The 44,694-nt window shown below is 46.3% G+C and carries 52 protein-coding genes; 19 read left to right on the top strand and 33 right to left on the bottom strand.

Going from position 1 to position 44,694, the window contains the following annotated elements; all coding sequences use genetic code 11:
- Together DEALDRAFT_RS14125 and DEALDRAFT_RS14120 are read right to left on the bottom strand one after the other, a co-directional pair.
- The coding region (locus DEALDRAFT_RS14125) for a DUF3179 domain-containing (seleno)protein (RefSeq protein ID WP_008518680.1) at positions 1–531 on the bottom strand (531 nt) is incomplete at its 3' end.
- Between the two features lie 29 nt (positions 532–560).
- Positions 561–929: a CAP domain-containing protein gene (locus DEALDRAFT_RS14120; protein WP_008518677.1), complete on the bottom strand. Its 369-nt coding sequence runs from the start codon at positions 927–929 to the stop codon at positions 561–563.
- A 169-nt stretch (positions 930–1,098) separates the two neighbouring features.
- Here DEALDRAFT_RS14120 and DEALDRAFT_RS14115 point away from each other — a divergent pair, with 169 nt between their 5' ends.
- Both DEALDRAFT_RS14115 and DEALDRAFT_RS14110 read left to right on the top strand, forming a co-directional pair.
- A complete protein-coding gene (locus tag DEALDRAFT_RS14115) occupies positions 1,099–1,413 on the top strand; it encodes a protease complex subunit PrcB family protein (protein ID WP_008518675.1) in 315 nt (104 codons plus the stop codon).
- Positions 1,414–1,492: 79 nt separating this feature from the next.
- On the top strand, positions 1,493–2,527 hold the full coding sequence (locus DEALDRAFT_RS14110; protein WP_008518673.1) for a galactose-1-phosphate uridylyltransferase: 1,035 nt from the start codon (positions 1,493–1,495) through the stop codon (positions 2,525–2,527).
- A gap of 1 nt (position 2,528) precedes the next feature.
- Here the strand turns inward: DEALDRAFT_RS14110 and DEALDRAFT_RS14105 are convergent, their stop codons facing one another.
- Complete coding sequence (locus DEALDRAFT_RS14105; RefSeq protein WP_008518672.1) at positions 2,529–3,179, bottom strand: class I SAM-dependent methyltransferase; 651 nt, start codon at positions 3,177–3,179, stop codon at positions 2,529–2,531.
- Positions 3,180–3,289: 110 nt separating this feature from the next.
- Between DEALDRAFT_RS14105 and DEALDRAFT_RS14100 the strand changes: the two genes are divergently transcribed.
- The 3 genes from DEALDRAFT_RS14100 (at position 3,290) to DEALDRAFT_RS17070 (ending at position 4,238) form a co-directional block, all read left to right on the top strand.
- Positions 3,290–3,703 carry a hypothetical protein gene (locus DEALDRAFT_RS14100; RefSeq protein ID WP_008518670.1) on the top strand — a complete coding sequence of 138 codons (414 nt, stop codon included), beginning with the start codon at positions 3,290–3,292 and terminating at the stop codon, positions 3,701–3,703.
- 88 nt (positions 3,704–3,791) lie between these two features.
- Positions 3,792–3,974: a hypothetical protein gene (locus DEALDRAFT_RS14095; protein ID WP_008518668.1), complete on the top strand. Its 183-nt coding sequence runs from the start codon at positions 3,792–3,794 to the stop codon at positions 3,972–3,974.
- Positions 3,975–4,097: 123 nt separating this feature from the next.
- The gene (locus tag DEALDRAFT_RS17070; protein ID WP_008518666.1) at positions 4,098–4,238 is read left to right on the top strand and encodes a hypothetical protein; all 141 of its coding nucleotides are present in this window, start codon (positions 4,098–4,100) and stop codon (positions 4,236–4,238) included.
- Here DEALDRAFT_RS17070 and DEALDRAFT_RS14090 read toward each other — a convergent pair.
- The 11 genes from DEALDRAFT_RS14090 to DEALDRAFT_RS14045 all read right to left on the bottom strand — a co-directional run bounded on the left by DEALDRAFT_RS14090 (position 4,219) and on the right by DEALDRAFT_RS14045 (position 12,706).
- On the bottom strand, positions 4,219–4,947 hold the full coding sequence (locus DEALDRAFT_RS14090) for a DUF166 domain-containing protein (protein WP_008518663.1): 729 nt from the start codon (positions 4,945–4,947) through the stop codon (positions 4,219–4,221). The two genes, DEALDRAFT_RS17070 and DEALDRAFT_RS14090, sit on opposite strands and share 20 nt — an antisense overlap.
- Before the next feature lie 115 nt (positions 4,948–5,062).
- Positions 5,063–5,545 carry a NapC/NirT family cytochrome c gene (locus DEALDRAFT_RS14085; RefSeq protein ID WP_008518662.1) on the bottom strand — a complete coding sequence of 161 codons (483 nt, stop codon included), beginning with the start codon at positions 5,543–5,545 and terminating at the stop codon, positions 5,063–5,065.
- A gap of 30 nt (positions 5,546–5,575) precedes the next feature.
- Positions 5,576–6,061 carry a NapC/NirT family cytochrome c gene (locus DEALDRAFT_RS16585; RefSeq protein WP_008518660.1) on the bottom strand — a complete coding sequence of 162 codons (486 nt, stop codon included), beginning with the start codon at positions 6,059–6,061 and terminating at the stop codon, positions 5,576–5,578.
- Positions 6,062–6,184: 123 nt separating this feature from the next.
- Entirely contained in the window at positions 6,185–6,859 is a 675-nt protein-coding gene (locus DEALDRAFT_RS16255; protein ID WP_008518658.1) for a DUF3221 domain-containing protein, read from the bottom strand.
- Between the two features lie 84 nt (positions 6,860–6,943).
- Complete coding sequence (locus tag DEALDRAFT_RS14070; RefSeq protein WP_008518656.1) at positions 6,944–7,312, bottom strand: DUF4363 family protein; 369 nt, start codon at positions 7,310–7,312, stop codon at positions 6,944–6,946.
- Between the two features lie 9 nt (positions 7,313–7,321).
- Positions 7,322–8,050 carry a DUF421 domain-containing protein gene (locus DEALDRAFT_RS14065; RefSeq protein WP_040379201.1) on the bottom strand — a complete coding sequence of 243 codons (729 nt, stop codon included), beginning with the start codon at positions 8,048–8,050 and terminating at the stop codon, positions 7,322–7,324.
- 153 nt (positions 8,051–8,203) lie between these two features.
- Complete coding sequence (locus DEALDRAFT_RS16960) at positions 8,204–8,371, bottom strand: hypothetical protein (RefSeq protein WP_008518652.1); 168 nt, start codon at positions 8,369–8,371, stop codon at positions 8,204–8,206.
- A 231-nt stretch (positions 8,372–8,602) separates the two neighbouring features.
- Positions 8,603–9,874, bottom strand: a complete 1,272-nt coding sequence (locus DEALDRAFT_RS14060; RefSeq protein WP_008518650.1) for a ferredoxin reductase family protein — start codon at positions 9,872–9,874, stop codon at positions 8,603–8,605.
- Positions 9,875–9,945: 71 nt separating this feature from the next.
- Positions 9,946–11,352, bottom strand: coding sequence for a pyridoxal phosphate-dependent decarboxylase family protein (locus DEALDRAFT_RS14055; RefSeq protein ID WP_008518648.1), 1,407 nt, complete (start codon positions 11,350–11,352; stop codon positions 9,946–9,948).
- Positions 11,353–11,444: 92 nt separating this feature from the next.
- Positions 11,445–12,299 carry a DegV family protein gene (locus DEALDRAFT_RS14050; RefSeq protein WP_008518647.1) on the bottom strand — a complete coding sequence of 285 codons (855 nt, stop codon included), beginning with the start codon at positions 12,297–12,299 and terminating at the stop codon, positions 11,445–11,447.
- Between the two features lie 113 nt (positions 12,300–12,412).
- Complete coding sequence (locus DEALDRAFT_RS14045; protein WP_008518645.1) at positions 12,413–12,706, bottom strand: sll1863 family stress response protein; 294 nt, start codon at positions 12,704–12,706, stop codon at positions 12,413–12,415.
- A gap of 83 nt (positions 12,707–12,789) precedes the next feature.
- Between DEALDRAFT_RS14045 and DEALDRAFT_RS14040 the strand changes: the two genes are divergently transcribed.
- Both DEALDRAFT_RS14040 and DEALDRAFT_RS16955 read left to right on the top strand, forming a co-directional pair.
- Positions 12,790–13,035 (top strand): hypothetical protein, encoded by a 246-nt coding sequence (locus tag DEALDRAFT_RS14040; protein WP_008518643.1) that lies wholly within the window; start codon positions 12,790–12,792, stop codon positions 13,033–13,035.
- Positions 13,036–13,048: 13 nt separating this feature from the next.
- Complete coding sequence (locus DEALDRAFT_RS16955; protein WP_008518640.1) at positions 13,049–13,225, top strand: hypothetical protein; 177 nt, start codon at positions 13,049–13,051, stop codon at positions 13,223–13,225.
- 43 nt (positions 13,226–13,268) lie between these two features.
- Here the strand turns inward: DEALDRAFT_RS16955 and DEALDRAFT_RS14035 are convergent, their stop codons facing one another.
- On the bottom strand, positions 13,269–13,541 hold the full coding sequence (locus DEALDRAFT_RS14035; protein ID WP_008518639.1) for a DUF4242 domain-containing protein: 273 nt from the start codon (positions 13,539–13,541) through the stop codon (positions 13,269–13,271).
- Positions 13,542–13,788: 247 nt separating this feature from the next.
- Here DEALDRAFT_RS14035 and DEALDRAFT_RS14030 point away from each other — a divergent pair, with 247 nt between their 5' ends.
- A complete protein-coding gene (locus tag DEALDRAFT_RS14030; protein WP_008518637.1) occupies positions 13,789–14,037 on the top strand; it encodes a DUF4321 domain-containing protein in 249 nt (82 codons plus the stop codon).
- Between the two features lie 57 nt (positions 14,038–14,094).
- On the opposite strand, the gene DEALDRAFT_RS14025 is transcribed toward DEALDRAFT_RS14030, so the two are convergent.
- Genes DEALDRAFT_RS14025 through DEALDRAFT_RS14010 form a run of 4 tightly spaced genes read right to left on the bottom strand, consistent with a single transcriptional unit; the run spans position 14,095 to position 17,534 of the window.
- Positions 14,095–15,036 (bottom strand): glycine betaine ABC transporter substrate-binding protein, encoded by a 942-nt coding sequence (locus DEALDRAFT_RS14025; RefSeq protein ID WP_008518633.1) that lies wholly within the window; start codon positions 15,034–15,036, stop codon positions 14,095–14,097.
- A gap of 15 nt (positions 15,037–15,051) precedes the next feature.
- Positions 15,052–15,789 carry an ABC transporter permease gene (locus DEALDRAFT_RS14020; RefSeq protein ID WP_008518631.1) on the bottom strand — a complete coding sequence of 246 codons (738 nt, stop codon included), beginning with the start codon at positions 15,787–15,789 and terminating at the stop codon, positions 15,052–15,054.
- A complete protein-coding gene (locus tag DEALDRAFT_RS14015) occupies positions 15,767–16,885 on the bottom strand; it encodes an ABC transporter ATP-binding protein (RefSeq protein WP_008518629.1) in 1,119 nt (372 codons plus the stop codon). Before DEALDRAFT_RS14015 ends, DEALDRAFT_RS14020 begins: the two co-directional genes overlap by 23 nt.
- Before the next feature lie 19 nt (positions 16,886–16,904).
- Positions 16,905–17,534: an ABC transporter permease gene (locus tag DEALDRAFT_RS14010; protein WP_008518627.1), complete on the bottom strand. Its 630-nt coding sequence runs from the start codon at positions 17,532–17,534 to the stop codon at positions 16,905–16,907.
- 230 nt (positions 17,535–17,764) lie between these two features.
- On the opposite strand from DEALDRAFT_RS14010, the gene DEALDRAFT_RS14005 reads away from it, so the two are divergent.
- From DEALDRAFT_RS14005 to ylbJ, 3 genes are all read left to right on the top strand, one after another.
- Positions 17,765–19,192, top strand: a complete 1,428-nt coding sequence (locus DEALDRAFT_RS14005; protein ID WP_008518625.1) for an asparagine synthase-related protein — start codon at positions 17,765–17,767, stop codon at positions 19,190–19,192.
- Between the two features lie 90 nt (positions 19,193–19,282).
- On the top strand, positions 19,283–19,438 hold the full coding sequence (locus DEALDRAFT_RS16950; RefSeq protein ID WP_008518623.1) for a hypothetical protein: 156 nt from the start codon (positions 19,283–19,285) through the stop codon (positions 19,436–19,438).
- Positions 19,439–19,523: 85 nt separating this feature from the next.
- Positions 19,524–20,759 (top strand): sporulation integral membrane protein YlbJ, encoded by a 1,236-nt coding sequence (gene ylbJ / locus DEALDRAFT_RS14000; RefSeq protein ID WP_008518622.1) that lies wholly within the window; start codon positions 19,524–19,526, stop codon positions 20,757–20,759.
- Here the strand turns inward: ylbJ and DEALDRAFT_RS13995 are convergent.
- On the bottom strand, positions 20,756–21,973 hold the full coding sequence (locus tag DEALDRAFT_RS13995) for an MFS transporter (protein ID WP_008518620.1): 1,218 nt from the start codon (positions 21,971–21,973) through the stop codon (positions 20,756–20,758). The genes ylbJ and DEALDRAFT_RS13995 overlap by 4 nt on opposite strands.
- Positions 21,974–22,173: 200 nt before the next feature.
- On the opposite strand from DEALDRAFT_RS13995, the gene DEALDRAFT_RS13990 reads away from it, so the two are divergent.
- Together DEALDRAFT_RS13990 and DEALDRAFT_RS13985 are read left to right on the top strand one after the other, a co-directional pair.
- A complete protein-coding gene (locus tag DEALDRAFT_RS13990; RefSeq protein WP_008518618.1) occupies positions 22,174–24,309 on the top strand; it encodes a catalase in 2,136 nt (711 codons plus the stop codon).
- Between the two features lie 146 nt (positions 24,310–24,455).
- A complete protein-coding gene (locus tag DEALDRAFT_RS13985) occupies positions 24,456–24,752 on the top strand; it encodes a hypothetical protein (protein WP_008518616.1) in 297 nt (98 codons plus the stop codon).
- On the opposite strand, the gene DEALDRAFT_RS13980 is transcribed toward DEALDRAFT_RS13985, so the two are convergent.
- A complete protein-coding gene (locus tag DEALDRAFT_RS13980) occupies positions 24,749–25,699 on the bottom strand; it encodes a polysaccharide deacetylase family protein (RefSeq protein ID WP_008518613.1) in 951 nt (316 codons plus the stop codon). The genes DEALDRAFT_RS13985 and DEALDRAFT_RS13980 overlap by 4 nt on opposite strands.
- A gap of 44 nt (positions 25,700–25,743) precedes the next feature.
- Between DEALDRAFT_RS13980 and DEALDRAFT_RS13975 the strand changes: the two genes are divergently transcribed.
- Both DEALDRAFT_RS13975 and DEALDRAFT_RS13970 read left to right on the top strand, forming a co-directional pair.
- Positions 25,744–26,208 carry a nucleoside recognition domain-containing protein gene (locus DEALDRAFT_RS13975; protein WP_008518612.1) on the top strand — a complete coding sequence of 155 codons (465 nt, stop codon included), beginning with the start codon at positions 25,744–25,746 and terminating at the stop codon, positions 26,206–26,208.
- Position 26,209: 1 nt separating this feature from the next.
- Positions 26,210–26,656 (top strand): nucleoside recognition domain-containing protein, encoded by a 447-nt coding sequence (locus tag DEALDRAFT_RS13970; RefSeq protein WP_008518610.1) that lies wholly within the window; start codon positions 26,210–26,212, stop codon positions 26,654–26,656.
- Here DEALDRAFT_RS13970 and DEALDRAFT_RS13965 read toward each other — a convergent pair.
- From DEALDRAFT_RS13965 to DEALDRAFT_RS13955, 3 genes are all read right to left on the bottom strand, one after another.
- A complete protein-coding gene (locus tag DEALDRAFT_RS13965) occupies positions 26,653–26,940 on the bottom strand; it encodes a Dabb family protein (protein WP_008518609.1) in 288 nt (95 codons plus the stop codon). The two genes, DEALDRAFT_RS13970 and DEALDRAFT_RS13965, sit on opposite strands and share 4 nt — an antisense overlap.
- 113 nt (positions 26,941–27,053) lie before the next feature.
- Positions 27,054–27,317, bottom strand: coding sequence for a DUF1540 domain-containing protein (locus DEALDRAFT_RS17490; RefSeq protein WP_008518606.1), 264 nt, complete (start codon positions 27,315–27,317; stop codon positions 27,054–27,056).
- 187 nt (positions 27,318–27,504) lie between these two features.
- A complete protein-coding gene (locus DEALDRAFT_RS13955; RefSeq protein ID WP_008518604.1) occupies positions 27,505–28,797 on the bottom strand; it encodes an acetyl-CoA hydrolase/transferase family protein in 1,293 nt (430 codons plus the stop codon).
- Between the two features lie 261 nt (positions 28,798–29,058).
- On the opposite strand from DEALDRAFT_RS13955, the gene DEALDRAFT_RS13950 reads away from it, so the two are divergent.
- Positions 29,059–29,358 (top strand): type II toxin-antitoxin system HicB family antitoxin, encoded by a 300-nt coding sequence (locus DEALDRAFT_RS13950; protein WP_008518602.1) that lies wholly within the window; start codon positions 29,059–29,061, stop codon positions 29,356–29,358.
- A gap of 113 nt (positions 29,359–29,471) precedes the next feature.
- On the opposite strand, the gene DEALDRAFT_RS13945 is transcribed toward DEALDRAFT_RS13950, so the two are convergent.
- The 8 genes from DEALDRAFT_RS13945 to DEALDRAFT_RS13910 all read right to left on the bottom strand — a co-directional run bounded on the left by DEALDRAFT_RS13945 (position 29,472) and on the right by DEALDRAFT_RS13910 (position 40,539).
- Positions 29,472–33,155 (bottom strand): S8 family serine peptidase, encoded by a 3,684-nt coding sequence (locus DEALDRAFT_RS13945; RefSeq protein WP_008518600.1) that lies wholly within the window; start codon positions 33,153–33,155, stop codon positions 29,472–29,474.
- A 111-nt stretch (positions 33,156–33,266) separates the two neighbouring features.
- The gene (locus DEALDRAFT_RS16945) at positions 33,267–33,443 is read right to left on the bottom strand and encodes a hypothetical protein (protein WP_008518599.1); all 177 of its coding nucleotides are present in this window, start codon (positions 33,441–33,443) and stop codon (positions 33,267–33,269) included.
- Positions 33,444–33,601: 158 nt separating this feature from the next.
- Entirely contained in the window at positions 33,602–34,666 is a 1,065-nt protein-coding gene (locus tag DEALDRAFT_RS13940; protein ID WP_008518596.1) for a hypothetical protein, read from the bottom strand.
- 557 nt (positions 34,667–35,223) lie between these two features.
- Entirely contained in the window at positions 35,224–35,802 is a 579-nt protein-coding gene (locus DEALDRAFT_RS13930; RefSeq protein WP_008518593.1) for a hypothetical protein, read from the bottom strand.
- 75 nt (positions 35,803–35,877) lie between these two features.
- On the bottom strand, positions 35,878–36,690 hold the full coding sequence (locus DEALDRAFT_RS13925) for a metallophosphoesterase (RefSeq protein ID WP_008518590.1): 813 nt from the start codon (positions 36,688–36,690) through the stop codon (positions 35,878–35,880).
- Between the two features lie 154 nt (positions 36,691–36,844).
- Positions 36,845–37,618 (bottom strand): slipin family protein, encoded by a 774-nt coding sequence (locus tag DEALDRAFT_RS13920; protein WP_008518589.1) that lies wholly within the window; start codon positions 37,616–37,618, stop codon positions 36,845–36,847.
- 15 nt (positions 37,619–37,633) lie between these two features.
- On the bottom strand, positions 37,634–38,992 hold the full coding sequence (locus DEALDRAFT_RS13915) for an NfeD family protein (protein ID WP_008518587.1): 1,359 nt from the start codon (positions 38,990–38,992) through the stop codon (positions 37,634–37,636).
- A gap of 275 nt (positions 38,993–39,267) precedes the next feature.
- The gene (locus DEALDRAFT_RS13910) at positions 39,268–40,539 is read right to left on the bottom strand and encodes a VanW family protein (protein WP_243441166.1); all 1,272 of its coding nucleotides are present in this window, start codon (positions 40,537–40,539) and stop codon (positions 39,268–39,270) included.
- A gap of 263 nt (positions 40,540–40,802) precedes the next feature.
- Here DEALDRAFT_RS13910 and DEALDRAFT_RS13905 point away from each other — a divergent pair, with 263 nt between their 5' ends.
- Positions 40,803–41,963 carry an MFS transporter gene (locus tag DEALDRAFT_RS13905; RefSeq protein WP_008518583.1) on the top strand — a complete coding sequence of 387 codons (1,161 nt, stop codon included), beginning with the start codon at positions 40,803–40,805 and terminating at the stop codon, positions 41,961–41,963.
- A 15-nt stretch (positions 41,964–41,978) separates the two neighbouring features.
- Here the strand turns inward: DEALDRAFT_RS13905 and tdh are convergent, their stop codons facing one another.
- Complete coding sequence (gene tdh / locus DEALDRAFT_RS13900; RefSeq protein ID WP_161598034.1) at positions 41,979–43,016, bottom strand: L-threonine 3-dehydrogenase; 1,038 nt, start codon at positions 43,014–43,016, stop codon at positions 41,979–41,981.
- A 310-nt stretch (positions 43,017–43,326) separates the two neighbouring features.
- Between tdh and DEALDRAFT_RS13895 the strand changes: the two genes are divergently transcribed.
- Both DEALDRAFT_RS13895 and DEALDRAFT_RS13890 read left to right on the top strand, forming a co-directional pair.
- The gene (locus DEALDRAFT_RS13895) at positions 43,327–43,794 is read left to right on the top strand and encodes a hypothetical protein (RefSeq protein ID WP_008518580.1); all 468 of its coding nucleotides are present in this window, start codon (positions 43,327–43,329) and stop codon (positions 43,792–43,794) included.
- Between the two features lie 113 nt (positions 43,795–43,907).
- Entirely contained in the window at positions 43,908–44,201 is a 294-nt protein-coding gene (locus DEALDRAFT_RS13890; RefSeq protein ID WP_008516528.1) for a transposase, read from the top strand.
- Positions 44,202–44,694 lie beyond the last annotated feature (493 nt).

Genomic DNA, 44,694 nt, shown 5'->3' with positions numbered 1-44,694 from the left:
TACCTGTGATGCCGGGAAGGCACGCAGCCAACCACCCCAGGAAGTTAGTAAGCTCGGCAGAGATTCCAGCCTGATTCCCGCCAGGGGTCCGGCAAACGCATCCCCTGTAAGCTGATTCCAATATGTTTCCGTCTGCCGATCATACATTACCAGCACATTGCGCAAAATGGCACCGGATCCCCCAAACAAAAGGGGCCGGTCCACCACCCTCCGCCTATAGACCATGGCAGAAAAACTCAAAGGTGACCAGGTGATTACCACCGGTTCCCCACCGATTACATCGTTTACTATTTCATGAACAGAAAGAATATTTATCGGATAAGCCTTGGCTTCTCCACCCAGTTCCACCCCTATCACACGTTCCTGTGCTGTCATTTGCCTTGTTTGGGCCGGCTTTACAAAAAGTGGCGCATCAAGAGCCTGGATTGCATCTCTGGGAAGCACAGACACCATGTCACGCCGTCCACGCAGAGTAGCGCCGCTGACAATCCGGTTTATGACCCGGCGGGACAACTGTCTCAACGGATTCAAAGCAGACCGCCTCCTTTCAGTTGCCTTGGTCACTGCTCACCGGTAAACACCTGGACATAAATTCTCCCTTTCTCACCCATCTCGACCCAACTAAAACCGAAACGCTGGTAACCTTCATCCAAAATGTTTTTACGATGCATGGCTGAGCTCATCCAGGCCCGGTGAACCGATGATTCGTCGGGAAAGTTCATAGCCAGGTTTTCACCGATCCGGGAGCAACTGCCAAGACTAGCCTCCACCAATTCGGGCATAGTGCCCAGGCCATCGGAACGGTGGCCAAAATAGCCGTTGTCCCGCATATCTTTTGCCTTTAAAGCAGCCAGCTCACACAATGCTTCATCCAGCAATACCGGAGGCAAGCCGGCCTGCCGGCGTTCGCCGTTTATCAACTCCCGCATATCTTTCCCCCTTTTCTAAGACTATAGTTATAGTGTTTGCGGGAATCCGGGGAATAAACGAAAATTTATCCAAAGCCGGCAGGAAGTTTTTGGACAATACAAAATAATATATGGTATGAATAAAAACAGTATAGTTTTAGGAAACCAAACCAGAGTTCCAAAGGTAGTTATGGACTGGGCCGAATCTACAAAATACCAGAGCGGCGTCTTTGCCACCACGCATGCCGGTCAGAATGTGTATTTGCTCGCCGCCGGCCCCTGCCCCAGCGGCGGTTATCGCGTCACAGCCAAGCCTGCCCCCCAACTTCCGGACACGGTGGAATACAAGATTGAAGGGCCAAAAACTGATGAGATGGTGATTCAAATCCTTACCTATCCGTACGAACTGGTCCTTTCCACAAAACCCCTGCAATTTGTCAGGCTGGAGAATAACAAACGCCAGGCTGTGGAACCCCAACAGAAGCCACCTCTGCCATCCCGTTAAGAGCGCACCTTAATCTTGACCCCTTTTGCCGGTTGGGGTAAGATTAAAAAATAACATCGGCCAGCACAGGAGGAATTGCATGACCATCCATTTTCGCAGAGAGAGAATTTCAGCAGATCTGCTGGACCCCAGAATCGGCTTTGCACGCACAACACATGATAACATGGAATTTCGTTATGACCCACTGACCGGCCGTTCCACCAGGCTGGCTCATATAGGTGCCATCCGTCCACAAAAACTCAATTATGACGACTATAATGGTGAAAATAAGGGGTACTGTCCCTTCTGTCCACCTCAAATGGAACAGGCCACTTCCATCTTCCCAAGAGAACTTATTCCGGAAGGGCGACTGGTTCGGGGAGACACAACCCTTATTGCCAACATTGCGCCCTATGATACCTACAGCGGATTGGTAGTTCTCTCAGAAAAACATGTACTTACCATAGAAGATATGACTGTGAATCTGCTGCGGGATGCATTTGGGCTTGCTGCGGAATTTATGGAGCGGGTAAAAAAACATGACCCGCAGATCCCCTACTATTTTATGGGATGGAACTATATGCCGCCATCCGGTGGCGGGCTGGTTCATGCCCATATTCAGGTTTTCGGCAGCAGGGATCCGGGCAATGTCTTTTTTTCCGATCTGCATGCTCTCAGCAGATACAAAAAAGAAACCGGCCATCATTTCTGGCCGGATTATCTTACTGAAGAACAAAAGCGGGGAGAACGGTATTTGGCCCAAGTAGGGGAGCTACACTGGTTCGTTCCTTTTGCGCCCCTGGGCTTTATGGGTGATGTAATGGCCATCTTGCCGCGCCCCTGCACACCAGCCCACTTCAAAGAAAAACTGCTGGATGATTTTGTGGCAGGCCTTAGCCGTCTCTTCACTTTTTACAAAGATAAAGGCGTTTATAGTTTTAACGCCTCCATTCATTTTTCTCCGGACAGAAACAGTGAGTATCCGCTGGTGGTTCGCTTCTCACCGCGCACCTTCCTAAACAGAAAGTATTACCCGCCGGATGCAAACTTTTTCCACATCATGCTGCAGCAGCCGGTATGTGTGGTCTGGCCGGAAGAAACGGCTGAATTAATTCGACCCTACTTCACCGCTTAACTTAAATGTTTGCAGGTCGCAGGTGATGAATACTCACCACAAACTGCCCATAAACAGATTCCTCATCTCTTTCCACCAGATCAAGGCGAATTTCCTCCAGTTCCAGGTCTCCTTTTACTGCAGCAACAAAGTCATACGTATGCTGCCTGCGCTGGTGGGAGAGCAACAACTGCCCCCCGGCCTGCAAATTATGCCGGTAGATTTCCAGCACGTACGGGTTTAGTTTGGGATCATAAAATACGTCGGAGCCAATTATCCAGTCAAAACGGCGCTTTAGGTCAAAGTTTCGCCAATCGCCCAGATGACCGGTGGCTTCAACGCCGTTAATCTTAGCATTATGTACAGACAAATCCACCGCATCCTGATTGTAGTCGGAGAAGGTAACATCCGCCCCCTTTACCCCGCACACGGCTCCCGGCAGACCCAAACCACTGCCCAACTCCATAACGCTTTGTCCTTCCAGGTGCAGATACTCCCAGACGTAGCGCGCCAGAGAGCGGGCAGCAGGCCATATTTCCGCCCAACAGGGAACCAGGTCTGCATCGGATAAATCGGTAATCAACGATTCCACATCATCCACCACATCAAGTTGGATGTCCCTGCCCGGCAGGGGAAAAACAGTTCTTGTTAATTGAATAGCGATAGCGGCCACCCCGTTTATTAAAATTATATTGATTAACTACTGGAGGGATAAACTTGTTCCGTTTCCGACTTGGCTCAAAAACACTCAGTACCCGGGACCACTGGCGCAGAGGAGAAAAAATGATTAGGAAGGGTAAGACACTTGAAGCGGAGGAATCGCTGTTAAAAGCTGCAGAATCCTCTTCTCCCATGGACAGGCACTACGCCTATGTTAAGCTTATCCGACTTTATCAGAAAATGATGCAAAGCGGTGAAGACCGCCTGGATCAGCTAGTGCAAATTTGCAAACAAGACATCGAATTGTTTCCCGATTTTCATGAAGCCTGGACCATAGAATACCTTCATCAGGTCCCCACTCCCTACTTCCCTTCCTTCTCCGTCCTGGCAGAAATCTATGAAGAACAGGGGAAAATCCGGGAAGCCATTGATTTGTGTGAATTGGCCCTGGGGTATGGTCTGGAAGAGACCATCGGCGAAGATTTCCCCGCCAGACTGGAAAGGCTATATGCCAAAAGTGAACCGGAAAAAAAATGATGATTGCTATCATCATTTTTTTTTGCACAGAACTTTGTATAGTTCCCGGTCAAAAAGCTCAGATTAACAGACAAGGAGGTGAATGCAAATGATGACCACGTTTCACTGGATTCACATTATTGTCGGTGCCTGGCTGGCTTTTGTGAACTTTATGCCGATTTTACCATCAGGCCTCTTGCTGCTCAACAATACGGTAATCGGTATCATCGTAGCCATTTATAACGCCTATATCCTCTTTGCCAAAAACAATACAGACGTAAAAAGTGATTAAAAGTACAGGGGCACCCTTGCGGGTGCCTTTTTATATTCCCACACTTTGCACTTCAATAGCTGCTGGCGCTTTAGTATAATCAACACCTGTTGGCAGCACACTAAAAAGAAAAGAGGTGTAAATATGAGTGAGTTTAAAAACGATTCCCGTGAAAATGACCTTGCAGCTTCAGCAATAAAATATGGTGCCTGGCTGTTTGCGTTGATCATAATCCTCTATTTCATTGCCCGCCATGTTTTTCCCTTTATTCAGACGCTTTTTTAAGAGCATTTTCCATCCCCTCATTAAATATCCGTCCTGAATTATGCATGATGGTATCTACGCCGTTGGCCTTCTGCTCAAAGGTCATAGAAGCTAAACACGGATAGTGAAGGCACATCAAACCTGAAGTGGGCACTGCTTTTTCCGCCGGCATGCCCTTAACACGCTTAATTGTGTATTCGGTAGAACCGCAGGGCGAACCGCGCAAAACTTCTATCTCGGAAATTTTTCCTTCGCTGTCCACCTTTACTTCCAGAATCGGTTTTCCAAAATAGCGGCTGAATTCACGAATCGTTTCACTGGTATAGGGCTGCAGGGATTCGTTAAAGCCCACCGTCTCTTCGTCAATAGAGCAGAGCGGTTCTGGAAATACAATGGTTACATCCATCTTTGCCAGTTCCCGGTGCAGCTGATTGCGCAATCCCATGGGGACCCAGGCGGTGGTGTCAATGGAGGCAATTACCGCATCCGCGCCGGTAGCTTTGGCCACCGCGGGCAGAAGCTGTGCCGCCTGGGCCGATTCGGCCAGGTGCAGAATCAAATCTGCGGAAGGTAAATTTTTTGGCAAGTACTCTTCCGGTTCGTCTACAATAGGCTCCTGAATGGCAGGAACATTAAACGTTGAAATGCTCCACCCTTCCGGCGCTTTGTTTTTAATGTTTTCTGTAATTCTTTCACCATAAATGCCCTGTTGTAAAATAAGAATTTTCACTGAATCATCCTCCGCAAAAAAAACTTGAATAATTAGACTATTTTAGACATCGACCCCTGTTTTCCTGCTTTGCACTAAAAAGCACAGCTTTTTACGCTGTGCTTTAGAAATTTACCTACCAACTTTTTTCAAAGTCAGGTTTTAACAGAATGTTTATTTCATGCCCGGTATCTCTGTGACATTCCAGACAGGACCGGTTATCACGGATATATTCATAATGGTCTCCCTCAGCTGTGGCCAGATCCGGTGCATTTTCATATCCCCGGTAATCCTGAAGATGACAGCCGATACAATTTTGCTCGAATATTTTTGCACCTGTTGGAAGCGTGTACTGGTTTGTCAGCGTGGTATACAGATAATTCAAACCTCGGGACTTGGCTTCAAGCTTTCCCACAAAACCCCGCATTTCATGGCAGTGCAGGCATGTCACCCCGGCATGGGGAAATTCTTCCCAGGAAGCTACATAGGGCTCAATAAAATGACACTTTGTACAGAAAAACGTAGGGTGTGATGTAGCATAATATGCCACCATAAATACCGCGTAGGCACCTACAAAAATTGCAACAACAATTAGAACAATTAGCCAGCTTTGTCTCATAGCACTGTACACAGCTCCCTTATGTGTTGTTTACTTCCATATTTTTTTAAAGTCAGGGGTGAGATACAGGTTAATCTGGTGACCTACTTCCCTGTGGCACTCCAGACAGGATCTTCTTTCGCGAATCACCTCATAATGATGGCCATGTTCATTGTTTAGGCCGGGAGCATCTGTATAACCGCGGTAGTCCTGCAAATGGCAGCCAATACAGTTTTGTTCGAAAATCTTTGCCCCGGCAGGTAAAGAATATTGATTGGTTATTGTGAGATACAGATAATTAAGACCTCGCGATTTTGCTTCCAGTTTACCTACAAAGCCCCGCATTTCGTGACAATGCATACAGTTAACACCTGCATGGGGAGATTCATGCCAAGACTCTACATATGGTTCTACCAGATGGCATTGTGCACAAAACTGTGTTGGATGCGAGGTCAGATAATATGTAATCATAAAAAGCACATACGCACCAACGAAAACCCCGACAACTTTGAGTACCACTAACCAGCTCTTGTTCATAAAACCGTCCTTTGTACTGTCTTGTCATCTGCATATAATTGTACCCCAAAAAAAGCAGGACATACCACGAAAAAACAGACGCCCGCTAAGGCGTCTGTTTTGCTGCTTTCTGCCATTTCCCGCTTACTCCCGGATGATAATCAGCCCTGCTGTACTCTGGGCCGGATAGGAATCTAAAATTAGCCCCACCACCCAGGCCTGCACATTTTGTCCTTTTTGAAGCGCAGCCCCATGGGCCGCTTTACCCTCCGGTGCAATCACCGCCGTATCCGTTTTAACCGTTAACCAAATGGCCTCGTATCCTTCTTCTAGCCACTGCTCCTGTTCCAAATCTTCTGATTCTATGCCCTCCACCACTAAAATCCTGTTTTCTTCCTTGGTGTGAATAATGCCGCTGATGTATGGCTCATTGGGCGGACTGTGCAGCGCATCTTCCACAGCTTTAAGAATCGCTTTGCTGGTGGTGGTGGCACCGCTAACCACATCAACCTGTAATGATTGTGCTTCCACCACTGAGTCCAAAACACCTTCGGCTTGACGCGCGTAATCGCTGTCCCTGGTAATCAACATATGAATGGCTGCAATCCGGTGGTCTGCCACCACCACTTCTACCTCATAGGTGCCGTCCACATAAGCGCCATGATATACACCATCGGTAAGCCCTAAGAGGTCCACGTCCCTCAATTCGATATTGCGCACGGCAGCACGTTCGCGCACCACCGGCGCCAGAAAGAAAATATATATTCCATAGCCCAGCACCAAAAACAGAGCAAGAATTACACTACTTCTTTTCTTCAAGGAATTCCCCTCCTCTACTATAAAACTATTCTTCCGGATTGAGGGAATTCCTGTTGAAGCAGCAAACAAACAAATCTGTACCGGTTATTTCCCAAGGATACGCCAGAAGTAGCGGGCTTCCGCCAACTCCGAGAGTGCACCGGCCTTTTCCTGCGCCCCTACATAACCACGTACACGAGCCAGATTCCTCTCCAGATTAATAATATCGTCCCGTCCCACACTGTACTGCACTCTGGGTACTACTTTACCAACAGCGGCCTCCAGATTGTTTAACGTTTCCCCTGCTTTTTCCCACTCCTCAGCGGCTACCTGCTTTTCCAACTGCAAAAACAGGGCAGAGACGTTATCATTTTCAGCTTTGGGCTTTTTTTGTGCCTCACCGGAGGTGAGCACATAAACAAACGACATAATTAAGATTACAGGCAAACTGTAAGCCATGATTCTTTTTATCATCCCGGCACCTCAGTTAGGTCCTTCATAATCGCTAAAATTGGTAAGATGAATTAGTTGGTCCTTGTATGTATCCACATATAATTCTCCCTGGGTGTTAAGGTTTGCCAGAAAAACATCTTCGTATGATTTAATCCCCAGTTTTTTCAGCTCATTTTCCAACCATTGTCGGGTAAGCTGTACTTTTTTGAGGTTTTGCTCTATAACAACACCGTCGTATATCAATTCGGTGCTAATTCCCTGGTATTTTACAGGCAGCTGCAAATCTCCCGGCGTCACATGTTGAAACTCGGATTTTTTTAAAACGGACAAATTGCCGTTTTTTTCATAGACGGCAAACTCCACCTGTTTTAAATCAAACACATCCTTGAGGCGCAAAAGCCCTAGCAGGTCACCGGTTTTTAGCCGGGCTTTATGCATGGCTTCCTCCATCAATTGTCCGTTCATAATTATCACCACCGGTTCACCGTCCACATATTTGGCTGCCTGACGGGACCGTAATGTCAGCCACTGTAAAAAATAGGCCAACAACACCCAGGTGGTAAGTCCTACAAATTCAGGCCAGGGGCGATTATTTAAATTGGTGGTCAATGTAGCTGCAATGGAGCCGATGGTAATGCCACTGATGTAATCAAAAAAAGTTAACTGCTTAATCTGTTCTTTACCCAGCAGGCGGCAGTAAATAAACAGGGTAGCAAAAGCAATTACACCACGCACAATGGTTACCGAGGTTTCATTCATAGTTTCACCAATTAACTTATTTTCCCGGTAATATCCCCCTTTATTAAACAATCATACCTAAGTAAGAAAGGCACGCCTTATTCGGTTCCTTAGCAGCTTAGCAAACTGCGAATCGTTATAATTTCCGGCAAAAAAAAGACCCGGTTACCCGGGTCAGCCACCTGTTCTTCTGATAATTTCCACTTTTTCAACCACACAGCCATCTTCGCGCAGTGAATCAATCATCTGATCCAGCTCTTCTTTGCTCATACCTTTATATAGTCCCGCTGTTTTGCCTGCGGCTGTCCGGTAACGGATCATATATTCAAATCGTGAATCCATAATGTTCACCTTTCTTCATTCCTTTACATGTAGGATATTGTCGTAAATTTTCTTTCTACTACTACTGTAAGACAAAACAGCTTGTTTTATCATAAATAAAGGATTAAAAAAAGCACGCTAATTCGATTCCCTCAGCGCGTGCTTTTCGATACTGGTTTCCTTAGCAGCTTCGCTATCTGCGAAGCGTTATAATTTCCTAAGCAGTATAAAAAATACACGGTTTCCCGTGTATTATAATTCAAACAACTCATGATGGATTTGGTCCTTTGTAATGCCCATGGACTTTAGAGCCTCAATGGTGGCCCGGCTCATGGCCGGCGGCCCGCACACATAAAACTGGTGCTCTGCGTAATCGGGAATATACTTTTCAATCTTCTCCCGGTCAACCCGCCCCTTTTCTCCGGGCCAGTCTTTTTGCCTGGACATTATCCGGACAAGCTGCAGGTTATCCATTTCTCTCTCCATTACAGCCAGTTCATCACTAAAACATAGTTCCTCTTCACTTTTATTGCCCCAAAGTAAAGTTATTTTCCGGTCAATCTGGTTGTCATACATATACCGCAGCATGCTCATAAAAGGCGTAATACCAATACCACCGGCGATAAAAGCCAGCTTTTCGGTGCTGCTGTTAACGAAGCTGAACACTCCATACGGTGCATCAATGTAAGCTTTGTGGCCAACCTTGGTGTTTTTTATAGTCTGCGTAAAATCACCCAACTCCTTTGCCGTAACAGATACCAGTTCCCGTGTGGGGCTGGAGGAAATGGTAAAAGGATGTGGCGAAGACACTTCGCCATCCCGCAAAAGACGCAGATGCATAAACTGCCCCGGCTGATATGAAAAGGAGTTTCCCTTAAAATACAGGCTCCAGATATCAGCGGCTTCCTGTTTTACATCCACTACTTCAAAGGGATTTTTTCGCAGCTGAATCTCTCTTCTGAGTTTATGGATTATGAGGAGGGCAAACAGTACTGCTAAGACTATCCAGAGATAAAACAGCCCCGTACCTGGAAACGCATTAGCAAAGACATGAACAAACACCAACGGGAATAAGATATAATTTGCTTTATGGATGTTTAGCCATAATTCATAAGGCAGATTAAGTTTTTTATAAAGAGCCGCCACCGCAGCTGTTATCATCAGGCCCACCAGGACCACAATCCCGATTATGCGAAAGACGGTCCAAATAAACAAAATACCCTGCTGCCTCTCGTAAATGAGCCACAATGCCGGATGAAGCAGCAAGAAACCAAGGGCCAGACGACCAACGTTGCGGTGATAGCGCAGCATCCTGTCCAGGCCAAAACCTTCTTCAATCAGCTTGAGGCGGGCGCTTAGCAGAAACTGCACAAAGAAAAATAAAAAACCCAAGACTGCCGCCAGACGATTTAGCTGCCGGACAATGAACACTTCTGTGTCAAACGGGATGGCACTCCACCAGGCAAGTATGGCAATTAAGAGCAACATGGAGGCAAACAACCAGAACTTTTTTTCTTTATTCACAAGGGACCTCCTGATATAAATAGTTACTCCTATTGTAGTCAATAAACAGAATTCCGTTTATTAATATGTCCTTACAATGTCTCTGCTGCTTTGGCCCGGATAATATCCCACGCTTCACGAACATGGTGTTCCTGCGTTGTCCGCTGTCCGATGGCCATCCTAATGGCATAGCGTCCACCCAGGGAGGTATGAGTTAAAAAAACCTCTCCTGTAGCATTTACCTTCTCCAGCAATAGACGGTTTAAGGAGTCCAGCTCATCTTCTGCGGCGCCGTTATTAAGGCGAAACACCACCAGGCTGACATGGACCGGGGCCAGCACTTCAAAGTGCTTTTCTTCTTCTATCCACTCCTTAAATAGCCTTGCCAGACGGAGATGCTCATTAACCATCTGTCGGATACCTTCCACGCCGTAGGAGCGGATGACAAACCAGAGTTTTAGAGCCCGGAAGCGTCGACCCAGCTGAATTCCCCAGTCGCGGAAATTTTTCACCTCTTTATCGGCACCGGTTTTCAGGTATTCCGGATGAATTTCAAAGGTGCGAATCAGCTTTTCCGTATCCCGGACAAAGTATGCGGAGCAGTCAAAATTAGTCAGCATCCATTTATGTGGATTGAAAACAAATGAATCTATGTACTCAGCCCCGTCCAGCATCCAGCGATTCTCTTCGGCAATGGCCGCAGTTCCGGAAAAAGCGGCATCAACATGGAGCCAGACGTTGTGGCGGCGGCAAATTTCGCCGATTTTCCGTACCGGATCCACCGCAGTTGAAGATGTGGTCCCCACACTGGCCACAACGCAAGCTGGAATCAAACCTGCTGCCACATCATTTTTTATAGCTTCCTCCAGCTTTTCAGGAATCATGGCATAGTTTTCATCGGTGGGAATGTGGCGCAGATTTTTTTTGCCATAGCCGGCAATTTTCACCGCTTTATCGATACTGGAATGCCCCTCTGTGGAGGCGTAGACTACCAATGGTTGCCGCATGCCCTCTTCATTGGCCATAAATCCAGTGGCCGTTTCCCTGGCAGTCAAGAGAGCACACAGCGTGGATGTTGAAGCTGTATCCTGAATTACACCCTCCATTTCTTCCGGCAGCCCCAGCATCTGGCGTAACCATTCCATCACCACTTCTTCTAATTCGGTAGCCGCCGGTGAAGTCTGCCATACCATGGCCTGTGCCCCCATGCCGGCAGTTAACATTTCTGCCAGCACCGAAGCCGGGCTGTTATTGGCAGGAAAATAAGCAAACCAACACGGATGCTGCCAATGGGTAATCCCCGGCATAATGATTTGTTGAAAGTCACTGAATATCTGAGCCATGGGCTCACCCTGCTGCGGCGGTGCATGGGGTAATTGCTTCTTTATCTCCCCGGGCAGGACTTCAGAGCGAACCGGGAGCTGTTCAACTTTCTCCATATAATCAGCAATCCAGTCCACAAATTCATAACCATACTTGCGAAACTGCTCTGTATCCAACTTAATTCCCCCTACGATATCTTTTAAGGTTAATCTTATCGGATTTTGGAGATATTTGCAAAAGAAAAGCGCGCCTGAGGCGCGCAATAATTTTAGGTATTATTCAAAAAGAACAAGGCCAAAGTACCCGGCCCGGAGTGGGCACCGATGGCACAGCCCACATCACTGATCATGAATTCCCGGCAGCCATATTGCTGTTCCAGCAAAGTCTTTAGTTCTTCGGCTGCGGCCAGGTCATCACCGTGACTGATGCCAATAACCTGCTCATTAAAATTTCTGCCCCGCTCACCCATAATTTCCACCATACGTTTTATGGCTTTTTTACGCCCCCGGGCTTTTTCCAGAGGAATTAAACGACCATCCTGCACATGAAGGACCGGCTTAATATTTAGAATTCCTCCCACAAAAGCAGCAGTTCGGCTGACCCGTCCCCCACGGTACAGATACTCCAGGTCATCTACTGTAAAAAGATGTTCCATATGTTGGGCGTTTTGCTGTGCCGCCGCAACTATTTCTGCATGAGATTTGCCTTCTTTGGCCATCCGTGCCGCCAGATAAACCACCAAACCAAAACCCATGGAAGCGCATTTGGTATCGATAATATCCAACTTCAGGGAAGTTTCCGCTTCCTGTAATTGGTCTCTGGCCAACAAAGCAGAATCATGGGTGCCGGACAACTCTGAGGAAAAGGCCAGATAGATACAGCTATCATCGTTTTTGCCATATTCCCCAAACTTTTCCAGAAAAGAGCCGGGCGGAACCTGGGCTGTTTTATAGATTGTTCCCTGCCGCATATGGCCAAACATTTCAGCCGGTTTGAGGGTTACTCCATCTTGGTACTCCTTATCATCCTTATACACCATAAGAGGTACCACATCAATTCCATATTCCGCCACAACCTGCTTAGGCAAGTCACACGCACTGTCTGTCAGAATTCTTACAGCCACTTTTCCACCCCTTTTAATTATATATGTAAATATTTTAACTATACAAGTATTATAGTACAGAATCCGGTTAATTGCACGGTTTTTATACAAAAAAAATAAGCCGCATTTCACGGCTAAATGTCTTTGAATTCATCTCCTGCTCTGTCAAATGAATGGGTCACATCGGACCAGGCATTTTCAAAACCTTCCCGAATATCGTCCCATCCTTTATCACCCGCAGCTTTGAGATCCTGCCATTTCTCTTTGGCTTCAGAAAACTGCTCGTCTAATCGTGACAGTTCCTTTTTTGCTTCCAATTGACGGTCGGCCTGCATACTTTGCAGATTTGCCTCCAACTGAGTAACCTTAGCCTCCAATTGTTTCATTTCAGCTTCCATCTTTTGCTCATAGGCCTGTTTATCCCTCATCAATATTGCTCCTTTCCAATACCGTTTAGTCTTATTGTTACCAGCCTCCATATATTTAAAACAAGGCATCAAACTTAAGCCATGTGAACTACATAAACGCTTTGATTCTTCTAAATACTAAACAAAACAAACTACAGGAGGTGAATAACCTGGTTTCTGAAGCTGAAATTCAGCAGTGTATTGACCGTTGCACTCAAAACGCCATGAAAGTTCGCAGTATAGCCAATGAAATGGTAAATCATCGCGGGCGCTACGCTTTGGCGGAAGCTGACCGCAATATTGAGTTAAGTATTCACCTCTGCCTTGATGCCAAGGAAAAGCTAAAGTAAAGGAGTGGCGCGGTTGTCCCAGACCCAGCAAATACATGAATGCATTATGGAATATCAGAAAATTGTCAATCAGCTAAAAGAGCTGGCTATGAGTACCGAGGATAAAAACCTCCGTTCCACGTTGGAAGAATCGGCCCACCGGGTGCGCATGTGCATCCTTGAATGTGAATATGCGGCAAAGCAGCTCTAAACAAAAGAGTAAGCCTCCTTTATTTTGGAGGCTTACTCTAATTTTATTGAACAGTGTCCGGATCAATCTCTGCTTCCAGAGGAATTACTTCATCGGCGGGAAGGCCGGCATCTTTTGCCTGTTTGGCCACAGTGTCGGCATCCGGTGCCTCATAAATGCAGTAGGTGACTTTCTCATCGTTTTCCAGGGAGAGGTAACTCCTTACCCAGGTAACACCGGGCATTGCAGAGCAAACTTTCTTTGACGTGGATGCTTTAGAACCTAATTGTTCATCGGTAATCTTACCAAAGTTTCTTTTAATCAGAAATAACGGCATTTCAAATCATCATCCTTTCTGTCTTTGTCTACTGATAAAGTTAATATTCCCAACGTCCAACAGGATATTTATTTGACATATTGATAATATAACCTGTTAGTTTAGTATGATTTAAGAATATTGTAATAACCCATCGCCTATTAGGAAAAAAGTCCTGACTGTGCAGAACTGCCTCCTCTCAAACAGGATTCATGTCCCAAAACGTCGAAAGGAATATTATTCCGTCAGACAACAGGAGGTACATATTTTGCCCAAAGTAACCAAATCAACAGGCATTCTACTCATCTTACTGATCATCGGCAGCATCTTCGGATCTCTGCTGGGAGAAATTTTCAGCGGCGCCTTGCCCTTTCTCAGCTACAGCCGCACCATCGGCCTTAGCCCCACCACCATCGATCTGGCCCCTCTCACCCTTACCCTGGGCATCATGCTTAGATTAAACATCGCCACCATCCTGGGCTTCTTCATAGCTTTTTTCATCTACACCCGTCTTTGATGCAACAAAGCCACGGAAAATTCCGTGGCTTTGTTTGTGTCTATTTTGTTTTGTCATTTATGGTGCAGGAACTCCTTCGTTAATAGCCTCAGCCAGATCACTGATGGTGGTAATGCCCAGACTGTCAGCATCTGCCCGACGCATCATAAAAGTATAGGTGTTATTGAAGTCTGAATAATCCAACCAGGTAATACCATTGTTGGCATCTTCTTCTTTAACCAGTGCATAGCATTCTTCCGGATTGGTGATCGCTTCTTCATTGCCGAAGTGGGTCATCCAAGCTGTGCCGGTGTATTCCCAATAAATCTGGATTTCATCATTTTCCAGTGCTTCCCTGACTATGGAGGTGCCACCCAGACCGGTATTATCTTCTACTTGAAAACCGTCATTCTCCAGCAGCAGAACCGCCATCTGACCTAACAGCAACTGCTCTGTAAACTCTTTGGAGCCGATGGAAATAGGTCCTTTGTCGCCATCGGCGGCTGTTTCACTAATCAAACCGTTATCCAGGAGAAACTCATAAGCCACTTCATCCGGTTCATACCCTTCGATATCAACCCTGGCGTTTAACTCGGACATGGTTTCTTCATCCAAAAGCGGTACCACGCTGTTTAAAAGCCCTTCTATCTCGGGGTATTCTTCCAAGGTTGCGGTCAGCACATTGGGCGCTACATTGTAGACCGGATGGAATTCTTTATCATCTTCCAGATTGACCAAATCAAAGGCGGCAATACGGCCGTCTGTGGCAAAGCCCATGGCAACCGCCACATCGCCATCTCGCAGAGCCTGATATGTTATGCCCTGATCCATAATAATCACGTCATCAAATTCAAATCCGTAGAGATCTGTGACTCCAGGATAGCCATCAGGCCGCACAGAATATTCATGGTCTGTAGCAAAGACCCAGCCTTCTGCCTGATTATCACCACACCCCAGAGCGGTTAGAGCTACTAGCAGAAACAAAGCAGCAAAAATCAAAAACCTTCCTTTAACTTTCATACTTTAAATCCCCTCCTAGTTTCTTTTATTTAATATAGCAATCTCTGCCTGACCCGCCAGGTAATCAAGCAGGATAGCCAGCAAAGCACTCAGACCTGCTCCGGTAAAAACAAGTATATCTCTTCTAACCTGGATACCGGTTTTTATCAGGTCACCCAGTGCACCACCACCAATAAAGGTAGCAAGAGTAGCTGTTCCAACGCAGATTACAGTAGAAGTGCGGACACCGGCCATTAGTACCGGCAATGCCAATGGCAGTTCAATCTTATAGAGGGTTCGCCACGGCGTCATACCCATGCCGCGGGCAGCCTCCAGGATTTCCGGCTCTATGCTGGTAATACCGGCATAAGTATTGCGTAAAATCGGCAAAATGCTGTACAACCACAAAGCAAACAATGCAGTATTAAAGCCCAGGCCCAGATAAACAAAAAACAGTGCCAGAATAGCCAGGCTGGGAACGGTTTGGCCGATATTAACAAAAGTCTCAATTACTTTCCCTATTCTTCTTAACTTGGGCCGGGTGAGCATAATCCCCACAGGTATACCCACAAGTACTGCCAGCACCATAGCCGCAATCACCAGAACAACATGTTCCCGCAAATAACGCAGGACATTGGGGTACGTCAGCGCTCTGGCAGCTATTGCCCCGCCCGGGTTATTAACCACATAAATAATTAATATTGCACCCAGGGCGATGAGAAGCAAGGGAGTCCGCAAATGTACCCACACTTTACTCAGTCGGTTTTGTGTCACTTCTGACCACCTCTAATATATCATTGAGCGTTATAATTCCCCGGAAACGTTCCTGCTCGTCCACCACCGCCACATATCCTTCGCCCAGGTTCAACATAATGGAGAGCACATCGTTTAATGTGGCATCTATGCCGGCGGTATTGGCAAGCTCTTGCACCAGATCTCCGGCCAGAGCATTTTTATCTTTAGTTAAGGCGTTGGCTGAAATTGCGCCTTTAAGCTGACAATCTTCGTCTACCACAATAATCGAATCCATGATGGTGGTATCCAGCTTTCCGGCAATTTCCCCAACACTATCTGTCATCCTGGCCACCGGCACACTTTCCTGCACCGCAGTTTCTGCTTCAAGAAGATGGAGTCTTTTAATTGATCTGTTGTGGCCTACCAGTTTGCTGACAAACTCGTCTTTAGGGCTGCTTAACAATTCATCGGGATTACCAAACTGAATTAACTTCCCTTCCCGCATAGCCGCAATTTTATCGCCCATCTTAATCGCTTCATCAATATCATGTGTGATAAATACAATTGTCTTTTTCATTTTTTGCTGGAGCCGTAAAAACTCGTTTTGCAATCTGGCTCTGGTGATGGGATCCACAGCTCCAAAGGGTTCGTCCATAAGCAGTACCGGCGGGTCCGCTGCCATGGCCCTGGCTACCCCTACCCGTTGCCTTTGCCCGCCGCTTAAGGCAGAAGGCCTGCGTTTGGCATATATCCCCGGATCCAACCCCATCAGCCGCATTAGCTCTTCCACTCTCTTTTTGGTTTTATCTCGGGGCCATTTAAGTTCTCTGGGAACCGTGGCAATATTTTCCTCAATGGTCATATGGGGAAAGAGTCCGATCTCCTGAATCACATAACCAATGCCTAGGCGTAATTCTATGGGATTTAGTTCCATTATATTCTTGCCGTTAACAAATATATTCCCTTTGGTGGGATTGTGAAGGCGGTTAATCATTTTCATTGTGGTTGTTTTTCCGCAGCCGGAGGGACCTACAATCACACAAACTTCACCTTCCGCCACGCCCAGATTAAGATTGTCTACAGCCGGAACTTTACTGCCCGGAAAAATTTTTGTTACACTTTCAAGCTTTATCATAATCAATCACCTCACTGAATTACCTTACCCGTGCCATAAGATACTCTTCGAGCCTGCTCATCAAAACATCCAGCATAAGAGCAATAATGGCTATAAAAATTGCTCCGGTCAAAATGCGGTTAGCCTGACTGCGGGAGATCCCCTGAAAAATCATTTCGCCCAGACCTCCGGCACCGATAAAAGCGGCGATGGCGGCAATTCCCACAATCATAATCATGGCTGTTCTAAACCCGGCAATAATAACGGGTAATGCCAACGGAATCTTGACCTTCCAGAGAATAGCAAAAGGGGACATACCCATTCCTTTGGCTGACTCTAATACCGATGGAGGTATTTCTAAAATGCCGATATAGGTGTTCTGGGTTACCGGAAGCAGGCAATATAAGATAAGCGCCACGACTCCGGTGCGAAATCCGATCCCAAAGAAGGGAAGTAAAAATCCCAGCATGGCAAAGCTGGGAATAACCATCAGTACCTGGCACACTCCCAAAACTATTCTGGCAGCAACCCGATTATATGTAATGGCCACTCCCAGAATTACACCAATCAAAATGGAAATGGCACCGGCTAACAGGACAAGATAAAAATGCTCTATGGCAAGCTCCTGAATCATTTCACGCCGTGATAAAATAAACTGGAATAGTTCCATAGGAACACCTCCTTTTAAACTTGCTGCCACAAATCTTACAAAACCTTAAAAATTCCAACGCTATAGTATTTATTTCTACATTAAACAATGTTTTCCTGCTACAATAGTTAAGAACATACTTATACTCTGTTAAGCAAATAATAATTTTACTTTCCAGAGGGGCTTGCATATTGTTGCAGGCATATACTAACCATTAGACGTATACCAAAATTTCAGGAGGTTTTAAGTTAATGAGTGGCATTGCTGCTGTGATTGGCGCCGATGATAAACAGGCGTTGGAAACCATGCTGGAAAAAATCCAGCACCGGGGAGCCGGTCAACACCTCATCTATGAAAACGGTAAATACCGCTTGGGCGAAATAAATGTGACCGAGAATAAGGTTATCCACACCGGTGATGATGACTATGGAGTTATCTTTGACGGCATGCCCGTCTACGGGGGAAAAGTATTAACCCGTACAAAAATTCTTGAGCTATATAAAACGGAGGGTCCGGGATTTATTAAAAACATTGCCGGAAATTTTGTCATCATCATTTCCAATACCGATGAATTTTTTATAGCCCGGGACCCCTACGGCACCAAACCCCTCTACTACAGCAAAGACGGCAAGTACACTTTGGTTGCTTCCGAGATTAAGTCCCTCACCCCGCTGACCGACAAGATTGAAATATTTCCTCCGGGACATTTCTTTACCCAAACCAAAGAACTAAAGCGCTTCAAAGATGTTCCGGTGCCGGTGGCAAAAAAGCAGTTAGATACTGAAGAAGCCGCGGCAGAACTAAATAAACTGCTATCCGGTGCCGTAGAAAAAGTGCTGCAGCAAAATAACGACGTAGGCTCCTTTTTAAGCGGCGGGCTGGACAGTTCCGCTGTGGTGGCGGCCGCTTCTAAAATCAGTAGCAACCCTCTACCCACTTTTGCCGTGGGCCTGGAAAACAGCAGTGATATCCTAAATGCCCGCAAAGTAGCCAAATTCCTGCGCACAGACCATTACGAGTATCTCTACACCGCAGATGAAATGATGGAAGTACTGCCGGATGTAATCTATCACCTGGAATCCTTTGATGTGGAATTGGTGAACAGCTCCATAGCAAATTATCTGGTGGCTCAATTAGCCCACCGGCAAGGGATAAAAATAGCGTTGTCCGGCGAAGGTGCCGACGAATTATTTGCCGGGTACCACCACCTGAAAAAATGTGCGGATGAACGGGAACTAAATGAGGAGCTGGCTTCGCTGATGAAGGGGTTACATAACGGTGGCCTGCAGCGGGTTGACCGCATGACACAGGCCCACTCCCTGGAGTGCATTATGCCCTTTATGGACCCCAAAGTGGTGGAATTTGCCCTGGGGTTACCCGCGCATTTTAAATTGTCGGAGTCAGGTACAGAAAAATGGATTTTACGCCAAGCGTTTAGCACTGATTTACCGGAAGAAGTGGTCTGGCGTACCAAAGAACAATTTGGCATTGGCACCGGCAATGAAGACATTATGAAGCAAATGATCAGCCAAAAAGTTACCGACAGAGAATATAAAAGAGCCAAAGAAAGAAGCAGCTTTCCTTTTAAGAATAAAGAAGAATACTTTTACTACAATATTTTCAAAGAATTCTTTCCTGCAAAATCGGCAGAAGAAACTGTCAACCGTTGGCTGGTATAGTATGAATTCACCCCGTTGTCAAAATGACAACGGGGTTTAATGTTTCCAGATTGAGCATAATAGCAATAATATCTTTTAAGGAGTGAGAAAATGAAACAGGTACTTCTGGGAGAGTGTGTTCTGTGCGGGTGGCAGGATGGTAAGCGAACTGCCATAGAGTCCACCGCTGTAGCTATCTGCCCCCATTGTGCTGTCCCGGTAGAATCTTTTACGCAGGAACTTCAAAACACAGAACAAGGCGAGTGAGACTCGTCTTTTTTTTTTGAATAAAACTCATCTCCCCTCAATAATGTTTTAAAACAGAAAAAACGTCTCATTTGAGGTGAATTATTTGCGAGTCCATTTATTCCGGCAGATTAACCGCAACAAACAGGATATACCGGGCCTGGTTTGGACAATTTTGGCCATCTTTTTTATTCTGACCATGGTTTATCAACCGGCCGTTGTTTTTCAGGGTGCTGCTGAGGGTCTGAAAGTCTGGTGGGAAATAATCTTCCCTTCCCTCTTACCGTTCTTTGTTGCCTCTGATCTGTTAATGAAACTGGGTTTTGTTCATTTTATCGGTATTTTATTGGAGCCTGTTATGCGGCCCCTTTTTAATGTGCCCGGTTCCGGCGGCTTTGTGCTGGTGATGGGACTGGTGGGCGGTTCTCCCATCAATGCCCTGCTAACAGCGCAATTGAGGGAAAAACAGTTATGTACAAAAAAAGAAGCCGAACGACTTCTTTGTTTCACCAACTTCTGCACCCCTTTATTTATGATTAGTGCGGTTGCCGTAGGGATGCTTGGCAGGCCTGAATTGGGATTTGTTATTGCAGGAACCCACTATCTTGCTAACCTCATTATCGGGTTTGGACTGCGTTTTTATAATACAGGCGATGTGGTAAGTAACTATAATCCAGGTAGCTTTTCTGTAAAAAAAGCTTTAGTTACCATGCTGCGTCATCAAAGAAAAGAGAAACAGACCATTGGCCGATTACTCAATGATGCTGTCTCATCATCAGTTCGTAAACTTTTAAATATCGGCGGCTTTATCATCCTCTTTGCCGTAATTATACGCATCTTTGCCGATGCAGGGATCATTGACCTTATTGCCGTGGCCATTTCCGCCATACTGATTCCACTGGGGTTTTCTGCAGAAATTATGCCCTCTGTGGCCAGTGGCCTGTTTGAGACCACAATCGGTTCCACCATGGCTTCTCAGACCGCTGTCAGTGACCTGCAAATAATAATCGCCATCGGTTTTATACTGGGTTGGAGCGGATTGTCTATCCATGCTCAGGTTGCCAGCATGGTAGCCGGCACAGATGTGGGGCTGCGCCTGTTTTTCATCGCCAGAATAATCCATGCTTTTTTGGTGGCAGGTCTTACTTGGCTGTTTTATCCCACCGGCCAACAAGTTTTTTATTGGGTTCTGCCGGCTGCAGCCTCTACCGCTACTTATGTCTTTTCTACCCAACGTCTTATCCTTTCGTTCTTTTTAATCGGCTGCTGCCTGTTATTTATCCTCACATGTCTAGCCTGTATCCTCCGACAGGTTCAAAGTATATATCACAGGGATCCCTAACCTTGCTCCGGTGCTGCATCATCGGGCAGTAACTCCTCTGGCAGTATGTCTTTTTCTCTAAATAAGAGGTAAAAGATAACGGTCAGTGCCAATCCCGCCGCACCGAGGCTGGCAAAAGTCAATCGGTTTCCATAGTGCAAAAGAAATGAAAACGTGATGGGGGACAAAGCGCCTCCCAGGGAGCGGGCGCTGCCATATATGGTGGTGGTCAACCCTCTGATGTCCTTGGACTTAACCGAGGTGCTGACCGTATCAATGGCCGGTAGCGTAATGCCGGCCCCGATACCCACCAGCACAATGAGGGGCCAGAATAATAATGCGTTAAAGAAAAACCCCAGCAAAACAGCACTTCCTGCCAGCAACAACATGCCAAGAGCGATAATGATCCTGGGATGCAGCCTTTGGGAAATGTAGCCCGCCGCCAACGTGGTTAGCATCATGGCCACAGCAGGTAAAGCAATAATTACTCCGCGCAGCAGCTTATTAACTTCCAGCTTCGCACCCAAAAAATCACTCATCCAAAACATGGTGCCGATCAAAAGAAAAATTACCAAAAACGCAGCTACCAGGCTCAGCAGTCTGGATCTGTTAGTAAAAAGCAGAAACGCTTCTTTATGCTTATCCCACTCCACCGACTTATCATGTTTGGGCTCTTTAATGTAAACCCATGTTGCCACCGCCACTGGAATGGCCACCAACGGATACAAAAAGAAAATGGCCTGCCATGCCAATAAGCCAATGGCACCGCCAAGAACGGGGCTCGATACTTTCCCCAGGCCATTTGCCGTCTCCAGAAAACCCACCGCTTTGCTTCTTTCTATGCTCTGAAAGATGTCGCCAACCAGGGCAACGCTTAAAAACATGGGTGTGGCAGAGCCCAGGCCCTGCAGAAACCGCCCCACAAGCAGCAATGGATAGGGCTTGGCAACAAACAGTATGGCAAGTCCCGCTACCAGACCGCCCAGGCCATAAATAAATAAAGAAACCACCATCACTAATTTACGGCCAAAACGGTCCGCTAAGACTCCGCCAAAGAGATTGATTACCGCTGCCGGAAAAGAAACAATCCCCACCAGGATGGCCAGGTCTGTCAGGTTGATTCCCAGATCTCTGGCCATGGCAGGAAAAACAGGAAACAGGATGGTATTTACCAGTACTGTGATATAGTTAGATAAGCTTAATATTCCAACTTTTAATGCACTATCCGCTTTCATCTTTCTTTGCTCCCACCTTTTTCTTCTCCACTGTTGCAAATCCATTTTCCTATATAGCTTTGACAAAATACCGGGTAAAAATCCTGGTTTTTTTTATTTAAAACAAATACGGAATTCGTATAAAGGCTATCTCCCTGCGCACACTAACATATCAGGAGCATAATTTTCCAAAACGTTAAAATTACAGAAAGGGTGAGAAAATGAACAACGAGCAAAACCAGTCCAACACCCCTCTCAATGAACACAGCAAAAACTCGCAATTGGAAACTTTCCGTGTGGATCACAGCAATAACAACCTAACTACAAATCAGGCGGTTCAGGTTGCCAACACCGACGATTCTCTTAAAGCAGGTACCCGGGGTCCTACTTTAATGGAGGACTTTCATTTCCGCGAAAAAATGATGCACTTTGACCACGAACGGATCCCGGAACGTGTGGTGCATGCCCGTGGTTCCGGCGCTCATGGCTATTTTCAGGCCTATGAACCCATGAAAGAATACACCAAAGCAAAGTTTTTACAGGACCCGTCGGTTAAAACACCTGTTTTTGTCCGCTTCTCCACCGTGGTAGGCTCTCGCGGCTCAGCGGATACGGTCCGCGACGTGCGGGGTTTTGCTACCAAGTTCTTCACAGAAGACGGCAATTATGACCTGGTAGCCAATAACATTCCGGTCTTCTTTATTCAGGATGCCATGAAATTCCCGGACATTGTGCACTCCATTAAACCGGAACCGGATAATGAAATTCCACAGGCATCCGCAGCCCATGATACATTTTGGGACTTTGTTGTCAATACTCCGGAAATCACTCATATGATAATGTGGCTGCTCTCTGACAGGGCCATTCCCCGCAGTTACCGGATGATGCAGGGTTTTGGCGTAAATACATTCCGCTTTGTCAATGAGCAGGGCAAAGCACGGTTTGTTAAATTTCACTGGAAGCCCCTCCTGGGTGTTCACTCCCTGGTCTGGGACGAAGCACAAAAATTAGCAGGAAAAGACCCGGACTACAACCGTCGGGATCTCTGGGACGCCATTGAGCAGGGCAATTACCCGGAGTATGAACTGGGAGTACAGCTTATTGAAGAAGAGGATGAGTTCAGTTTTGATTTTGATATCCTGGATCCCACCAAAATCTGGCCGGAAGAACAGGTTCCCGTTAAACCCATTGGCAAAATGACCCTCAACAAAAACCCGGATAACTTCTTTGCAGAAACGGAACAGGTAGCATTTCATCCCGGACATGTGGTGTCGGGAATTGATTTCTCCAATGATCCATTGCTGCAGGGTCGACTCTTCTCCTATCTGGACACCCAGCTAATCCGCTTAGGAGGACCAAACTTCCATGAAATTCCCATTAACCGCCCTGTGGCGCCGGTCCATAACAATCAGCGCGACGGCTATCACCGCATGACCATCGATCAAGGCAAAGTAAGCTATTCTCCCAACTCACTACAAAACAATGCACCACAGCCCGATGCCCAAAACGGGTATATCCACTATGCGGAAAAGGTGGAGGGCAGTAAAGTGCGCCAACGCAGTGCCAGCTTCATGGACCACTACCGGCAGGCCACCCTGTTCTGGAACAGTATGTCACCTCCGGAAAAGCAGCATATCATCGAAGCATTTCATTTTGAGGTGGGCAAAGTAAAGGACAAACAGATTAAGCAGCGGGTAGTAGAGATGTTTAACAACGTGGACAGTCAGCTGGCACATCAAATCGCCATGGGAGTGGGGGCAAACCCACCGTCCAAACCCGGAGGAACAGGGGTTACCGCCGCTTCCCCCGCTGTAAGCCAGGCTAATACCATAAAGGATGCTCGCACCCGCAAAGTGGCAATACTTTTGGAAAACGGCTTCTATTATCCGGAAGTCACCCAAGTAATGCATGCCTTAAACGGAGTCGGCGTGATGTGCGACATTGTCAGCAAAAATCTGGGCATGCTCACCAGCTTTGACGGACAACAGCTGGAGGTCAATAAAAATTATGTCACAACGGCGTCCATAATGTACGATGCTGTTTATGTCCCCGGTGGCCGCAAGAGCGTAGATACCCTGCTGACTCATGGAGATGCGCGCCATTTTGTCAGCGAAGCCTTTAAACACGCCAAAGCCATCGGTGCCAGTAATGAAGGGGTAGACTTATTGAATGCCTCAGAAATCCAGGGAGTTGCCTTGGCACCTCCTGAAAGCCAATTTGAAACGTACAATGAACTGGGTGTAATTACTATCCGCAATGCTGGGGATATGGGTTATTTCGGCCAGGAATTTATTAAGGCCATAGCGGAGCACCGCCACTGGGGCCGTCTGGCACAAAAAGATATGGTTTCAGCCTAACCGACGCACAAAAGCCGGCTTATAAGCCGGCTTTTGTGCGTCCTACTGGCAGGAAATTTATTATGCTCCGCAACTTCTAAAAAGAAGGACTTTGCGTGGACAATATAAAATAATAATGAGATATTCTTATACACCGGAGGCTAATTGTGACAGACATACTTGAACAAATGGAGCTTAAATTATTGGAATTTCTTGGCGGCAACTATCAAAAATCAGCAGAGCATTTGGCCGAAGAACTAAAAGTGGAGTATCCGCAATTATATAAGCAAATAATCCAACGTTTTGCACAAGAATACGGACTGGGCGGCTGCGGAGCACAGATGAGCCCCCATACCGCAGTGCAGCAAACACTTGCTTCGCTACAGAAAAAAGGCCTGGTAGAATGTGAACAAACAAACGGCAACGTCTTATGGCAAAAAAAAAACGCAATAGAAAGACTTTAATTAATAACTTCTTCGCTTAGATATTTATGGTACTCATCTAACGTAACAAATGAAACATTTTGTTTTTGCAACTCCAATACAGCACTCCTTACCCCTGCTGCGATCTCAGTATCCGGCCTGTTCATATGCAGTAGAACGATGGCTCCCGGTTTGGCCCTAACAACGGCATTGTGCACTTGTTGCTGTGAAAACCTGGCGCCCCCGTCTCCTACCACACTGAAATTTACCACTGTTTTTCCCAACTCATTGGCAATATTTACCGCCACGTCATCATAAAATGCTGTCCCTGAACGAAAGTATTGCGTCCTTTTGCCGGTAATTTCGGCTATTTTCTCATCGTTAAGTATTATCTCGTCAATAACCTCGGCAACACTGCCGGTACCTTTGATACCATATGCGCTCTGTCCATTCACCGAAAGGGGCCGGTGACGGTATCCGTGATTCTGTATTGAAAACGTGGGGACCTTGGCCAACTTAGCAAAAACTTCCTCATTGTTGTCAATCCAACCTCCACTAATAAACAATGTGGCAGGAATATTATTTTCTATGAGGAAATCAATTAACTCTTCATCATACCCGTTTCCCAGCCTGCCGCCCCCACAGGCATCAAAAGTAAGGGCGATCACCTTATCATTGGTGTCAATACTGTTTTTTACACCGCTTACTCTCTCTCCCCATTGTACAGGAACCTGACGCCCATACACCTCGATTAATTGTTCTTTAATCTCAGAGAGTGTAAGTTGTGGCTCCATCTGTTGTTCTTCTTGCCTGTCGCTGTCTTCCGGTTTGGAAAAAGGAACATCATCATTTTCTACCGGATCCATTATCTCCCCTTCTTCAGAGCTGTTTTCCTCCACAGAAACATTACCCACAGATGCTGGCTCGTTACAGCCTGTTATAAAAAAAAGTACCAGGCATGCTAACAGGATCATAGTAGTATTTTTCATCAAAATTCACCCTTCTGATAATCTAGATTCCACAAGGAGAAACCATGGAAAATCCAACCCCCCCCCAAACACCAACGAACCATCTGGAACCAATTTGGCAAGGAACCGTTAAAGCACTTCAGACCCTGCTTATTCTGGCCAAGATTGTCATACCGGTTACCTTTGTGCTGGTGGCCCTGCAACAGCTGGGCTGGCTGGAAAGGGTGGCGGGCCTGTTTAGTCCGTTCCTTAATCTTTTTGGCCTGCCGGGGGAAGCGGCACTGCCACTTCTGCTGGGGTTCTTCGTAAATATTTATGCCGCCATGGGAGCAATCGCCGTATTACAACTATCCCCCCGTGAGCTTACAGTTATTGCTTTGATGATTCTCACCTGCCACGCCCTGTTAATGGAATCTCCCGTTCTGAAGTTTACCGGCCTTCCCCCGGTCACGTCGGTGCTGCTAAGAATAGGGGGAGCTTTTTTCTTTGGTTTCTTGCTAAATCTGGCCTATATCCTTGTGGGAGGTTAACATGGTACTTTATCTTAGTGAAGCGCTGACTGCAAGCTTTTCCACCATTCTGCAGCTGGCAATTATCCTGATTCCCATCATGATTCTCCTGGAATATGCCAAACATTTTCAACTGCTGGAAAAGCTCACCTCCATTTTGGGATGGCTGCCCCGTAGTCTGTCAATGTCGCCGCAGGCAGCATTTCCCCTGATTGTAGGCATCTTTATCGGCGTCACCTATGGCGCCGCCATAATAATTGAATACTCACGGCAGGGAACATTAAACAAACGGGATATGCTTCTCTGCGGCGTCTTTCTGGCCATCAACCACAGCATCATTGAAGACAACCTGCTTTTGGCCGCTTTAGGTGCTAATCTGCTTATCATTTTACCGCTAAGGTTTGTAATGGCCTACCTGATAACCCGCTCAGTATCCTTTTATCTTGATCAAAAAGTAAAGACCGTTTAAAGTTCATAGTCCACTTTCACATAATCCTCACTTAGGCTTTTTACATAGCGGGAGACCTCTTTATGTAGCGGATGTTCCCTGTAGCCTTCCAGCTCTTGACGCGAGGGAAATCTGGCCACAAAAGCAACATCAAATGAATAGTCGGCACCTACCACATCCAAACCTACTTCAAAATCCGTCAGTTCAGGAATTTTCCCTCTCATTCCAAGCAAAACATCCGTTACATGACTGCGGTTTTTCCCACTGTTATCTTTTAACTTAAACAACACAATATGTTTTAACATCCCAATCAACTCCTTAATGTATTCCAGTATATAACATCGGGCATTTTATTTTCAACCACACAATACAACCATAGCGCAAAAAAGCTCTGCGGCTATAACCGCAGAGCTTTTTACTATTCCAATTCTACCGGGTCCACAACACCGAAATTAGCTTGCAGGTTTTGCGGATCTCCGGAAATACCTTTAATGGCCTCTTCGCCCTTCATAGAAATTCCGTTCTTAGGCTTGAAAGTGTTACAATCAGTTTCTTCTGAGTCCACAGCATGAGGCGGGCTAACTTCAATTGTGGAAGCGGTACACTGGTTACCCTGTTCCCAATATTCACAGCTATCAACTACACATTTAACTTGTGGCGAATCTCCCTTATTGTGATGCATGCAAGACCTCCTTTAAATTTAAACTCTTTGCTTTTATATTTTTTGTCCGCAAACATTATTTATACCGAACAGCTTTACCCAACAAAGTTAAAACAAGAAAGATGCTTTCGTTACATTCTTTAGTTTAGGCAATATTTAAAGAAAAAAATTACCCTCACAGCAAAAGCTGCGAGGGTAATTTTTTTCTTTAGAGCAGCGCCATTTTTTGCGCTTCTTCTTTAAGTTCATCGCGGAAATCGGGATGAGCGATTTGAATCAAAGCAAGTGCACGCTCGCGGATAGATTTGCCGCGCAGCTTGGCAACACCGTACTCGGTAACTACATGGTCCACATCGTTTCTGCTGGTAGTAACAACAGCTCCGTGGGACAGCTTAGGCACAATTCTGGAAATGGTGCCGCCTTTGGCAGTGGAGGCCAGGGTAACAAAACCCTTACCGCCTTTGGAGATGTTAGCGCCGCGGAAGAAGTCCGCCTGACCGCCGGTACCGCTAAACTGGCGGCAGCCCATGCTTTCCGAACAGCACTGTCCGGTGAGGTCCACTTCAATGGAAGCATTAATGGCAATCATGTTATCATTTTTACCGATATTATAAGGATCATTAGTGTAGCTGACGGGATGCATTTCCACAATGGGATTGTCATCCATGAAGTCATAAAGACGCTTTGTACCCAAGGCAAAGGTGCCCAGTATTTTTCCGGGATGGAAAGTCTTTTTACTGTTGTTAACGGCTCCGCTCTCCAACAAATCAACCATACCGTCAACAATCATCTCAGTATGAATTCCCAGATCCTTTTTGGACAGCAACGCTTTGGCCACAGCGTTGGGAATACCGCCTACACCAATCTGCAAAGTTGACCCGTCATCAATCAATTCTGCCACATATTTGCCGATGGTCTCCTCCAGTTCAGTGGTGGGAGGAATGGCCAGGGTTGGCATGGGATCGTCACATTCAACCACATGATTAATTTGGGAGACATGGATGAAACTATTACCCAAAGATCTGGGCGCATTAGGGTTAACTTCCACAATAACCTTTTCTGCCTTCTGCAGAGCGGCTTTAGTATAATCAATTCCAAGACTCATGCTGAAGTAGCCATGCTTGTCCATGGGGGAAACAGTCATCATAACCACATTGGCCTTGCGATAATTAAGCAACAACCGGGGAACTTCATGGAAGTAGTTGGGGAAGAATTCACCCCAACCCTCGTTGATGGCCTGACGTGAAGCTCCGCTGCAGAACCAGGAATAATGCTTAACATGCGGGGCATACTCTTCTTTAAACATGGTTGGCTTCAGGGGCAGGATCTGGTTTACTTTAACATCCTGCAAATCTTCCCGTCTGTCCACTAAGGCTTGAGGCAGCAGCTGAGGCTCACCGCCTCCTACCGGAAACCAGATATCATCTCCGGATTCGATAATCTGTACAGCCTCTTCAGCTGTAGCCAATTTCTCTTTATACATCTCCTGAAATCTGTTCATGCTTTTGTCACTCTCCCCTAATTTGTTGATTACTTCAAACAATAAAAGCTAAGTATTTTATTGTAAGCCAGGACACAATAAACATATAGTCTTAATTATATAGAATATTAGGAATTTTTCAAGTAATTTTTATACATTTTCTATTCATTCTAAGAATTATTTTATTCCTCGACAAACATCTGTTATGTGAAAAAAATCCTTTATATTTTTTGTGAAAGAAAGTACAATATAGATAAGAGAGAATACAGGGAGGTGTACATTGTGAAAGAGGAATTCCGTTTGATTTATCCGGCAGTTTGTTACGTAAAAGAAGACAGCATTCGAGTAGAATTCCCCGACCTACCCGGCCTCGTCTCCGTATGCAACGAAAATAACCTAACCAAAGCTGTCCTACAGGCACAGGCAGAGCTAATGCTGCATGTGGCCAACCTTCTCGACGGCAATGATCTGATTCCAGAGCCCACACCCATTAACCGTGTCAGGTACCAACAGCCCAAAGACGGGGAAATCGTCACCATGGTAAATCTGGAAATAACACCCTTGGCAGCAACTCCTGTATAAAAACCGAATAGCACCAAGAAGTCGTGGAAAACAATCGCCACGACTTTTTTTTAATTAAACATTACTATGCCTATCCCTTAACTTCTCTGAAAATGCACATAACTCTTTTTTCTTTAAAATCTTAAAGGCGGCAGACTTATCATCTTCAAACGACGAAAAGGGGTTCCGGTGACAGAAGAAATTCCATCCACCAGTAAAAGCAAGTTACACGGTCCGGATATATCTTTGCAGTCAATGATTGCTCCCTGCTCTTTGCCTCCGTCAATTTCATTAAAGCGAACGTTATCTTTTGAAACATTTGCTGATAATAACCTGGCAAAGGGCCGCCAACCGGTCAGAGCAGCATCTTTTTCCTTAACATGAGCCATGATTTTAAGTGTAGATTGATATACGGAGGTGTCCAGCTGCAAATGCAGGGATGACTTAACTAAAGCACTCACAGTATATTGGATATCCATTTCCCTGCCTGCTAAGAGTTGTAGCTTCCAGTATCCCGGCCGGGGCTTCATAATGCGAAAAAGCACATGGCCGGCCCCGTCCTGTCTGTACAACCAACTACTGTTTGGATGCACCTGCTGACCGTCGGGGCTAGTCAGGCGCACCCCTATTTCGTTTATGTGTCTTGGATCATGAACCACCTTTTTGGGAACATCAGGCCAGAAAAAAGTAAAGGTCACCTCTTCAGCGTTTTCTTCTACCAAAGCAGATACAGCACCGCCACTTCCCTTCACCGTCTCATTTAACACCACACCATGGCCGGTAAGCTCTGCACGCAGGTAATTACAGACTTCTGCCAGATAAGACGCATCCGGCGCATAAAAATAGCGGCCATGATGTGCGGCAGCCAGTTCTGCCAGGTAATAGTGATTGGCGTGAGGGCCAAGTGCGCACGTGTGGATATTTAAATCTTGTTTGTCCCGCAATTGCTTTTGACCATTGTCAACACACTGCAAGCAACCTTCCTGTTTGGCTCCGGAAAACAAAATCAGCGATTTTTCGCCCTTTATCCCGGCCGCCATATTGGCGGCCGCCATTAGTCCCCCCGCACCGGACTTACATCCCTTGCTTTTAACCAGCAATCTTGACCCGGTACTTTTGCGGATGGATCTACCGGTGATAGTTCGTATGGCCTGGCTGCGGGCCTGCGAACAATCTGTTTCCAGATCAGTCAGCCCCACACTGTCTCCTGCCCGTAATGATACCAAAAGCTGCTTACAGGCAACCTTAAGAATGTTATTAACCTCCTGCGAGTTTTTACACTGCTCCACCACCGGAAAAAGATTAACGGGTTTGTCGGAAACCTGCTCCGCATTATCAATCACCAGCGCAAAATCCTGACCATGCTTCCTGCAGCCAAAAGGTGGTTTAGCCAAAGCACGCAAGGCCGAAGCGACAACCCGTACTTCATAAACCCCAGCCGGTTTTTGTAAATACACACACTCCACATTGTTAAGGGCATCATAGTGCCCTCCGGCCCTGGAGTAACCACCGGCAAAAACATTGCCCTTATATATGCGGTTTTTTCCGTCTATCTCCTGCACCTCCAGGTCTAAATCATTAACAAGAACCCTGCCGCTACCGGGAGATGCAGGGGCATCGGTCCAAACCAGAGTAAAACGCATTGGCAAACTGCTGTCCGCAGGCGCCACCTTAAGTACGTATTGCTGCCCGGTGGCAGTAAAGGTATGTTCTTCATCAATAAAAATCTTAGCTCCTCTGTCGCTGGCCGGAGACTGCAGCAAAATATTGTTCAGACTGACCCTGCCCCATCCTTGTGTATTGTCGGGCAACGAGCCCAGCGGGTGCGGTGCAAGCGCATAAAGTAACGGTGCCGACGAGTCCATCGGCCTGAAATTAAGAGGCATACGGACATATAACATTTGATCTTTAGCACTGTAATGCCACTCACCCGGCTCCAGCGCCTCATGTTTCTTAACAGCGGTCATAGTCTCGTATCCACTAACTATCTCCAGCGGATAAAATTCCAGAGGGCGGCAGTAGCTACCATCTTCCAGCATAATCCATTCACCAGTTTCACTGATGCAACGCCAATCCTGACCACCGGCCTGGTTCTCCGCCCCATTTATCAACAGCGCCTTAAGCATTGCCGGGCTGGGATCTTTGCCACCTGTTCGCCGGCGCCACCACTCTATTAATAAGGCGCAGGCACCACTAATAAGCGGGGCGGACATGGACGTCCCCGTCATATATACATACCGGTTAGTACTTCTGTGGACCTTATCTCCGGACCCCACAATGGGAGTGCGTCGCGAGCCCTGCGAAAGTGCCGCCGCCACATCTGTTCCCGGAGCAACCACCGTGGGCAATATCCGCCCGTCCCTAGCGGGACCACGGCTGGATGCTCCAAAAACCCCTCTGATATCTTTGCAGCGGAAACGCTTATCCGGATTATAATTAAGTGAGTTACCTACCACAATGGCATTTTTCAGTTCTTTGGGTGGTGTGATGGAAAAAGAGCCGGGCCCGGCATTTCCTGCGGAAAATATCACGGCAAGTCCCCGGGGTCTGGCCGTACCGGGAACTGCATCACGAATAAGCCGGTCAAATGTCCGGGCCGGAAGCGTATATCCGTCACCGGGAGCTTTTCCGGAACACCAACTGTTATTCATCACCTGAGCCCCTTTTACAGCTGCATCCCGGACTAACTTTTGCCAGTCCGGTGGCCACGGTCCAAGCAATATATTCTGATTCACATACTCTGCCCGTGGCGCCACTCCCTGTCCCCAGTAAAAGCCATCCCCGTCCTTCTGGCCTGTTCCGGCACTCCCAACGGCGATGGAGGCCACATGGGTACCGTGAGCTAAATCCTCCGGGCAGTAATCTCCGTCACCATAGTCCAAAAAAGAATTTTGCCGTCCCAGCAAATCACGGTGTCCTGTCTTATTGTTTTTATCATTGGTATCAACTCCCGAATCACAGATGGCCACTTTCACTCCACTGCCGCCGTCAATGCCCAGCCCCTCAAGCCAACCTGTATACCCGGGCAGAGGTGATTTATCAGGGTAAGCAGCGCTATTTAAATTACCCGCCACAATCTGTGCTTCCCTCTCCCCTTCCAGCCCGGCCTGAGGAGGAGCATATTCAATCCACCTTACTGCCGGCAGCTGCGCAATCTTCTTGATGTTTTCCGCTGCCATTTCCACAAGGAGCTCTCCGTATTGACCGTAGTAATAAAACGGCGGTACAGTCTCTCTGATTACTTTGCCCCCATAGTTTATAACGGCATCAGCAACCTTAGAAATCCTGTCTGGCGGGTAAGCCGCAATGCTGATATATCTGACAGTTCCGCTAAGATCCCAAGTACTGTTATGCAGGCGGTACTGGGGTAAAAAGGGACCTGCCCACGAGACATAAGGCAGCTTTACCGCCTCGTCCACCATCTGCATATTACCCACCACAAACAGTCCGTAGGCGGAAACAGGCTCCACCACATCAAGTCCCAGTTGTTCCAATTTGACTATCCAATCCTTTGCCGGTGGCGCTATTAGCTGAAGCAAAAAATGTGACCATATTTTTAACTGCTGTGGCGATAATCCCGCCGTATTGTCTTCAACGGTCAATATCCGGTGGTCCCCAACCTCTAAAACACCCACATCAGTGAGAATTTTCACCCTGTAGCCGCTCTTCTCCAGACGCAACAACTGGTTTCGGTTTCCCTCAATCAGGATACCGTAAGGCAGCACATGCTCCACCGCACACCCTTCCTCACGGGCCACAGCAATGATGCCGTTCGTATCTTCCCCTACCAAATTACTGACAATGGCTTTGCGATTCATCCTAAACCCTCCGGGTTAATATCAGAATTTTCTGACTTTGGTAGCTAATCTTAAACATGTTTTTCTAATCTAACCGTTCACCCCTAGTCTATCATAAGGGCAACATTTCTTCTACTCTAAGATGTCCGGATTATCCCCCACTACCTGCATTACTTCTGTTCTGCTCACCGCATTAATTTCATAACACTTTAAACATAAGACAAAAGCTGATTCAAGAATTTCATCAGCGAGGATTCTCCTGGCGGCCTTGCACTTGGGACAAGCAATAAGATACGAGATACTCCGCAAAGCAGCACCTCCAAAACATCAGTCTGCTAATAATATCTTTCCTAACTTATATGCCGGGTTAAGAGTTAAAACAACCATAGGATTATTTTGGCAGCAGGCAGCAAAAAAGGGCCGCCTCAAGGCAGCCCTTTTATTTTTGCATTTTCTAATTTAACAATTTAGAAGCGGCCGATAATCACGTCTGCTTCACTGATAATCCCTGCTTCCACCAGCGCTCTCTGATAGGAGGTGGATTCGCGGGAAAGACGAACAGTTGCACCGGAAATTCCATCAATGGAATCCTGCACAGTGCGTGTAGCACCGGACTCTGTATCAAGACCAAACTGATTGTCTTCATCAATATTGGCGGAATAGCGCTCAACGGACCAGTCAATTAAGGAAGTATACTCAGTTGCATCCTGGCCAATCAGGTATTCGGCAATAGCATTGAAGTTACCGTCCCAGCCGCCCAGGCCATAACGTCCGTACACGGCATCCATTTCCTGAGGTACACCGTCAACAAATTCTACGCCTAAAGCTTCCAGCAGTTCCTGTACTGTGGAGGAGTCGGAGATTCCTGCCATTGTACCTTCATCGGTTAAGACGTGAGACCAGGGAGAAACATCAAACAGAGTGTTATCAGCAAGATCATCCCAGTTATCTGGTCTTATTAGTCCGGAACCGGAAGTCCGGGTAGTGGGAACGGCCAGTCCACTGCCGATTGTCAGTTCACCCACGGTGCGGTCAAAATCGAAATCAGCAGGGAATTTCATTTCATGCATGTAACGGAGAACGGGATCTACAATGGCAGCAGCTACAGTTCCGTCCGAATCTACAGCAGCAGTATATAAAGACATCATATCCACGGTGTAAACAGTGAACATGGAATCTCCCTGTTCGTAGTCTTCACCCGGTACTGCAGGAGTAGGATCTACGGAGAAATCCACATCAACATAGGCCTGACCGCTTTGACGGGTTGTCCAGTAACCGTCTACCTGAACGAAAAAGCGCATTTTAGCATCTTGGATGATACCGTCTTCATCGAGCTCCAAAATTGTCTCAATATAGCGGTCTGCTTCTTCCAGTGTGGTACCACCGGCCTCACCACGCCATGAGTACCCCACATAGCGACCTTCCAGGGAACCGGGTTCCGCATCCGGTGTACCTTCTGTTTCCCCGCATCCGATAAGTAACACACCTGCCAACAATACAACCAGCGAAACTAATAAACCCTTCTTTAACAATTTTTGCCCCTCCTTGATGTTATGGTTTAAGTTTCATGAAGCTTCAAACAATGCCGGCTGACTATCCCCCCTTTGGAGTTTGTTACAACATTCCTTAGCATAAGCCCAACAACGTCGTTGTAGAGAATTATACCACGCAATACCCCACAAAACCTCTCTGCAAATCATGGTTTACGAAACTGTTCAGATTTTTCAATTTACTGCCATTTTTCCTTATTTGTAAGCCTCATCAGCAAAGCCTATATAAAATAATGCTTCCTAGGCTAAAAGAGCTCCAAAATATGTCCCAGGATAAAATTCACAGTACTTTTGTCCCGCACTTTCACAACCATCTTCCTGCTACCAATATAAAGTAAAAGAACAGCGCGCATATCAGTACTGCTTACCTTAGCAGCTTCGCTATCTGCGTTATAATTCCTTACAAGAAAGGCGCGCTCTTTCGGTTTCCTCAGCGCGCTCTTTTCAGTACTGCTCACATTAGCAGCTTCGCTATCTGCGAAGCGTTATAATTTCTAGCAGTACAAAAAAGAACCGTCGCAAAGGACGGTCCTCTAGAGTTAAGCATCCCTAAACTGTGTGTCGGAGGGCAGCAGTTCCTCTTCACACTGCTTCATTAACCGCATAATTGCGATGGTTAAAGCAATGGATGCGATTAATAGCCCAATTATCATTAAAATTGCCAGTGGAGGGACAAAGATTAACACAAACAGAAGTATATATGCCAGATTCAGCCACAAAAATTGGTTCCACCTCTGTTCGGCTTCTGCTGCTATTGCAGTCTTATTACGCTGCTCTGCCATCTCTTTGATCCCCATAAAGATATTATAGGCCAGCAATAGGGTTAACACCAAAGAAGCAATGGAAATCAATACTCCCATTGGGCCTAAAAAACCGAAATTAATTCCAGCTTGCTCTACCGGCGGTTCATAAATACTAAAGATAGACAGAAGAATCATGGGGAGGGTATATTTTTGTGCAGTTTGGAAATAATCGCTCTCTGACAGCAGCTTACCCACCCCGTCAGCTATGAGGATAAAACCCACAATATCAGGAATGATGTCCAACCCCTGAATGCGAAAACTAATGAGAATGAAAAAAAATCCCCAGTAAAACTTACTGAAACCTTCTTTAATCATAAAACACCTCCCTGCCTCATTTATAATACCATTATATTATTCTATTTTAGAAACCGAATTCCTACACCGAATAATTTAACTTATAGGCCGCAAGGTTACAATAACAATTTCCGGATTGGTCTTTAATCGGATATTAAACACAGTTTCTCCAATGCCGCTGTTTACAATCATGGTTGTTTTTCCTTCCATATACTCCCCGTACACATATCGGGGAAACAGACCCTGTCCGGAAATAAACAATACCCCTAAAAAGGGTAAGCGAATCTGGCCTCCGTGGGTATGGCCGACCAATACCAAATCGATTTCCTGCTTCACCGCCTGTTCAAATATGGTAGGTGAATGAGCCAGAAGTACCCTGGGTGAACCATCGATAACCTCGCTTAGGGCGTTTGCCAACTTATCCCGATCTTCGTGCGGATCATTAACCCCCACCAACCAGATATGCTGCCCCCCATATTGAAACTTTAGCGCCCTGTTCTCCAATCGGGTTACTTCCAATTCATCCAGTTTCGTTCTGAATTCAATCCCTGTTTTAACCTCATGATTTCCGGGAACAAAGAATACCGGTTTGTCCCCCAACAGTTCAATAAACTTAGTAGCAGGCTCCAAACTCCTGTTTCTCATATCCACAATATCTCCGGTAACAGCTACTAAATCATATTCCTCTTTGTCTAAAAGTTCTGCTAAGCCTTTTTGTTTATCACCATATTTCTTACTGTGCAAATCGGTAACATGAAGAATGCGCAAACCATCAAAAGCAGGCGGCAATTCCTCAATTGCCACCTCATAGTGCTTAACAGTCACTACATGGGCTTTGGTAACCATGGTAATCAACAATATGGCTAGTCCCAGGCCGAAAAACAACATTACCAGGCGCTTTCTGCTCATAAGCAAACCCCTCTGCATTCAGTCACTATTATTTTAAACTGGCGCAGCACACTTATCCATTTTCCACAGAAAAAAGGCCCGGGGTCCGGGCCTGTAGTTTTTTCTATTTTACAGAGGTTTGCATCAGAGTCTCATGGCAGAGCTGGATTGTGTTTTAATCATCGTCACTGTTTTTGCCAAGGGGCGGGAACAAATGACGCAGCTCTACCGGCAGGGGAAAGGCCAGCATATTACCCGACTGCTGGGCAATCTCCGGCAAAGAGCGCAGCAGCCGGACATAAAAACCGCCTTCCTGGGAGTTTAGGATTTTTGCGGCCTCGGCAATCTTTTCCGCCGCTTCTTTTTCACCTAAAGCCTGAACAACCACGGCGCGTCGCTCCCTTTCCGCCGTTGCCTGACGGGAAATGGCACGCTGGAGGCCTTCGGGAATAATTACATCCTTAATTTCCACTGCCGTCACCTTAATTCCCCAAACATCGGTGGCATCGTCCAGGATTTTCTGGATTTGCTGGTTTAGTTTATCACGTTCAGAAAGAAGTTCATCCAAATCGGCCTGACCCGCCACGCTGCGCAAGGTGGTCTGTGCCAACTGTGCCGTAGCCACAGTATATTCCTCTACGTTGTTTACCGACCGGTTGGGATCAATAACCCGATAATAAACCACGGCATTTACACTGGTGGTGACATTATCTTTGGTTATCACCTCCTGTGTTGGCACATCCAGAGTTACAATACGTAAAGAAACACGAACCACCCGATCCACTATGGGAATAATGAGAACCAAGCCGGGACCTTTTTCCCCGATCAGCCTGCCCAGCCGAAAAACTACCAACCGCTCATACTCGCGCACCACATTAATGGCCGAGCCCAAAAAGGAAACCAATACAACGATAACCGGAATCAAAAAGAAACTGACATCAAACTCCATACAAACAACCTCCTTTTATTGCGCCTGGTCGTCTCCTTTCCCGTCAATCACCGGAGTTGCCACCAAAACAAGACTCTCTTTCCGCTCTACATCCACCTCGGTTCCCACCGGAATAGAAGACCCATCCAAAGAACGAGCCTTCCACAGCTCTCCTCTGGATTTTACCATCCCGTATGGTGACAACTCCTCTACCACCACGCCGCGGCGAGGGGCGTCAAAGTATTGGCTGCCGTGGCGCCAACGCTTGCGACTTACCATTACTCTATAGGCAACTAACAAAGAGATGATGGTCAAACTTACAACCGCTCCAAATACCATGACGATAAAGGAGCCGTACCACTCCGGGGCCATCAACGGTTCAACGGGCAATAAAACCGCTCCCGCCAGAAGCGAGATACCCCCACCTATACCAAATACACCAAAACCGGAGGTGAATATTTCTGCAATTATTAGTCCTGCTCCCAACAAAAGCAGAATAATTCCGGTGGTATTGGTGTCAAATAACCCTATTCCATAAATACCCATTATCAGCAAAATAGCTCCCAATACCTCCGGAACAAAAGTACCCGGCGCACTAATGCCCAGATAGATACCCATAACTCCAAACATCAACACTAAAAAAGATATCTGAGGGTCACTGAGCCAGTTCTGCAACCTTTCCCGCAGGTTCATTTCCTGCTCTTCAAGCTGCGGATCAGCTGTATTTAATGTGTAAGAGCGCCCCTGCTTCTCCACGACTAAACCATCCACCTGGGCCAATAAATCTTCCAGGTTATTAGCCAGATAATCAGTAACCCCAAGCTCCAAAGCTTCCGCCGCACTAAGGGTGAGATTTTCCGTCACAAAACGCTCGGCTACATCTGCCGGGCGCCCCTGAACTTCTGCCATACTGCGCAGATGCTGAGCCAGAAACTGCGTTGTTTTATCATCTGCCACTTCAGTGCCCTCCATGGATATGGCCACAGGTTGGGCCGCTCCCACCGATGTTCCCGGCGCCATGGCGGCAATATCTGCAGACAGGGTAATAAACGCTCCAGCCGAAGCGGCAATGGCTCCTGACGGTGCTACCAAAACCGCCGTTGGTAATTCTGCATTAAGAAATAACTCGTTAATCTTCATGGTAGCATCAACCAGACCTCCGGGCGTATTCATAACCAGGACAAATAACTGGGCCCCATTTTCCTCCGCACTCTCCACCTGACGCTGCAGAAAATTAAACTGTCCGGCGGTAATGGTCCCGTCAAGGTTAACTACCCAGACAGGCCTGTCAGCGGCAGCGTCGATCCGGGAAGTGAACATGCCACTGAAATGCATTGTAATTATCGCAATGATTACAAATACCTTGCAAATAAAAAAAGTTTTGTTTTTCAGCAATAACCACCCTCCCTCCCGCTTCTGTTGTAAATGAATATGCCTCCTTTTCCTTATTTATAATATATTGTTAATGAGAATTCTTTAACAGAGTCTTTAATCTTCTGAAGTGCAATAAAGGCGCGCTCTTTTCAGCACTGCTCACATTAGAAGCTTCGCTATCTGCGAAGCGTTATAAATTTCCTATCAGTGCAAATAAGCCTTGCTGAATTTTGTTCAGCAAGGCTTTGCTTATTGTGAATCGCTCTGCAGAGACTCCAAGCGCATCAACCAACGGACTATTCTTGCGGCCCCTGCCGGATAATGCGGGGATGGGGCGAGTACCTGTCCGTTGATATTTTTTCCTCACTTTTTAATTCATCGCCCAGATAGACTCTTTTCCAGACATCTGCCAGATAACCGGGATGACCCTCAATTATTTCCTCTTCACCGGGATTTAAGTCTGCTGCATATTGGTACTTTACCGGAGGAGGAAAGGTATCTAACACTTCAGAGGAAATTTCAACCGTTTCTGCAAGGGGACGACCGAACAACCGGAAAGTCAGGCTGTCTTTCTCCAACTGGGATGTAATTAAAACATAATGATCCCTGTTATTGCGAAACTTGAAATCCAGCACAGGATAAGAAATGGTTGCATCCCTGCCCGGGTCAATGTAAAGTACTGTCAAATGGTGGTTATGCCGTTCCACAATATCCAGGTTCGCCAGCAGGGCGGTGTTATAGAGAGTTGTTGAAACCTGGCAAATGCCTCCCCCTATACCTTCGCTAAGTTTGCCGCCCACAATTACCGGAGCTTTTTTATACCCTTTTTCTGCCACAGTATCGCCAATCACCCGATTAACAGAAAGCACCTCACCGGGCGCCAGAAAATAATTGTTTAACTGGGCAGAGGCCAGTTGGAGATTATGGACACGGTTAACCACTGAAGGGTCAAACTTTGTAGTATAAGAAGACATCAAACCTTCAATTCCCTTTTCTTCATATGTGGCCATGGTGATTTCAGGGGAAATTATTTCGGCATATGGCACTCTGATTTCCAATGGAAGGTCGGGACGGGCCAGATTAGCCAGTACTAATTGTTTAACCTCCCGGGAGTCATATACATACCCATATTTTTCAGCAACCAGCTTTGCCTGGGAACCATCAATGTCAAAATAGGCATTTTCAGCTTCCCGGCTGAAATATGAACTGATAAAATCAGTACTGTGAGAAAACAGATTGGAGTTTACGTTATACCGGAAGGGTATGAATAACCCTTCTTTATTTATGGATAAGCGGTGCTTAAAGGTCCAGGGCCAGGATTTGGGACGACCTTGCCAGTACCCGGTTTCCAGCACTTCCTTTTCATCTAACTCTATTCCCATAGCGCTTAAAGAAAAAGTAATCGATTTGCCCTCAGGGCCATAAAAGGTAATTTGAGCATCCTCCAACAGCTTTTCTGCTTGCTGAAAAGTGCTTCCCCCCAGATGCAAATCCTTAAAGTAGATTCCCGGATAAAGCCGGTTTAAATAGTACAAATAATCGCCCGCAGCAACCAGGGCTACAAACACGAACAAACAGCAAAGTATCCCCATGATGGACTTCTTTTTTTTGCAAAAGCGCATTATCATCACCAAAACATTATATTACGCCGGCAGGCTTTTTTATACCGAGTTAAGCTTAGTCAGTTGGTAAAGCTGCTAAAGAAACCGGTATCAAAAGGGCGCGTAGAGAAAATCCAATAAGCGCGCTTTTATATGTCATATACCTGATATCCCCAACATACTCAAAAGTAGAAGCCAAACAGACATAAAAACACGATAAGGAGTAACTTATGCCTTTATACCGTGGTTGGAAGGTGGCTTTGGCGGGAGCCGGAATTAACTTTCTGGTGGGTATAAATTATACCTGGAGCATCTTTGCCACAAGCCTGGTGAAGCAGGAGGGCTGGACTTATTATCAGGCCGCTCTTCCGTACTCCCTGTTCTTATTTTGCTATGCCTTTTTTATGGTGTTTACCGGCTGGGCGCAGGATTATCTAGGCCCCAGGCCCGTTATCAGTATCGGCAGCATTTTTGCCGGGAGCGCTTTTATAAGTTGTGCTTATTTGCTAAACTATCCTTTTAAAGCAGCAGTTTCCTTGGGATTATTACTGGGGATAGGCCTGGCCTGTTGTTTTGCATCAACTACGCCCGCTGCCATGAAATGGTTTTCCTCTGAGAAAAAAGGAATGATTACCGGTCTGGTAGTCACCAGCACCGGCTTGGCTGCCATGTTTATGTCGCCTTTAATTAAGGTTCTGCTACAAAGAGGCACTGCTGAGGCCTTGATCATTAGCGGACTGGCGCTTACATGCGGCATTTTTCTGCTGGCCCAGTTCATAGAAAACCCACCCTACAGAATTAAGGATCTGAGAGAGTGGGCCGCTGCCAAAAAACCGTCCTCTGCATTGGGCGATTCCCGGCTCTATTGTTTTTGGCTGATGTTCTTTTTAACCACGGGAACAGGAGTAACCTTTGCCGCCCATCTGGATAACATCATGCGTATCCAGACAGCATACGACAAAGGTTATATTGCCGTTGCCATATTTGCCTTTTGTAATGCTGCCGGCCGTATTATGGGCGGACTGCTGTCCGACCGGGTCGGCCGCAGCACTGCCATGACCATTGTTTTCAGTAATATCGCGCTGATGCTGGTTATTGTCATGGCCGTTCGTTCACCGATTTTCTTAATGGTTGCGGTGGCCGCTCTGGCTCTGTCTTATGGCAGCCTGTTTAGCATCTTCCCGTCTGCCGTGGTCAGCATCTTCGGTGAAGCAAATTTCGGCAGAAACTACGGACTGGTTTTTACAGCACTAGGCGCTGCCGGGCTCTTTCCCTACCTGGGCGGTCTCCTCTTTGAACTGCAGGGACACTATCTTTATACCTACTCCCTGCTTTTAGGCACAACTCTTATCGCCACGCTACTATCGATAAAACTAAGAAACTCTTATTAAACCTGGCTGTAATTTTCAAGGATATAAAACAATTTTACCGCACTGACCTGTTTGAATCAGCTGAAAAGCTGCCTCATAATCTTTCATCTTCATCCTGTGGGTTATCACCGGCTCCACACTCAAGTAACTACTTAACAACTCCGCAGTTTTATACCAGGTTTTAAAGATCTCCCTGCCGGTAATCCCCGTTATGGTAACTCCTTTAAATATTACTTCGTTTGCCAGATCCAAGAGCACTCTGTCCTTATATATTCCCAGCAGAACCACCTGGCCACCGTTGTTTACTGTTTTCAAACTGTCCTGCAGGCATCGCTCATCTCCACTGGCTTCAATAACAACGTTTACCCCACAACCTCTGGTCTTTATCTGCACCTCTTCCACCATGTTTTCTCTTAAAGGGTTAATAGTAGCCGTTGCTCCCATATCTTCTGCTATTTTCAGGCGGTAATCATTGATATCCACAGCATAAATTTTGGCAGCGCCCAGTGCTTTAGCAACACCGACGGTTAGGAGGCCGATGGCTCCGCAGCCCGTTACCAGAATTTTTTTTCCTGTTATTTCAGCAGCACATGTGGCCATCACTGCATTGCCGATGGGGTCCTGTAAGCAGGCCACTTCTGGTAAAACATCTTCATCGTTTCTCCATAAGTTATACTCCGGCACACGGACATATTCGGCAAAACAACCGTTAAAATCCACCCCCAAAATAGTATAATCCCGACAGATATGTCCCTGACCAGTTCTGCACTGATAACAGTGCCCGCAGGTTTGATGGCATTCCAGACTGACATAATCTCCTTCCTGCCAGTACTTAACCGCTTCCCCTGTCTGAACAATGTAACCCGACATCTCATGCCCGATAATCACCGGAGGCTTGATTCTCCCGGCAGCCCAACCATCCCAGTTATAGATATGCACATCGGTCCCGCAGATTGAGGCTGCTTTTACCTTCACCAGGACATCATGCGGCCCTAGTTCGGGAATGTCAACATCTTTCATTACCACTCCTGGACCTGCCTTATCTTTTACCAGCGCTTTCATTGTTTGTTTCAATACCATTTCCCCTCTGCCAGTTATGTCTAATTCAGTTTATTCTATAACTGTTATAGTGTGAATTTTTACTACATGACAATGTACTATCTGCGCATATACTGGTAAAAGCATTAAAGGACAGATTAAGATAACGCTATGCTAAATACAAATACTATTACTCAAAAATAATACACTACAAAAGCCTATGACCAGACAATTTGTCTGGTCATAATATATCAAAAACCATATACTCACATCCATCAGGCAAAATATGCATTATGAGGCTAATTCTAATAAATAATAAACTAAAGAGTCTTCAAAAGGAGTAAATATGAAAGACGGATATGTTATTAATGACCGGCTTATCCTGGCAGCCTTTTCAGGGACAGTTGCCGCCATAGCAGCAAACCTCTTTCTGTACCTGATTAACTTGTTTTTGCCTGGTGATACAGTAAACATGCCTCAACTAACTCTGGAAATCTTTCTGAATATCGGCGCTTACACAACTTTGCAAATAATTTTAGGATTTGTCTGGAGTCTTGTAGTCGGTGGCACCTATGCCTTTATTTATATCCTAATTCTTGATTGGACAGGCTGGAAAAATGCATGGCTTAAAGCTTTAATAGTGGTGAGCGGACTCTGGGTATTTATGGCCGGATTTATCATGAAGCTTCTCAACCTGGCCGAAGCCACCCGTAATGAACCCCTGTCCATAGCAGCATTTTATATTGCTCACTTGTTTTTTGCTCTCCTAATGTCCTATCTGGTTCAAAAATTCGGAGAACCCACCAGTGACTAAATTTGACTCATCCAAAAAACCGGCCAAAATGGCCGGTTTAGTATTGTCTGACCTGTACCCGAATTGCTGGACACACATGAGTTAGGTATAATAACCATGTGGAGGAGATAAAAATGCCAAGCAATGCAAACCGGTACAGTGAAGAATTTAAGAAGGATGCCATCAAACTAGTCCAGGAAGGTGGCAGGCCTGTTAATAGTGTCGCAAACGACCTTGGAATAAACGCTCAGACATTACGGAATTGGCTTAAAGAAGAGAAAAAGCGGCAGAACCCTGAGAGTGCGAGGATTCTTGAACTCGAGGCTCAGCTAAAGGCGGAAAAGCGCAGAAACAATGAGCTCGAGGAGGCCGTCGATATTTTAAAAAAGGCTACAGCACTCTTCGTGAAAGACAACCGGAAACAGTAATTTACAAACACATCAATGAACTAAGCTCCCAGTTCCCGGTTGAGAAGATGTGCAAATACCTTGAGGTAACACGGAGCAACTTTTATAATTGGAAAAACAGGGGTCCCAGTAAACGGGCTCTTGAGAACGAAAAGATACTTGAGATTGCGAAGAAAAGTTATGCTGAGTGCCATGGTATCTGCGGCTTAGATAAAATGCTGGAGGACGTACGAGAACACTTTCCTAAGTGCAGCCGTAACAGGCTTTATGGCATCCAGAAACGAAATGGATTGTACTCCAAGCGCAAACGGAAGTTTAAAGCTACCACAGACTCAAAACCATCAGCTTCCGGTAGCAGGAGAATCTTTTAAACCAGAACTTTAAAGCTGACAAGCCTGGAGCCGTATGGGTTACCGATATAAGCTATGTAAACACATTGAAGGCTGGGTTATACCTGGGCCACCGTTAAAGATATATGTACAAAAGACATTGGTTGGCTGGGCAACGGCTGACA

This window comes from Dethiobacter alkaliphilus AHT 1 (assembly GCF_000174415.1).
In the GTDB taxonomy this organism is placed as follows: Bacteria; Bacillota; Dethiobacteria; order Dethiobacterales; family Dethiobacteraceae; genus Dethiobacter; species Dethiobacter alkaliphilus.
Note: the sequence above shows the minus strand (reverse complement) of the source record. Positions and strands in the feature narration are given on the sequence as shown.

Bases quoted from the DNA above. Each gene is read 5' to 3' on its own strand.
- DEALDRAFT_RS14120 (WP_008518677.1), bottom strand. From the start codon at position 929: ATGCGGGAGTTGATAAACGGCGAACGCCGGCAGGCCGGCTTGCCTCCG.
- DEALDRAFT_RS14115 (WP_008518675.1), top strand. From the start codon at position 1,099: ATGGACTGGGCCGAATCTACAAAATACCAGAGCGGCGTCTTTGCCACC.
- DEALDRAFT_RS14110 (WP_008518673.1), top strand. From the start codon at position 1,493: ATGACCATCCATTTTCGCAGAGAGAGAATTTCAGCAGATCTGCTGGAC.
- DEALDRAFT_RS14100 (WP_008518670.1), top strand. From the start codon at position 3,290: ATGATTAGGAAGGGTAAGACACTTGAAGCGGAGGAATCGCTGTTAAAA.
- DEALDRAFT_RS14095 (WP_008518668.1), top strand. From the start codon at position 3,792: ATGATGACCACGTTTCACTGGATTCACATTATTGTCGGTGCCTGGCTG.
- DEALDRAFT_RS17070 (WP_008518666.1), top strand. From the start codon at position 4,098: ATGAGTGAGTTTAAAAACGATTCCCGTGAAAATGACCTTGCAGCTTCA.
- DEALDRAFT_RS14085 (WP_008518662.1), bottom strand. From the start codon at position 5,545: ATGAGACAAAGCTGGCTAATTGTTCTAATTGTTGTTGCAATTTTTGTA.
- DEALDRAFT_RS16585 (WP_008518660.1), bottom strand. From the start codon at position 6,061: ATGAACAAGAGCTGGTTAGTGGTACTCAAAGTTGTCGGGGTTTTCGTT.
- DEALDRAFT_RS14070 (WP_008518656.1), bottom strand. From the start codon at position 7,312: ATGATAAAAAGAATCATGGCTTACAGTTTGCCTGTAATCTTAATTATG.
- DEALDRAFT_RS14065 (WP_040379201.1), bottom strand. From the start codon at position 8,050: ATGAATGAAACCTCGGTAACCATTGTGCGTGGTGTAATTGCTTTTGCT.
- DEALDRAFT_RS16960 (WP_008518652.1), bottom strand. From the start codon at position 8,371: ATGGATTCACGATTTGAATATATGATCCGTTACCGGACAGCCGCAGGC.
- DEALDRAFT_RS14045 (WP_008518645.1), bottom strand. From the start codon at position 12,706: ATGAGGGATAAACAGGCCTATGAGCAAAAGATGGAAGCTGAAATGAAA.
- DEALDRAFT_RS14035 (WP_008518639.1), bottom strand. From the start codon at position 13,541: ATGCCGTTATTTCTGATTAAAAGAAACTTTGGTAAGATTACCGATGAA.
- DEALDRAFT_RS14025 (WP_008518633.1), bottom strand. From the start codon at position 15,036: ATGAAAGTTAAAGGAAGGTTTTTGATTTTTGCTGCTTTGTTTCTGCTA.
- DEALDRAFT_RS14015 (WP_008518629.1), bottom strand. From the start codon at position 16,885: ATGATAAAGCTTGAAAGTGTAACAAAAATTTTTCCGGGCAGTAAAGTT.
- DEALDRAFT_RS14010 (WP_008518627.1), bottom strand. From the start codon at position 17,534: ATGGAACTATTCCAGTTTATTTTATCACGGCGTGAAATGATTCAGGAG.
- DEALDRAFT_RS14005 (WP_008518625.1), top strand. From the start codon at position 17,765: ATGAGTGGCATTGCTGCTGTGATTGGCGCCGATGATAAACAGGCGTTG.
- DEALDRAFT_RS16950 (WP_008518623.1), top strand. From the start codon at position 19,283: ATGAAACAGGTACTTCTGGGAGAGTGTGTTCTGTGCGGGTGGCAGGAT.
- DEALDRAFT_RS13995 (WP_008518620.1), bottom strand. From the start codon at position 21,973: ATGAAAGCGGATAGTGCATTAAAAGTTGGAATATTAAGCTTATCTAAC.
- DEALDRAFT_RS13990 (WP_008518618.1), top strand. From the start codon at position 22,174: ATGAACAACGAGCAAAACCAGTCCAACACCCCTCTCAATGAACACAGC.
- DEALDRAFT_RS13980 (WP_008518613.1), bottom strand. From the start codon at position 25,699: ATGAAAAATACTACTATGATCCTGTTAGCATGCCTGGTACTTTTTTTT.
- DEALDRAFT_RS13975 (WP_008518612.1), top strand. From the start codon at position 25,744: ATGGAAAATCCAACCCCCCCCCAAACACCAACGAACCATCTGGAACCA.
- DEALDRAFT_RS13970 (WP_008518610.1), top strand. From the start codon at position 26,210: ATGGTACTTTATCTTAGTGAAGCGCTGACTGCAAGCTTTTCCACCATT.
- DEALDRAFT_RS13965 (WP_008518609.1), bottom strand. From the start codon at position 26,940: ATGTTAAAACATATTGTGTTGTTTAAGTTAAAAGATAACAGTGGGAAA.
- DEALDRAFT_RS17490 (WP_008518606.1), bottom strand. From the start codon at position 27,317: ATGCATCACAATAAGGGAGATTCGCCACAAGTTAAATGTGTAGTTGAT.
- DEALDRAFT_RS13955 (WP_008518604.1), bottom strand. From the start codon at position 28,797: ATGAACAGATTTCAGGAGATGTATAAAGAGAAATTGGCTACAGCTGAA.
- DEALDRAFT_RS13945 (WP_008518600.1), bottom strand. From the start codon at position 33,155: ATGAATCGCAAAGCCATTGTCAGTAATTTGGTAGGGGAAGATACGAAC.
- DEALDRAFT_RS13930 (WP_008518593.1), bottom strand. From the start codon at position 35,802: ATGATTAAAGAAGGTTTCAGTAAGTTTTACTGGGGATTTTTTTTCATT.
- DEALDRAFT_RS13925 (WP_008518590.1), bottom strand. From the start codon at position 36,690: ATGAGCAGAAAGCGCCTGGTAATGTTGTTTTTCGGCCTGGGACTAGCC.
- DEALDRAFT_RS13920 (WP_008518589.1), bottom strand. From the start codon at position 37,618: ATGGAGTTTGATGTCAGTTTCTTTTTGATTCCGGTTATCGTTGTATTG.
- DEALDRAFT_RS13905 (WP_008518583.1), top strand. From the start codon at position 40,803: ATGCCTTTATACCGTGGTTGGAAGGTGGCTTTGGCGGGAGCCGGAATT.
- DEALDRAFT_RS13895 (WP_008518580.1), top strand. From the start codon at position 43,327: ATGAAAGACGGATATGTTATTAATGACCGGCTTATCCTGGCAGCCTTT.
- DEALDRAFT_RS13890 (WP_008516528.1), top strand. From the start codon at position 43,908: ATGCCAAGCAATGCAAACCGGTACAGTGAAGAATTTAAGAAGGATGCC.